Annotated in this window: 53 protein-coding genes (2 of these 53 cut by a window edge); 20 read left to right on the forward strand and 33 right to left on the reverse strand. The window is 58.6% G+C overall.

Annotated features, from left to right (window positions below):
- The 8 genes from H2Z84_RS10515 to H2Z84_RS10550 all read right to left on the reverse strand — a co-directional run.
- Positions 1–875 carry the 5' portion of a beta-ketoacyl-[acyl-carrier-protein] synthase family protein gene (locus H2Z84_RS10515; protein ID WP_181835950.1) on the reverse strand. It extends 355 nt beyond the left edge of the window, so only the first 875 of its 1,230 coding nucleotides appear in the window; the start codon lies at positions 873–875; its stop codon lies beyond the left edge, outside the window.
- Positions 872–1,108: an acyl carrier protein gene (locus H2Z84_RS10520; protein ID WP_181835951.1), complete on the reverse strand. Its 237-nt coding sequence runs from the start codon at positions 1,106–1,108 to the stop codon at positions 872–874. Before H2Z84_RS10520 ends, H2Z84_RS10515 begins: the two co-directional genes overlap by 4 nt.
- A 283-nt stretch (positions 1,109–1,391) precedes the next feature.
- Complete coding sequence (locus tag H2Z84_RS10525) at positions 1,392–2,816, reverse strand: EAL and HDOD domain-containing protein (protein WP_181835952.1); 1,425 nt, start codon at positions 2,814–2,816, stop codon at positions 1,392–1,394.
- 51 nt (positions 2,817–2,867) lie between these two features.
- A complete protein-coding gene (gene aroC / locus H2Z84_RS10530; protein WP_181835953.1) occupies positions 2,868–3,968 on the reverse strand; it encodes a chorismate synthase in 1,101 nt (366 codons plus the stop codon).
- A 60-nt stretch (positions 3,969–4,028) separates the two neighbouring features.
- The gene (locus H2Z84_RS10535; RefSeq protein WP_258869368.1) at positions 4,029–4,676 is read right to left on the reverse strand and encodes a 2OG-Fe(II) oxygenase; all 648 of its coding nucleotides are present in this window, start codon (positions 4,674–4,676) and stop codon (positions 4,029–4,031) included.
- A 65-nt stretch (positions 4,677–4,741) separates the two neighbouring features.
- Positions 4,742–5,662 carry an alpha/beta hydrolase family protein gene (locus H2Z84_RS10540; RefSeq protein ID WP_181835954.1) on the reverse strand — a complete coding sequence of 307 codons (921 nt, stop codon included), beginning with the start codon at positions 5,660–5,662 and terminating at the stop codon, positions 4,742–4,744.
- A gap of 138 nt (positions 5,663–5,800) precedes the next feature.
- Positions 5,801–8,425: an aminopeptidase N gene (gene pepN, locus H2Z84_RS10545; RefSeq protein ID WP_181835955.1), complete on the reverse strand. Its 2,625-nt coding sequence runs from the start codon at positions 8,423–8,425 to the stop codon at positions 5,801–5,803.
- A gap of 111 nt (positions 8,426–8,536) precedes the next feature.
- Positions 8,537–10,318 (reverse strand): M61 family metallopeptidase, encoded by a 1,782-nt coding sequence (locus H2Z84_RS10550; RefSeq protein WP_181835956.1) that lies wholly within the window; start codon positions 10,316–10,318, stop codon positions 8,537–8,539.
- Between the two features lie 457 nt (positions 10,319–10,775).
- On the opposite strand from H2Z84_RS10550, the gene ccoN reads away from it, so the two are divergent.
- The 7 genes from ccoN (at position 10,776) to H2Z84_RS10585 (ending at position 16,484) form a co-directional block, all read left to right on the forward strand.
- Positions 10,776–12,203 (forward strand): cytochrome-c oxidase, cbb3-type subunit I, encoded by a 1,428-nt coding sequence (gene ccoN / locus H2Z84_RS10555; RefSeq protein ID WP_181835957.1) that lies wholly within the window; start codon positions 10,776–10,778, stop codon positions 12,201–12,203.
- A gap of 20 nt (positions 12,204–12,223) precedes the next feature.
- Positions 12,224–12,838: a cytochrome-c oxidase, cbb3-type subunit II gene (gene ccoO, locus H2Z84_RS10560; RefSeq protein ID WP_181835958.1), complete on the forward strand. Its 615-nt coding sequence runs from the start codon at positions 12,224–12,226 to the stop codon at positions 12,836–12,838.
- A 3-nt stretch (positions 12,839–12,841) separates the two neighbouring features.
- A complete protein-coding gene (locus H2Z84_RS10565) occupies positions 12,842–13,036 on the forward strand; it encodes a cbb3-type cytochrome oxidase subunit 3 (RefSeq protein WP_181835959.1) in 195 nt (64 codons plus the stop codon).
- Complete coding sequence (gene ccoP, locus H2Z84_RS10570; RefSeq protein WP_181835960.1) at positions 13,033–13,947, forward strand: cytochrome-c oxidase, cbb3-type subunit III; 915 nt, start codon at positions 13,033–13,035, stop codon at positions 13,945–13,947. Before H2Z84_RS10565 ends, ccoP begins: the two co-directional genes overlap by 4 nt.
- A 147-nt stretch (positions 13,948–14,094) precedes the next feature.
- A complete protein-coding gene (gene ccoG / locus H2Z84_RS10575) occupies positions 14,095–15,540 on the forward strand; it encodes a cytochrome c oxidase accessory protein CcoG (RefSeq protein WP_181835961.1) in 1,446 nt (481 codons plus the stop codon).
- Between the two features lie 3 nt (positions 15,541–15,543).
- Positions 15,544–16,071, forward strand: a complete 528-nt coding sequence (locus tag H2Z84_RS10580; RefSeq protein WP_181835962.1) for a FixH family protein — start codon at positions 15,544–15,546, stop codon at positions 16,069–16,071.
- Positions 16,068–16,484 (forward strand): YbaY family lipoprotein, encoded by a 417-nt coding sequence (locus H2Z84_RS10585; RefSeq protein ID WP_181835963.1) that lies wholly within the window; start codon positions 16,068–16,070, stop codon positions 16,482–16,484. Before H2Z84_RS10580 ends, H2Z84_RS10585 begins: the two co-directional genes overlap by 4 nt.
- 69 nt (positions 16,485–16,553) lie before the next feature.
- On the opposite strand, the gene H2Z84_RS10590 is transcribed toward H2Z84_RS10585, so the two are convergent.
- The 4 genes from H2Z84_RS10590 to H2Z84_RS10605 all read right to left on the reverse strand — a co-directional run bounded on the left by H2Z84_RS10590 (position 16,554) and on the right by H2Z84_RS10605 (position 20,316).
- On the reverse strand, positions 16,554–17,945 hold the full coding sequence (locus H2Z84_RS10590; RefSeq protein ID WP_181835964.1) for a tryptophanase: 1,392 nt from the start codon (positions 17,943–17,945) through the stop codon (positions 16,554–16,556).
- Between the two features lie 393 nt (positions 17,946–18,338).
- A complete protein-coding gene (locus tag H2Z84_RS10595) occupies positions 18,339–18,839 on the reverse strand; it encodes a TPM domain-containing protein (RefSeq protein ID WP_181835965.1) in 501 nt (166 codons plus the stop codon).
- A complete protein-coding gene (locus H2Z84_RS10600) occupies positions 18,839–19,633 on the reverse strand; it encodes a TPM domain-containing protein (RefSeq protein ID WP_258869369.1) in 795 nt (264 codons plus the stop codon). Before H2Z84_RS10600 ends, H2Z84_RS10595 begins: the two co-directional genes overlap by 1 nt.
- 77 nt (positions 19,634–19,710) lie before the next feature.
- On the reverse strand, positions 19,711–20,316 hold the full coding sequence (locus tag H2Z84_RS10605) for a LemA family protein (RefSeq protein WP_181835966.1): 606 nt from the start codon (positions 20,314–20,316) through the stop codon (positions 19,711–19,713).
- Between the two features lie 211 nt (positions 20,317–20,527).
- Here H2Z84_RS10605 and H2Z84_RS10610 point away from each other — a divergent pair, with 211 nt between their 5' ends.
- From H2Z84_RS10610 to H2Z84_RS10630, 5 genes are all read left to right on the forward strand, one after another.
- Positions 20,528–21,904, forward strand: coding sequence for a peptide MFS transporter (locus tag H2Z84_RS10610; protein WP_181835967.1), 1,377 nt, complete (start codon positions 20,528–20,530; stop codon positions 21,902–21,904).
- A gap of 165 nt (positions 21,905–22,069) precedes the next feature.
- Positions 22,070–23,542, forward strand: a complete 1,473-nt coding sequence (locus H2Z84_RS10615) for an ArnT family glycosyltransferase (RefSeq protein WP_181835968.1) — start codon at positions 22,070–22,072, stop codon at positions 23,540–23,542.
- 17 nt (positions 23,543–23,559) lie between these two features.
- Positions 23,560–24,570 carry a glycosyltransferase family 2 protein gene (locus H2Z84_RS10620; protein ID WP_181835969.1) on the forward strand — a complete coding sequence of 337 codons (1,011 nt, stop codon included), beginning with the start codon at positions 23,560–23,562 and terminating at the stop codon, positions 24,568–24,570.
- Positions 24,567–24,956: a GtrA family protein gene (locus H2Z84_RS10625; RefSeq protein WP_181835970.1), complete on the forward strand. Its 390-nt coding sequence runs from the start codon at positions 24,567–24,569 to the stop codon at positions 24,954–24,956. Before H2Z84_RS10620 ends, H2Z84_RS10625 begins: the two co-directional genes overlap by 4 nt.
- Entirely contained in the window at positions 24,953–25,759 is an 807-nt protein-coding gene (locus H2Z84_RS10630; RefSeq protein WP_181835971.1) for a ChbG/HpnK family deacetylase, read from the forward strand. The genes H2Z84_RS10625 and H2Z84_RS10630 overlap by 4 nt, the downstream gene beginning before the upstream one ends.
- Here H2Z84_RS10630 and H2Z84_RS10635 read toward each other — a convergent pair.
- From H2Z84_RS10635 to H2Z84_RS10645, 3 genes are all read right to left on the reverse strand, one after another.
- The gene (locus tag H2Z84_RS10635) at positions 25,756–26,433 is read right to left on the reverse strand and encodes a TIGR01621 family pseudouridine synthase (RefSeq protein WP_181835972.1); all 678 of its coding nucleotides are present in this window, start codon (positions 26,431–26,433) and stop codon (positions 25,756–25,758) included. The two genes, H2Z84_RS10630 and H2Z84_RS10635, sit on opposite strands and share 4 nt — an antisense overlap.
- 41 nt (positions 26,434–26,474) lie before the next feature.
- On the reverse strand, positions 26,475–26,960 hold the full coding sequence (locus H2Z84_RS10640) for an acyl-CoA thioesterase (RefSeq protein ID WP_059287108.1): 486 nt from the start codon (positions 26,958–26,960) through the stop codon (positions 26,475–26,477).
- A gap of 66 nt (positions 26,961–27,026) precedes the next feature.
- Positions 27,027–27,290, reverse strand: coding sequence for a hypothetical protein (locus H2Z84_RS10645; RefSeq protein WP_181835973.1), 264 nt, complete (start codon positions 27,288–27,290; stop codon positions 27,027–27,029).
- Between H2Z84_RS10645 and H2Z84_RS10650 the strand changes: the two genes are divergently transcribed.
- Together H2Z84_RS10650 and H2Z84_RS10655 are read left to right on the forward strand one after the other, a co-directional pair.
- A complete protein-coding gene (locus tag H2Z84_RS10650; RefSeq protein WP_181835974.1) occupies positions 27,289–27,918 on the forward strand; it encodes a putative metalloprotease CJM1_0395 family protein in 630 nt (209 codons plus the stop codon). The genes H2Z84_RS10645 and H2Z84_RS10650 overlap by 2 nt on opposite strands.
- 129 nt (positions 27,919–28,047) lie before the next feature.
- Positions 28,048–28,707, forward strand: coding sequence for a YiaD family glycine zipper/OmpA-like lipoprotein (locus H2Z84_RS10655; RefSeq protein ID WP_181836137.1), 660 nt, complete (start codon positions 28,048–28,050; stop codon positions 28,705–28,707).
- 206 nt (positions 28,708–28,913) lie between these two features.
- Here H2Z84_RS10655 and H2Z84_RS10660 read toward each other — a convergent pair whose 3' ends face one another.
- Both H2Z84_RS10660 and H2Z84_RS10665 read right to left on the reverse strand, forming a co-directional pair.
- Complete coding sequence (locus tag H2Z84_RS10660) at positions 28,914–29,597, reverse strand: LrgB family protein (RefSeq protein WP_258869370.1); 684 nt, start codon at positions 29,595–29,597, stop codon at positions 28,914–28,916.
- A 1-nt stretch (position 29,598) separates the two neighbouring features.
- A complete protein-coding gene (locus tag H2Z84_RS10665) occupies positions 29,599–30,018 on the reverse strand; it encodes a CidA/LrgA family protein (RefSeq protein WP_181835976.1) in 420 nt (139 codons plus the stop codon).
- A 106-nt stretch (positions 30,019–30,124) separates the two neighbouring features.
- Here H2Z84_RS10665 and H2Z84_RS10670 point away from each other — a divergent pair, with 106 nt between their 5' ends.
- Together H2Z84_RS10670 and H2Z84_RS10675 are read left to right on the forward strand one after the other, a co-directional pair.
- Positions 30,125–31,015, forward strand: coding sequence for a LysR family transcriptional regulator (locus H2Z84_RS10670; RefSeq protein WP_181835977.1), 891 nt, complete (start codon positions 30,125–30,127; stop codon positions 31,013–31,015).
- A 16-nt stretch (positions 31,016–31,031) separates the two neighbouring features.
- Positions 31,032–31,469 carry an LEA/WHy family protein gene (locus H2Z84_RS10675; protein WP_181835978.1) on the forward strand — a complete coding sequence of 146 codons (438 nt, stop codon included), beginning with the start codon at positions 31,032–31,034 and terminating at the stop codon, positions 31,467–31,469.
- Between the two features lie 6 nt (positions 31,470–31,475).
- On the opposite strand, the gene H2Z84_RS10680 is transcribed toward H2Z84_RS10675, so the two are convergent.
- The 14 genes from H2Z84_RS10680 to H2Z84_RS10745 all read right to left on the reverse strand — a co-directional run bounded on the left by H2Z84_RS10680 (position 31,476) and on the right by H2Z84_RS10745 (position 46,158).
- Positions 31,476–31,910: a hypothetical protein gene (locus H2Z84_RS10680; RefSeq protein ID WP_181835979.1), complete on the reverse strand. Its 435-nt coding sequence runs from the start codon at positions 31,908–31,910 to the stop codon at positions 31,476–31,478.
- Positions 31,911–32,065: 155 nt separating this feature from the next.
- Positions 32,066–32,950 carry a succinate--CoA ligase subunit alpha gene (sucD, locus tag H2Z84_RS10685; RefSeq protein WP_103524282.1) on the reverse strand — a complete coding sequence of 295 codons (885 nt, stop codon included), beginning with the start codon at positions 32,948–32,950 and terminating at the stop codon, positions 32,066–32,068.
- Positions 32,951–32,977: 27 nt separating this feature from the next.
- On the reverse strand, positions 32,978–34,147 hold the full coding sequence (gene sucC, locus H2Z84_RS10690) for an ADP-forming succinate--CoA ligase subunit beta (protein WP_103524281.1): 1,170 nt from the start codon (positions 34,145–34,147) through the stop codon (positions 32,978–32,980).
- A 167-nt stretch (positions 34,148–34,314) separates the two neighbouring features.
- Positions 34,315–35,748 carry a dihydrolipoyl dehydrogenase gene (gene lpdA / locus H2Z84_RS10695; RefSeq protein ID WP_181835980.1) on the reverse strand — a complete coding sequence of 478 codons (1,434 nt, stop codon included), beginning with the start codon at positions 35,746–35,748 and terminating at the stop codon, positions 34,315–34,317.
- A 13-nt stretch (positions 35,749–35,761) separates the two neighbouring features.
- A complete protein-coding gene (locus tag H2Z84_RS10700) occupies positions 35,762–35,947 on the reverse strand; it encodes a hypothetical protein (RefSeq protein WP_103524279.1) in 186 nt (61 codons plus the stop codon).
- Positions 35,948–36,018: 71 nt separating this feature from the next.
- Entirely contained in the window at positions 36,019–37,269 is a 1,251-nt protein-coding gene (gene odhB / locus H2Z84_RS10705; RefSeq protein ID WP_181835981.1) for a 2-oxoglutarate dehydrogenase complex dihydrolipoyllysine-residue succinyltransferase, read from the reverse strand.
- Positions 37,270–37,336: 67 nt separating this feature from the next.
- Entirely contained in the window at positions 37,337–40,165 is a 2,829-nt protein-coding gene (locus H2Z84_RS10710) for a 2-oxoglutarate dehydrogenase E1 component (RefSeq protein ID WP_124642929.1), read from the reverse strand.
- Between the two features lie 227 nt (positions 40,166–40,392).
- Positions 40,393–41,682, reverse strand: a complete 1,290-nt coding sequence (gene gltA, locus H2Z84_RS10715; protein WP_103524276.1) for a citrate synthase — start codon at positions 41,680–41,682, stop codon at positions 40,393–40,395.
- 63 nt (positions 41,683–41,745) lie between these two features.
- Complete coding sequence (locus H2Z84_RS10720; RefSeq protein ID WP_103524275.1) at positions 41,746–41,994, reverse strand: FAD assembly factor SdhE; 249 nt, start codon at positions 41,992–41,994, stop codon at positions 41,746–41,748.
- The gene (locus H2Z84_RS10725) at positions 41,991–42,701 is read right to left on the reverse strand and encodes a succinate dehydrogenase iron-sulfur subunit (protein WP_045845610.1); all 711 of its coding nucleotides are present in this window, start codon (positions 42,699–42,701) and stop codon (positions 41,991–41,993) included. The genes H2Z84_RS10720 and H2Z84_RS10725 overlap by 4 nt, the downstream gene beginning before the upstream one ends.
- Positions 42,702–42,714: 13 nt before the next feature.
- The gene (gene sdhA, locus H2Z84_RS10730; protein ID WP_181835982.1) at positions 42,715–44,487 is read right to left on the reverse strand and encodes a succinate dehydrogenase flavoprotein subunit; all 1,773 of its coding nucleotides are present in this window, start codon (positions 44,485–44,487) and stop codon (positions 42,715–42,717) included.
- Positions 44,487–44,831 carry a succinate dehydrogenase, hydrophobic membrane anchor protein gene (sdhD, locus tag H2Z84_RS10735; protein ID WP_181835983.1) on the reverse strand — a complete coding sequence of 115 codons (345 nt, stop codon included), beginning with the start codon at positions 44,829–44,831 and terminating at the stop codon, positions 44,487–44,489. The genes sdhA and sdhD overlap by 1 nt, the downstream gene beginning before the upstream one ends.
- A complete protein-coding gene (sdhC, locus tag H2Z84_RS10740; protein WP_045845607.1) occupies positions 44,825–45,199 on the reverse strand; it encodes a succinate dehydrogenase, cytochrome b556 subunit in 375 nt (124 codons plus the stop codon). Before sdhC ends, sdhD begins: the two co-directional genes overlap by 7 nt.
- 224 nt (positions 45,200–45,423) lie before the next feature.
- A complete protein-coding gene (locus H2Z84_RS10745) occupies positions 45,424–46,158 on the reverse strand; it encodes a GntR family transcriptional regulator (protein WP_181835984.1) in 735 nt (244 codons plus the stop codon).
- A 204-nt stretch (positions 46,159–46,362) separates the two neighbouring features.
- Between H2Z84_RS10745 and H2Z84_RS10750 the strand changes: the two genes are divergently transcribed.
- From H2Z84_RS10750 to lysS, 3 genes are all read left to right on the forward strand, one after another.
- Positions 46,363–47,343: a malate dehydrogenase gene (locus H2Z84_RS10750; protein ID WP_103524273.1), complete on the forward strand. Its 981-nt coding sequence runs from the start codon at positions 46,363–46,365 to the stop codon at positions 47,341–47,343.
- Between the two features lie 150 nt (positions 47,344–47,493).
- A complete protein-coding gene (gene prfB, locus H2Z84_RS10755) occupies positions 47,494–48,561 on the forward strand; it encodes a peptide chain release factor 2 (RefSeq protein WP_158613565.1) in 1,068 nt (355 codons plus the stop codon).
- 122 nt (positions 48,562–48,683) lie between these two features.
- Positions 48,684–50,195, forward strand: coding sequence for a lysine--tRNA ligase (gene lysS, locus H2Z84_RS10760; protein ID WP_181835985.1), 1,512 nt, complete (start codon positions 48,684–48,686; stop codon positions 50,193–50,195).
- A gap of 653 nt (positions 50,196–50,848) precedes the next feature.
- Here lysS and H2Z84_RS10765 read toward each other — a convergent pair.
- Positions 50,849–51,793, reverse strand: a complete 945-nt coding sequence (locus H2Z84_RS10765; RefSeq protein WP_181835986.1) for a sensor domain-containing diguanylate cyclase — start codon at positions 51,791–51,793, stop codon at positions 50,849–50,851.
- Positions 51,794–51,967: 174 nt separating this feature from the next.
- Entirely contained in the window at positions 51,968–54,775 is a 2,808-nt protein-coding gene (locus H2Z84_RS10770; protein WP_181835987.1) for a bifunctional diguanylate cyclase/phosphodiesterase, read from the reverse strand.
- 246 nt (positions 54,776–55,021) lie between these two features.
- Between H2Z84_RS10770 and H2Z84_RS10775 the strand changes: the two genes are divergently transcribed.
- Positions 55,022–56,316, forward strand: partial view of a TRZ/ATZ family hydrolase gene (locus H2Z84_RS10775; RefSeq protein WP_181835988.1) — the 5' portion only. The gene runs 25 nt beyond the window's last position; 1,295 of the gene's 1,320 nt are visible here — the first part of the coding sequence; the start codon lies at positions 55,022–55,024; its stop codon lies beyond the right edge, outside the window.

The following is a 56,316-nucleotide window of genomic DNA, read 5'->3' on the forward strand; positions in this document are numbered from 1 at the left end:
ATCTGTCCGGCAACCAGGCCGGCATCCGCCAGCGCGGCGCGCATGGTACGCACCTGACCACCAACATCCGGCTTGGTGATATGGGTGGCATCGCTACGGCAGGCATAGCCATCCAGCGTGGCGTAGATACGCGCACCACGCGCTAACGCGATATCCAATCGTTCCAGGATCAGGAAAGCGGCACCTTCCGCCAGTACCAGTCCGCTACGCTCCTTGTCATAGGGGCGGCAGGCCTGCTCCGGGTGCTCGCCAGTGGTACTGGCCAGTACCTGCATCGATTGCCAGGCATTGATGATGCCCGGCAGCAACATGGCCTCGGCACCGCCGGCAATCGCATGGGTGATTTCACCATGACGAATGGCGCGCATGGCTTCGCCCAGCGCAATAGCGGACGAGGCACAAGCCACTGAATAATTGACCGAGGGGCCGGTAATACCAAAACGCATGCTGATATGCCCTGCCGGCGCATTGGCCATGCTGGCAATGACCGACAGCGGGGAGACCCGCGCCTTGTCGGCATAAAAGTTATGGAAGCCCTTGTCCAGCGCAGCACTGCCACCCATCGCACAGCCGACATACACGCCCAGTTGTTCGCGGTCTTCTGGCAGCGTCAACGCCGCATCTTCCACCGCCAGCGTAGCCGCAGCAACAGCCATCTGGCTGACGCGGTCCACCCCGGACAATTGCAGACGGGTAAACCACGGAGCCGAATCGAACTCGACAGCGCCAACCACGGCCGGCTTGCAGCCGGTTGCCGCTTCATCCAGCAGGCGAATGCCTGACTCACCAGCCATCAGCCGGGAAAAAACCGCCTCTGCCTGATTACCCAGAGGGGAAATCAGACCTATCCCCGTAATGGCAACGGCTGTCCTCATGCCTTTTCCGCCTTGTAGCGGTCCACCAGATCGGCTAATTCCTGCAAATTAGCGACATGGGCTTCTTCTTCGGGAATGGAAACTTCAAAGTGTTCTTCAATGGCAAACAACAGTTCAATCTGCCCCAGTGAATCCAGGCCGTATTCGCCCAGCGGGCGTTCTGCCTCGACTTCGTTGGCATTCACACCAAATTTTTCTACGATAACTTGCTTGATCTGCTCGATAGTATTCATCACGCTGCCTTGCCCGCACAGCCCGGCACCTGGGCCATAACAGGGGTTATTTTTTCATGAGGCGCTATTGTATGCCTGCGCCTGATGAAAATTTATAGTGTTTATTGTCGAGTTTTATGCCAGTTGTTGACAACGATGCCCCATGCGCAGCAAGCGTGCATCGTCCTCTCCGTTCGCAAGCATACCGAGGCCACACTATATTGCTGTTACAAATTGTCGCGCAACAATGTAAAAAGCCAGCAACAGTGTGCTGGCCTAATTGCTAACAGAGCTGTAGTTGCGCTCAAACGGCTTCCACATCGTTGTGGACTTCGCTTTCACGCAATACTTCCTGCGCCCATACCACCGAGTCGATGTAATAACGGCTGGCATGCTCTACTTCGAAATTAAGCACTTTGCACAGGGCATTGATGCGCTGATCATCTCCCTGTTCACAAGCCAGTGCCAACGCCAGATACGGGCTGAACATGCCCTTGTTCTCCACCACGGCATCACGCACGGTAGGCGGCAGCTCCAGCGGATCCAGCACATCCGGGAAGGGCTGGTTGAGCAATACGTCCAGCAGCGAGAACATACCAGTCAAAAACAGATGCTCGGCCTCCAGCTTGTTGCCACGATAGGCTCCCAGCCGCTCCAAGAAACGAGCGCGAATCAGCGACTTCTCCAGCAAGGCCAGTGCGGTGCCATCTTCCTTCTTAGCAGTAAACAGCAGCATGGACAGCCATTTGAACAGGGTTTCGCGCCCCAGCAGCAGCAGGGTTTCTTCGATAGTCTGAACCTTGCGCGCCAGACCGTTCACCGGGGAATTGATGAAACGCAGCAGCTTGAACAGCAAGACTGAATCCAGCTTGAACTGAGCCTCGAGTTCGCGTGGTTCGGCATTGGCACGCAGCATGCGCATGATCTGCAGGACACGGGTCTGGTTGCTGTCAACCTTGCCACTTTCCAGGCTACGCACCGTGGCGATGAAAGGCCCATGGAACAGGGCGAAACGATTGCTGCCCGGCGCGCGCAGGCAAACGTCCAGATCTTCGGCGGTACCGACATTGCGGGCCATCCAGCGCGCATTGGGGTAACGACGCGGCAACTGGTCCAGAATGGGTGCCAGTACGCGGGTAGACGGTGCGGAGAAGTCCAGCAGCATGAAATCCATGCGGTTGAACAGTTCCGGCTGCAAACGCTCCACCAGAACATGGGCATCGAAAGCCGCCGGCTCTATGGCAAAGCGCAGGCCCTTGATGCGTAGCGCGTCCAGCGCCTGCATCACTTCGGCGGTGACCGGCTCGTTCGGGTCCGGCTCCAATACGAAGATCACACTCTTGGCCGGCATCTGCAGCAGCAGTGGCTCGGACAGAGAGCTGATGGAGATGTGCACCAGTGCGCGCCGATAGGCCAGCAGGCGGAACACTTCCATATTTTGCAGCGTGGTCAGCATCAGGCGGTCAAAATCCTGATGTTTGCTGCCCTTGGCCGCCGCACCGGATTTGACGAAAAACTCGTAGGCCACCACACGGTGCTGCCGATCCATGACCGGCTGGTGGGTGACAAAGCCGAGGGTAGGTGGCAGCTGATCGACCGTTTCCGGCTCGGCCACACGCTTTACCGGCGAAGCTTCCAATTCTTTTTCAACAGCGGCAATTTCGTCGGCCTGACTTTCTTCATTTTTCTTCAGACGACCGGCCAAACCGCCAATCAGGTTTTTCAACATGGTTCGCTCTCTCATGACACCCGGCTACGGGACAGACAACCTCAGTGCAGTTTAGTCGATTCGGCCCGGTATTTTTGGCGTATCCACCACCACATCGCCACATTGGGCACGGTGGCGCAAGGCATGGTCAATCAACACCAGCGCCAGCATGGCTTCGGCAATCGGCGTGGCACGGATGCCGACACACGGATCATGGCGGCCATGGGTTTCCATCACGATGGGATTGCCCTGGCGGTCGATGGAGCGACGCGGCTGGGCAATCGACGAGGTCGGCTTGATTGCCATCGATACCTCGATGTCCTGCCCGGTGGAAATACCACCCAGAATGCCGCCGGCGTGATTGCTGGCAAAGCCTTGTGGTGTCAGCTCATCGCCATGCTCGCTGCCGCGCTGGGCTACGCTGGCAAAACCGGCACCAATTTCCACACCCTTCACAGCGTTGATGTTCATCATGGCATAGGCGATGTCGGCATCCAGACGGTCGAATACCGGCTCCCCCCAACCTACCGGCACGTTTTCCGCCACCACGCGCAAGCGGGCACCCACCGAGTCCAGGCTCTTGCGGATGGAGTCCATGTACGCCTCCAGCTCTGGCACCACGGCTTCGTCAGCAGCAAAGAAAGGATTACTGTTGACCACATCCCAGCTCTTGAAGGGGATTTCCACATGGCCGATCTGGGTCATGTGGCCGCGGATCACGATGCCATAGCGCTCGTGCAGCCACTTTTTGGCAATGGCCCCCGCCGCCACGCGCACGGCGGTTTCACGAGCGCTGGAACGGCCACCGCCTCTCGGGTCGCGCACGCCATATTTGTGCCAGTAGGTGTAATCGGCATGACCGGGACGGAAGGTATCAGCGATATTGCCGTAATCCTTGGAGCGCTGGTCGGTATTGCGGATCAGCAAGGCAATCGGCGTGCCGGTGGTCTTGCCTTCGTAAACGCCAGACAGAATCTCGACCGCATCCGGCTCCCGCCGCTGGGTCACATGTCGGCTAGTGCCGGGTTTGCGCCGGTCCAGTTCCTGCTGAATGTCTTCAGCGCTGATGGCCAAGCCCGGTGGGCAGCCATCCACCACGCAGCCGATGGCCGGCCCGTGGCTTTCGCCAAAGGAAGTTACGGTAAACAGCAGCCCCATGGTGTTGCCTGACATCTTGATTCGTCCCTTGTCATTTCATCTGGTTTGGCCTGATTCTAGCACGGCAAAACCCGTCTACGACGACCAAGCGAGTCCTGCCTGACGCCGGCGAAACCAGCCGGTGACCGATAGCCGCTGCTGCGAGGCTGGCAAGACTTCGTGCCAGAAACGATCAGACAGAAACAACACCAGCGTGCCGGCCTGCGGCGCAACGTCTAGCGAACGGCTGCACTCATCATCCAGGTACAGGCGCATCTGCCCGCCAGCATCGGCGGGCCAGTCTTCATTCAGATACAACACGGCGGTCAGCGCGCGGGCATCATCATCGCGAAAGCGATCCAGGTGTTTCTTGTAGAAACTGCCCGGCGGATAAACGGCAAAGTGCGATTCCAGATCTTCCAGCCCCAGATAAAAGGCCTGATTCACCGCGTGGCGCACTTGATCGAGGGTGGCAAAATAATGGGCAATGGCCGGTTCGGCATCCTGCGGCTCCAGCCACAATACCGAGTCGGAACGGATTTCACTGCGTCGACCTTGCTGGTCGGCCCGTCCGACGGCTGCCTCATGAAATCGTCCTTCATCCCACTGCGCCAGACAGCATTGCTGCAGGCGCCGGATGTCTTCGGCACTAAACAGGGTGTGATCGACAACCCACCCCTGCTCGGCCAGGGTGTCGATAATAGCGTCCAGCTTGGCTGGGGATTGGTCTGTCACTTGCATCATGGCGGCATTCTCCACTAGAGCTGGCTGTTCTACCACAGCCCCCCCGGCCGGCGGCATGATATTTATCAGTGGTTTTCCATAACCTTGTCATGCCGGCCCCGCAACCAGTCCAGCACCAGCGGGAAATGATCGGCCGGGGCATCCGGGTGGGTCAGCAAAGACACGTGGTCATAGTCATGCCAGTGCCCAGCCACCCGCCCAAGCAAGCGTAGCCGCGACAGATGGGGGCCGGACTCATCGCGAAAGCGCCGCACATCCTCGACATGGCCACGACAGGGATCATTACGCGCCGCGAAATACAGGGCCGGTGGCAGCGATACCTGCCGCGCTGCCGCGCCGTAATCGAAGCCATCATCACTGTCCACCCAGGGGCGCAGCTTGGCCCAGCGCTTGCTCTGGCGATGACTTTTTTCGGTTTCATCGTCCGCCCCCAGGCCAATGCGCCTGGCCGGCAGGTAGCCATACCAGCGAATCAGCCAGCGCGCGGCGATATTCCAGATCAGATCGACCTCCAGCCATTTGCGCAGATTACGCACGGCTATGCTGCGCTTGCTACCAAAGTACACCAGGCTGGCCACTTGCGAGGCCAGTTGTGGATAGCGCAGCAAACAGCTGCTCATATGTACGCCACCCCAGGAATGTGCCATCCAGTGCAGACGCTGCCCACCCTTGCGCTGGAGGATGGCCGCATGTAGCGCCGGCAGATCCTGGCAAATGATTTCGGTTTGGCCATGGCGCGATGTGGCGTCGATTTTCGGGATACTGCGGCCACGGCCACGCAAATCGGCTACGAATACATCGTAGCCGGCATCGGCCAGAAAATGCGCCAACCCCTTGCCACTGTCGCTATAGAAAATCCGGCCATCCGCCATGACCCCATGAACCAGTAATATCGGTGGTCCGTCTGCCTCGCGCCAGATACGCCGCAGATGCAGCCGCTGCTGCTCGACCTCTACATACAAGTCCTGCTGCTGCTTTTCTGCCATTGTTCTCACCTTGCCAATCCACCAAGCAAACGACCGTATGATTAAGGCAAGTCCAGCGGCAGGTCAATCTTCTATACGCTCGCTCCATGAAAAACGGGCCGCCATGGCGACCCGTTGTTTCTTCCCGTGCAAGTATGCTCAGGCATTGAGATTTTTGTAGACAATCTCGTAGACATCATTGGACAGGGGCGCTGCCAGCAGACGCTCCAGTTCGGCCTTCATCAAAGCCTGGCGGCCAGCTTCCAGCTTCTTCCAGCGGTTGAAAGCACGCACAATGCGGCTGGCCACTTGCGGATTGATGGCATCCAGCGCCAGCACCTGCTCGGCCAGGAAGCGGTAGCCGCTACCATCGGCCGCATGGAAATGCACCATGTTATTGCCAAAGCTGCCAATCAGCGCACGCGCCTTGTTGGGATTTTTCAGGTTGAAAGCCGGATGTTCCATGGCAGCTTTGACATGATCCAGCGTGCCTTCCAGCTGACTGGAAGCTACCAGCATGAAGAACTTGTCCATGACCAGGGCATCGTGCTGCCAGCGGGCGGCGAAGTCGGTATAGCATTCGTCGCGCTCTTCGCCATCGTGATCGCGCAGGGCCAGCATGGCCCCCATCTGGTCTGACATATTGTCAGCTTCCAGTGCCTGCTTGCGCGCAGCCTCAGCCGGCCAGGCCACGCTCAGGCGGGTGAGCATCTGCAAGGCCCGGTTTTTCAGGTCGCGTCGACCAGCGTCTTCCGGCTTGTATTCACGGGTCTGGTTCAGGTGATAGGCCTCGTGCCACTCACCACGTAGCGCCTCGGCCAATTGGTCCAGCACGAAATCGCGTACCTGATGAATGACTGCCGGATCGGCTTGTTCCACCATTTCCAGCATTTCTGCTTCCGACGGCAAGCCCAGCATCATGGCCTTGAAGGCCGGATCAGCTAGCGGATCTTTCAACACCGCACGGAAAGCCGCGACAAAGGTCTCGGGCAGGGTCAGTGCACGGCCTTGCGCAGCCGCTTCGATCAACTGGCGAAACAGCCGCTCGGCCAGAGTCTGCCCGGCTTCCCAGCGGCAGAAGCTGTCGCTGTCGTTGGCCATGAGGAAGGCCAATTGTTCATCGCGCCAGTCATACTCCAGCCGGACCGGTGCGGAGAAACCGCGCAGCAATGACGGCACCGGCTCCTCCGGCACATCAATAAAGACAAATGTCTGGCTAGCCTGTTTGACATCCAGCACTCGCGTACCAAGCTGTGCCTGCCCCTCGCCTTCCAGCTGCAGCGGCAGATCCTTGCCATCACTACCCACCAGCCCCAGTGCCAGAGGGATATGCAGCGGCTGCGGTGCAGGCTGGCCGGCAATGGCCCGGCAAGACTGGACAACGGTCAGTTCATAGCGCCGCGCTGCCGCATCGTAGTGGCTGCTGACTTGCAATAGCGGCGTGCCGGCCTGGCTATACCACAAGGCGAACTGGTCGAGATCGACACCATTGGCATCAGCCATGGCCGCGCGGAAATCATCACAGCTTACCGCCTGACCATCATGGCGCTTGAAGTACAGATCCATACCCTTGCGGAAGCCTTCTTCGCCTAGCAGGGTGTGATACATGCGGACCACTTCCGCACCCTTTTCATACACCGTCATGGTGTAGAAATTGTTCATCTCGATATAGGATTCCGGGCGAATCGGATGCGCCGTCGGGCCGGCATCCTCCGGGAACTGCAAGGCGCGCAGGCTTTTGACATCGTCGATACGCTTGACGCCACGGCTGCCCAGATCAGAGCTGAATTCCTGGTCGCGAAATACCGTCAGCCCCTCTTTCAGCGACAGCTGGAACCAGTCGCGGCAGGTGACACGGTTACCGGTCCAGTTGTGGAAGTATTCGTGGGCAATGATGGCTTCCACCCGCTGGAACTCTGCATCGGTGCGGGTATCCTTGCGCGCCAGTACCGCCGAGGTATTGAAGATGTTGAGGCCCTTGTTTTCCATGGCCCCCATATTGAAATCGCTGACAGCGACGATCATGTAGATGTCCAGATCGTATTCCAGACCAAAGCGCTGCTCGTCCCATTTCATGGCGCGCTTGACCGCCCCCATCGCAAAGGCGACTTTGTCCTGGTCGGCAGCTTCGGTCCAGATTTCCAGCGCCACAGATCGCCCGCGCTGGGTGATGAACTTGTCACGAGCAGCCACCAGCTTGCCGGCTACCAGCGCAAACAGGTAGGACGGTTTGCGGTAGGGGTCGACCCACTTCACCCAGTGGCGCTTCTTGTCCAGCACGCCCTCACCCACCTTATTGCCATTGGACAGCAGCACCGGAAACTTCTGCTTGTCAGCCACGATGGTGGTGGTGAACTTGGCCATCACATCGGGCCGGTCCATATAAAAGGTGATCTTGCGGAAGCCTTCCGGCTCGCACTGGGTGAACAGATTGCCATTGGAGGCATACAAGCCCATCAGGCTGGTATTGCTCGCTGGCTCAAGCTCGGTTTCCACTTCCAGGATAAAACTGTCAGGTACCGCCGGAATCAGCACCCCGTCGGCCGCCAGCTGATAAGCAGAGGCATCCAGTCGCTCGCCATCCAGCGTCAGACTGAGCAGCCGGGCCGAACCATCCAGCCACAGCGCGCTGGCTGCAGCGGACTTTTCATTGCGCTTGACCACCAGACGCGAGTGCACACGCGTCTGTGCGTCCTCGATATCAAACTTCAAATCCACCCGGTCCACCAGATAAGGGGGAACGGTATAGTCTTTCAGATAGTTGACTTGAGGCTGCTGCGCCATGTTCTTCTCTCTATTCGTAGTCGTTGCCGGCTTGATCCGGTCTTGCTCATGAACCGGGCGGGATCGCCGCCCCGGTCCGGTTATGGGTGCACTATGCGGTAACTGGATGCATCAGCCATGCAGCCAGCCCGTGTTCTCGTTCAGTAGTTGCAAACGGCAGCAGGTCCGCGGAGACGCTTGCAAACTGGCTTCACGCACCAGCAGCTCATCACGGCGGAACAGATGCAGGGTAACGGTCTCACCCACGCCATAGCGTGCCAGCATCTTGTCCAGATCCGTCACTTTCAGGCCATCCAGTGCGATCAGGATGTCTCCGCCAGCCAGCCCTGACTGCTGAGCAGCACTACCATCCATGACATGGACCAGCCGCAGGCCCTGCGGGTCGTTAGCGGTCTTCACGCCAAGGCTGGCACGCGGCCGACGGTCAGCTGCCACCGGGCCGATGCCACCTGCATCGCCGGCATGATCCGCGTAGTCCCAGCACATGTCCAGCCCTTGCGTTGCCAGCAAGTTTGCCAGTGGCAGATCAGCGGTGGAACGCAAGGCGCTGTCAAAGAATGCCTGCAGCTCGAGGCCGGTGACCTGCCGGGCAATCTGCTCCCATTCATTTTCTGCCAGCCCCTGGCCATCGGCCTGCCACTTTTGCCACAGCGCACGCATCACGTCATCCAGCGACTGCTGGCCATTCGTTTGCTGGCGGATGGTCAGATCCAGCGCCAGCGCTGCCAGCGCACCCTTGGTGTAGTAGCTGACGATGCTGTTGGGGCTGTTTTCATCCTGGCGGTAGTACTTGGTCCAGGCATCAAAGCTGGATTCCTCCAGCGTCTGCTTGAGACGACCAGCACCGCGCTCCACCCCGCTGATAGTCTGTGCCAGCAGGCCAAGATAGCGCTTGCTGTCGATCAGGCCGCAGCGCAGCAAGGTCAGATCATCGTAATAAGAGGTAATGCCCTCGAATGCCCACAGCAGGCGAGTATAGCCCTCGCGGCTCAGGTCATAAGGGCTGAAGGCAGCGGGTTTTATCCGTTTTACATTCCAGCTATGGAAGTATTCATGGCTGATCAGTCCCAGCAGCTTTAGGTAGCCGTCAGAGATGGCTTCATCCGCCGATTGCGGCAGATCGTCGCGGTTGGCGACCAAGGCAGTCGAGGCGCGATGCTCCAGCCCACCATAGATATCTTTGCCGACATACAGCATGAAAACATAGCGATCAAAAGGGGCGGGGGTGCCGAACAGCTTGATCTGGTGTTCACAGATTTTCTTGGTATCACGTGCCAGACGCTTGAGGTCACCACGGAAACGCCCGGACACCACAAACTGGTGCGACACGCCGCAGGCCTTGAAGCTGACCGACTGGAAGGCACCCAGCTCAACCGGGTGATCCAGCAATTCATCATAGTCACCGGCACGATACAGGCCGAAACCATTACGGTCGATCTCGAGTGCTGGCAGGCTGCTGGCTACTTTCCAGTCGGCGAATGCCTTGCCCTTGGGCGCACGGATTTCCACCGTGCAGGCCACCGACTCATATCCCTCTACCGCCAGAAAAACGCTGCTGGCGTTGAAGAAACCACGCTCTTCATCCAGATAAGCGCCCCGCACTGACAAATCATAGGCATAGACCTGGTACACCAGCGTCAGGCTGCCGGCCACCGGCTCAGCCTGCCAGGTGTGCTTGTCCAGCTTGCACAGCCCTACCTCTTTGCCAGCACTGATCGCTTGAATGCTGACGATATGACGGGAAAACTCACGAATCAGATAGCTGCCGGGAATCCACGCCGGCAAGGTGAACACCTGTCCCTTCTTGGCGGGCTTGGTAACCTTGAGCGTAATCTCGAAGCAATGGCTTTGCGGTGAGCACGGACGGATGGAGTAGTGGACTGGCGCGGTCATGATCTGCCTGAAGATGGGGCGGAAACAGCAGATTCTAGCACCGGCCCCATACAATCGTCGTGGCCGATGGCGATTTGACCTAAGTCAAGGGCTTGCACAGGCATGACAATATAATCCCCAGTAAGCGGCATCAGGTTCAGCACCTGCTGCCCGCTCGCTTGAAATCAAGAAATATGGTGAACGTAAAAATCCCGCGAGCATACTAATCAACTGGCCCGTCATGGGTATTTGCTTTAGAATGCCTCGCTGAATAAATGGGGAAAAAGCGTGTGACTGACATGGTTTGCCAGGTTTTTTTGGCAGCAAATTGTCAGCACGGGTCAAACGCTTTACTAATCTGAAATTGATCAGATTCCCCTGCGGCTTTCCTGTCCACTACAGCTTGGGGCAGTGTGCAGGAAATCAAGTCGCCATGGTTTGTCACGTTCTAAGTTAGCAACCTTGGAGAAAACCCTAAATGGAAACGCAATCCACTTATAACTATAAGGTGGTGCGCCAGTTTGCCATCATGACCGTAGTCTGGGGCATTGTAGGCATGCTGGTGGGCGTCATCATTGCGGCCCAATTGGTGTGGCCGGAGCTCAATTTTGGGCCCTGGTTCCACTTTGGTCGTCTGCGCCCGCTGCACACCAACGCCGTGATTTTCGCCTTTGGCGGTTGCGGCCTGTTTGCCACTTCCTACTACGTCGTGCAGCGCACCTGTAACGTACGACTCATCTCGGACAAGCTTGCCGCCTTTACCTTCTGGGCCTGGCAGCTGATCATCGTCCTTGCCGCCATCACCCTGCCGCTGGGTTACACCTTCGGCAAGGAATACGCCGAACTGGAATGGCCGATCAAATTGATGATCGCCGTGACCTGGGTGGTGTATGCCATCGTTTTCTTCGGCACCATCGCCATCCGCAAGATAAAGCACATCTACGTAGCCAACTGGTTCTACGGTGCCTTTATCCTGGCGGTAGCCCTGCTGCACATTGTTAACAGCGCCTTCATACCGGTTTCCCTGACCAAGTCTTACTCCGTGTATGCCGGTGCCGTGGATGCCATGGTCCAATGGTGGTATGGCCATAACGCCGTAGGCTTCTTCCTGACCGCCGCCTTCCTGGGCATGATGTACTACTTCGTTCCGAAGCAGGCTGGCCGTCCGGTTTACTCCTATCGTCTGTCGGTTGTGCACTTCTGGGCGCTGATCTTCACCTATATGTGGGCTGGTCCTCACCACCTGCACTACACTGCCCTGCCTGACTGGACCCAGTCGCTGGGTATGGTGTTCTCCCTGGTGCTGCTGGCTCCGAGCTGGGGCGGCATGATCAACGGCATCATGACCCTGTCCGGTGCCTGGCATAAACTGCGTACCGATCCGGTACTGAAGTTCCTGGTGGTTTCCCTGTCCTTCTACGGTATGTCCACCTTCGAAGGCCCGATGATGTCCATCAAGACCGTCAACGCCCTGTCGCACTACACTGACTGGACCATCGGTCACGTTCACTCCGGTGCCCTGGGTTGGGTGGGTTTCATCACCATCGGTTCCATGTACTACCTGCTGCCGCGCCTGTTCGGTCGTGAATCCATGCACAGCACCAAGCTGATCGAGGCTCACTTCTGGCTGGCTACCGTTGGTGTAGTGCTGTACATCGCCGCACTGTGGATCTCGGGTGTAACCCAGGGTCTGATGTGGCGTGCCCTGAACGCCGACGGCACTCTGACTTACGCCTTTGTTGAAGCCGTAAAAGCAACGTACCCCTACCACTTCGTACGTTTCCTGGGTGGTACGCTGTACCTGAGCGGTATGCTGCTGATGGCCTACAACACCTTCCGCACCGTCGCTGGTGGCCGCGCTGTTGACGCCAAGATCCCGGCTGTTAACGCATCGGCTCACGCTTAAGCGGATAAAGGTAGAAGAACATGGAAAAGATCCAGAAACTGATTGAAGAACACGTAGGCTATCTCATCGTGTTCACGCTGATCGTGATCAGCTTTGCCGGCCTGGTAGAAATCTTGCCGCTGGCATTCCAGAAGTCCACGACCCAGCCGGTTGCCGGCGTCAAGCCTTATACCGCACTGCAACTGGCCGGCCGTGACATCTACATCCGTGAAGGCTGCTACAACTGCCACTCCCAGATGATCCGTCCCTTCCGCGCCGAAACCGAGCGCTATGGTCACTACTCCGTTGCGGGTGAGTCGGTCTACGACCATCCCTTCCAGTGGGGCTCCAAGCGTACCGGTCCGGACCTGGCTCGTGTAGGCGGTCGCTATTCCGACGAATGGCACCGTGTTCACCTGACCAATCCGCGTGACGTGGTTCCGGAATCCAACATGCCGGCCTTCCCGTGGCTGTCCAAGAACCTGGCTGATGCCGAAATCCTGCCGAAAAAGATGGAAGCCCTGCGTACCGTAGGTGTTCCGTATACCGACAAGGATATCGCCGAAGCCAAGGCTCAGGTCGAAGGCAAGTCGGAAATGGATGCCCTGATTGCATACCTGCAGGGCTTGGGTCTTGCACTGAAGAACGTTCGCTAAGTCATGGACTGGGTAACGATTGGGCGCTCTGCCTTCACCGTAATGTGCTTCACCTTCTTTATCCTGGTGTTGTTCATTGCCTATAGCAGACGCTCAAAGAACCGGTACGATGAAGCGGCCAATGTGCCCTTTCTCGACGACGACAAGGTGCAGGAGACCGATAACCATGAGTCGGCCTCTAACGGAGCAAAACAATGAGTGATTTCGTAAGCGATTTCTGGGGCATCTGGATCACGGCCATCGTGGTTGCAGGCTTTGTTGGCCTGTCCCTGCTGTTGTTCACCCAATCCAAGACCACGGTCAACAAGGGTGAGCAGGTCAAGACCATGGGTCATGTGTGGGATGGCGACCTGGAGGAATACAACCATCCTCTGCCGCGCTGGTGGATGCTGATGTTCTACATCACGCTGATCTTCGGTGCCTGCTATCTGGTTCTCTATCCGGGCCTGGGCAAATGGCAAGGCATTCGTGGCTGGACTTCCGTTGGTCAGTACAAGGAAGAACGTGCACAAGCCGAAGCCAAATACCAACCGCTGTATGACAACTACCTGAAACAGGATCTGAAGGCAGTTGCGGCTGATCCCAAGGCACAGGAAATGGGCAAGCGCCTGTTCCAGACTTACTGCGTACAGTGCCACGGCTCTGATGCACGCGGTGCCAAGGGCTTCCCGAACCTGACCGACAACGACTGGCTGTGGGGTGGTGATCCGAAAACCATCGAAACCACCATTCAGGCTGGTCGCCACGGCCAGATGCCGGCTTGGGGCGCTGCACTGGGTGAAGAGAAGGTGAAGGATGTTGCCAACTACGTAATGTCGCTGTCCGGCAAGAAGCATGATGCCGAACGCGCCAGCCGTGGCAAGGAAACCTTCGGCACCATCTGCGCAGCCTGCCACGGCCCGGATGGCAAGGGCAACCAGCAACTGGGTGCTCCGAACCTGACTGACAACATCTGGCTGTATGGTGGCACTGAAAAGACCATCATCGAGACCATCACCAATGGTCGTAACAACCAGATGCCGGCCTGGAAGGACTTCCTGGGCGATGCCAAGGTACACCTGCTGTCGGCCTATGTATGGGGCCTCTCCAATAACGCCAAGGCGCAGTAAGCCTTAGCCAACATACTGCCCGCGCAAGCGGGCAGTATGCTTTATGACAATTAGTATATATTTTGATATAATGAAAAAGCTGACAAGAGGCTTGCGCAAAGTCCATGTTAAGAGTGAACTTTGCGAAATCCTCTTCAGGAAAACACCATGTCTGATTCGCTTAAAGATATACCGGTCAAAGTAGAACACACCCCCCCCTCCCCCAAGGCCGCTCAGGAAACCGTGTCCTTGTACGAGGCACAAAAAAAGATCTACCCGCGTAGCGTCAAAGGGATCTTCAACAACTGGCGTATTCTTTTCGTACTCGGCACTCAACTGGCCTTCCTTGGCCTACCCTGGTTGACCTGGAATGGCCGGCAGGCACTGTTCTTCGACATGGTGAACCGCAAGTTCTACATCTTCGGCCTCACCATCTGGCCACAAGACTTCGTTTACCTGGCCGCCCTGCTCATGAGCTGTGCCTTTGGCCTGTTTGTCTGGACCACTATTGCCGGCCGCCTGTGGTGCGGCTACTCCTGTCCGCAAACCGTCTACACCGAGATCATGCTGTGGATCGAGCAATGGGTGGAAGGCGACCGCAACAAGCGCATCAAGCTGGACAATGCCCCGATGAGCCTGCGCAAGCTCAGGCTCAAATTCACCAAACATGCATTGATGATTCTGTTCTGCCTGTGGACCGGCTTCTCGCTGGTGGGTTATTTCACCCCCATTCGCGATCTGGTCAAGGCCATGCCTACCTTCGACTATGGCCCGTGGGAAAGCTTCTGGATCTTCTTTTATGCCGGATTCACCTACCTACTGGCCGGCTTCATGCGCGAGCAAGTATGCAAGTACATGTGCCCCTATGCCCGCTTCCAGAGCGTGATGTTCGATGCCGACACCCTGATTATTTCCTATGACGAAGCCCGTGGCGAGCCGCGTGGTGCGCGGAAAAAAGGCGTTGATTTCAAGCAACAGGGCCTGGGCTCCTGTGTCAACTGTGGCATCTGTGTCCAGGTCTGCCCGGTTGGTATCGACATTCGTAACGGCCTGCAATACGAGTGCATCGGCTGTGCCGCCTGTATCGATGCCTGTGACGAAGTGATGGACAAGGTTGGCTATCCACGCGGCCTGATCCGTTACACCACGGAAAATGCGCTGGAAGGCAAATATCCTGAAAAAGACATCGTCAAACACCTGCGCCGCCCGCGCGTGATCATGTACACGGTGGTGCTGCTGATTGTCCTGGGTGCGGCACTGGGCTCGCTGGCCATGCGCAAACCCTTCAAGGTGGACATCTTGCGTGACCGTGCCTCACTGGTGAAGGAGACTGATGCCGGGCTGCTAGAAAATGCCTATACCATCAAGATCATCAACACCACAGAACGCGATCAAGAGTTTAAAATCTCGGTAGACGGCATGCCCGACCTGAAGCTGCAAAGTGACAGCAAGCACCTCAGGGTAAAAGCAACTGAAACCGAAAGCTTCGGTGTCCGCGTGCAGGCCGATCCCCAGGTTGCCACCAAGGGTAGCCACGAGATCCACTTCAAGGTAGAAACGGTTAGCAGCCCCGTTCTGCACGTGGAAGAAAAATCCAGCTTCATCGGAGAGTAAGTCATGCAACTGAGCAGTCCTGTTTCTCGCCCCTGGTATAAAGAGCCTTGGGTGTGGTTTTTGATCAGCTTTCCACTGGCTGCCGTCATCGTCGGCTCCCTTTACATCACCACCGCCATCAAGACCGATGATGGTTTGGTAACCGACGACTACTACAACAAGGGCAAGGCCATCAATATGGAACTGCGCCGCAACACGACTGCGGCCGCCATGGGCATTACTGCCCAGGTCATGTTCAGCAGCGACGGCCGCAGCGTCACCGTCAACACCACCAGCAAGCAGGCCCTGCCGGATGTACTGACCCTGAAGCTGATTCACCCGGCGCAGGATGATTACGACGTAGCCACCGACCTGCACAAGATTGCCGCCAATCAGTACAGCGGCAGCTTTGCCAAGGATCTGGTCAAGGCCAATCACTGGTATGCACAGCTGGAAGACAAGGGCAATCAGTGGCGAGTACAAGCGGAATGGAAGCCGGAACAAGGCCCGGTGGTGATGCTGGGCAAACCCAAGCTGGAGGCAGTGGAATGATAAGCCGTACCACACGGCGTAGCCTGCTGGCAGCCGGCCTGCTGGCCGTGCTGGCCGTGCTGGCTGGCTGTGCCAGCCATGCCTACCAACCGCAGTACCTCAACGGCAGCGTCGTACTCAAAGCTCCGCTAAAGCTGCCGCTGGCGACCACGCTGGTTCGGGTACGACTGCTGGATGACAATGGCCAGGCTGATGCGCCGGCACGTCTGCTGGCAGAGCAGACACTGGAAAAGCCCAAAGCCTTCCCGCTGGCCTTCTCGCTGTGCTATGACAAGCACGCCATCCAGAGTGGCGGCAGTTACAGCTTGCAGGCCCAGGTGTATGTCGATGGTGAACTGCGACTGCAAAACACCAGCCGGGTCAATGCCTTCAGCAACGGCATGCCACAGCTGCAAGTGGAATTGATCAAGTAGGCTCCACTAGCCACGCCAAGAAAATGGCTGCCAATGGCAGCCATTTTTTTATTGCAACAGCAATAGCGATCAGGCCAGCGGCTTCAGCCTGGCCATGAAATGACGCAGGATGGGCGGTTCATATTCAAAGGTCAGGCCACGCATGCTGGCAGCCCGCTGTTTGACTTCGATCAGGCAGTCGGCGATGTAGTCCATGTGGTCGTTGGTATACACCCGGCGCGGGATGGTAAGGCGCAGCAGCTCCAGCGGCGATGCCTCCTGCTCGCCGGTTTGCGGATTGCGTCCCAGCAACAGCGAACCGATTTCCACCCCACGCACCCCACCTTCCAGATACAGCTCACACGCCAGTACATGTGCCGGAAACTGTGCGGCAGGAATATGCGGCAGCAGGCGCTTGGCATCGACAAACACCGCATGGCCACCAGTCGGGTACTGGATGGGCACACCGCCTTCACGCAGCCGTTCGCCCAGATACTCCACCTGACTGATGCGATAGGTCAGATAAGCCGGATCCAGGCCCTCTTTCAAGCCGATGGCCAGCGCCTCCATATCACGACCAGCCAGACCGCCATAAGTGACAAAGCCCTCCATCGGCACACAACGCACCTGCACCGCTCGGAAAAGATCGGCATCGTCCTTGAAGCAGCACAGGCCTCCGATATTCACCAGCCCGTCTTTCTTGGCCGACATGGTCAACATGTCGCCATAGCCAAACATTTCCAGCACGATGGCTTCAATGGACTGGCCGGCATAGTCCGGATCACGCTGGCGGATAAACCAGGCATTTTCGGCAAACCGCGCCGCATCAATGATCACCGGAATGCCATGCTGACGAGCCAGCGCACTGGCAGCACGCATATTCGGCATGGACACCGGCTGGCCACCAGCGCTATTGCAGGTCACCGTAATGATCAGCCCGGCAATGTTTTCAGCACCTTCGCTGGCAATGACCTCGGCCAGGCGCGGCAGGTCGAAATCACCCTTCCAGTCATAAGCGGTTTCGGTATCCAGCGCCTGTGGCGTCAGCACATTGATGGCACGGGCACCGGCAATTTCGACATGCGCCTTGGTGGTATCAAAATGGTAATTGGAAATAAACACCGGCTGGCTGCCACGGCAACGCTTGACCAGTTCGGGAAACAGTATCTGCTCCGCACCACGGCCCTGATGGGTAGGAATGGTGTGCTGGTAGCCAAACAGCTCCTTGACGGTATCGGCCAGATGAAAATAATTGCGGCTGCCGGCATAGGCTTCATCGCCCATCATCAACCCGGCCCATTGCCGGTCGGACATGGCACCGGTGCCGCTGTCGGTCAGCAGGTCGATATAGACATCTTCGCCACGCAGCAGGAAAGGATTCCAGCCGGCCTCGGCCAGCGCGCTACGGCGATATTCAGGGGTGGTTTGCTTGATCGGTTCCACCATCTTGATGCGGAACGGTTCAGGAATGCGTCGTGCCATGCGTGATACTCCCTGCCCTGGCGCAGGCATGGGCCACAGACAACTATCGCCAGGATAGAAGAGTCTGGGCGCAACAAGGCCAAAGCTGTCAATTCAGAATGAAAGAATGAATGCAACAGAACGTAGCCGGCGCGGGGCCGCTACGTGGGGAGATCAACGACGGGGGAAGTCGTAGGCCAGCACGATATCAAGAGTAAACCAGTTTTTCGGCAGGCTGCCGTGGTTGGCAGCCGCCCGGTTCAAGCATGCCAACGTGTTCATGAAACAACACCTTAGTAAAAATCAGAGCCGGATGGCCGAGCCAGATTACTACCAGCCATGAAAGCCGGCAAGAAAATTGTCAACCGGCCTCCAAGACAGCCCACACCAGTCGGCGGGCTGCTACACACAGGCTCAGCGTACGATCACGGTATCCGGCAACTCGTTATCGTGCGGCCCATGTGCCGGTGCATGCACGATCAGCAGGGCATGAATGCGCCACAAGCCCTGCTGCAAACCATCCATATAATCACCCGCCGCAAACGACTGCTGCATGGCGGTGCATATGTCCTGCCAGGCTTGTGCCGGGACCCGACGGTCGATCCCCCGGTCGGCAATGATTTCGATGCGCCGCTCAGCCAACAACACATACACCAGCACGCCGCTATTGTGCTCGGTATCCCAGATCCGTAACTGGCCAAACCACTGCAAGGCACGCTCACGCGCGGTCATGCCATGCAAGGCCTGCCGCCAGTCCAATGCCGACTCCAGCACAAAGCGCAGCTGCCCGGCGTGCTCGCGCTCGGACAAGGCAATCTGCTGCTCCAGCTGTTGCACACGGGCCTGCGGAAACAATCGCCGCGCCTGCCAGCCGGTGCTGCGCAGGTTATGCCATGCTTTTTTCCAATGCCTCATCACCAGTTCCCCGAAGCGCCACCGCCACCGAAATCGCCACCGCCGCCAGACCAGCCACCTCCACCACCGCTGCGGCCACCGCCACCACCGCCCCAACCACCTCCGCCACCGCCTCCCAGCACAATGCCGTGGCTGCCCAGCAACAGCGCAAACACGGCGGCCAGCGCACCAGCCAGCACAGCCAGCAACACCCCGCCGCCCAGCCACAAGGTCAGCACGATGGCGATGCAGCCGGCAATAAAGCTACCGATCAGCCGGCCAAACAGCCGGGTGAGCACGCCACCGCCAAACAGGGCGATAAAGCCCAGCAGTGGAAGATTGTCCTCGATGCTGGCAGCAGCAGGAGCAGTGTGCTTGGGAGAGGGCAAGGCCTCGCCCTTGATCAGGCCCTCGATCTGCCCGACCGCCAGCATGATGCCTTCCAGTTTTTGGCCTGCCTGCAATTTGGGCTTGAGCGTATCTTGCAGAATCCGTTTGGCAACCACATCCGGAATCGGCCCTTCCAGCCCACGCCCCACCAGCAGCTGTGTCTGGTGTTCATTGGCCACAATCAGCAACAGCACACCATCATCCACACCCTTGCGCCCCAGCTTCCAGCTTTCCATCACGCGGGTGCCGTAATCAAAGGGGGTTTCCGGCGCAATGCTCGGCACAATCAGCACCGCCAGCTGGCTACCCTGCTGCTGGTGAAAATCGAGCAATTGCTGATTGAGCTGCTGCTGTTCGCTGGCACTCAGGAAACCTGCGGTGTCGATCAAGGGCGCACTGGGCGCTGGCAAGGGCTGCTGAGCCAAGGCAAATGATCCCGGCACAAGCGCGCCCAGCATAGCAGTGCATAGCCATAGCAGCCGCCAGAACAGGGGCCGCATGCTTACTGCCCGGCCGAAGCAGGCTGACCAAAGCTCACGGTCGGGGCTGCCGCAATAGCTTTCTCGTTCTCCACCGTAAAGTTCGGCCGCGTTTTCAGGCCAAAGGCCATGGCGGTCAGGTTGCCGGGGAAGGTACGCACCGTGCTGTTATACGACTGGATGGCATCGATATAGCGTTTACGCGCAAGGGCGATACGGTTTTCCGTGCCCTCCAGCTGCGCCTGCAAATCACGGAAAGCACCATCGGCTTTCAGCTGTGGATAATTTTCCGACACCACCAGCAGGCGTGACAGTGCCGAACCCAGTTGCTGTTGCGCCGCTGCGTAATCATTCAGCTTTTTCGGGTCGGTCGCGGTACTGGCATCCAGCTGGATGCTGCCCACGCGCGAACGCGCCGCCGTCACTTGGGTCAGCACGTCTTTTTCATGGCTGGCGTAGCCTTTCACCGTATTGACCAGATTGGGGATCAGGTCGGCACGACGCTGATACTGGTTGACGACTTCCGACCAGGCGGCATTGGCGGCCTCGTCCTGGGTCTGCATGGTGTTGTAGCCGCAGCCGGTGATGCCGGACAACAGCAACAGGGTGATCAGCCACTTTTTCAACATAAAATTCCCTTTCAATTGAAATACTTGCCCAATATCAAACATGGAATATTCGAATAACCTTATAATCACCAACAACAGTAGCAATCCGTAAATAAATATTCCACAACTACGGATTTTGTCGCTACTATCGCCGCCTGCCAGAAAAACTGGCAATAAAACACTACAACGCGTCACCGCAGAGTGACCTCCCCAGCTGCACAAGGAAATCTTTATGACCGCCAGATCCCACCCCAAAGGGCTATATCTGCTCTTTGTCACGGAGATGTGGGAGCGCTTCAGCTATTACGGCATGCGCGCCATCTTTGTCCTGTTCATGATCAAGGCCCTGATGTTCGACAAGGCACACGCCGCCGACATCTATGGTACCTATACCGGACTGGTTTATCTTACACCGCTGATCGGCGGTTATATCGCCGACCGCTACTGGGGCAATCGCCGCTCCATTCTGGCCGGTGGTGTACTGATGGCCTGTGGCCAGTTCATGCTGTTTTTCTCCGGCAACCTGCACGATAGCAATCTGCAAATGGCCTCCTGGCTGTTGTATGGCGGCCTGGGCCTGCTGATTGCCGGCAATGGTCTGTTCAAACCGAATATTTCCTCCATGGTGGGCCAGCTGTATGCTCCGGATGACAAGCGAGTGGACTCGGCCTTTACCATTTTCTACATGGGCATCAATGCTGGTTCGCTGATCGCCCCGCTGATCTGCGGCACACTGGGCGATACCGGCCATCCGGGCGACTTCAAATGGGGCTTCATGGCCGCTGGCTTCGGCATGCTGCTGAGCCTGCTGGTATTCAGCCTGTTCAAGAATAAATACTTGGTCACCCCTGAAGGCAAGCCCATCGGCATGGCTCCGGCCCGTCATCACGCCAGCGGCGAGAAGGTGGTGCATGCACCGCTAACCCGCGTTGAAAAGGAAAGACTGGCCGTTATCCTACTGGTATCCGCCTTCGTCATCTTCTTCTGGTCCGCCTTCGAACAGGCCGGTGCTTCGCTGACCTTCTTTGCCGAAGAACAGACCAATCGCAGCCTGCTGGGCTTTACCGTACCGGCATCCTACTTCCAGTCGATCAACCCGATCTCGGTCGTCATCTTCGCCCCGCTGTTCGCCATGCTGTGGACCACGCTGGGCAAGCAGGGCCGCGAGCCGACCTCGCCGGTCAAGATGGCCTTCGGCTTGCTGTTCCTGGCAGTTGGCTATCTGGTGATCGCCTTTGGCGTGGATGGGCTGGAGCCTGGGGTCAAGGTCAGCATGCTGTGGCTGGTCAGCCTCTATATGCTGCACACCTTTGGTGAGCTGTGCCTGTCGCCCATCGGCCTGTCGCTGGTGGTCAAGCTGTCGCCAGCCCGCTTTACCAGCCTGATGATGGGTATCTGGTTCCTGTCCAATGCCGCTGCCAACAAGCTGGCGGGCACCCTGTCCGAACTCTATCCGGATCCGGCCAAGCCAGCCCCGCACTTGCTGGGCTACAGCATCAACAATCTGCATGACTTTTTCATGGTGTTTGTCGCCATGGCAGGTGTCGGTTCTCTGATTCTGTTCCTGCTGTCGAGCAAGCTGAAGAAAATGATGCACGGCCTGCAGTAAAACCATGCAGGGCCAATCTGGCCTGCCATCTTGAAACGCCGCCGCAAGGCGGCGTTTTTACATGGGCGCGCCGTGGCGCTTAAGACTAAAACAAGGCTGGCATGGTAAGCTGTGCGGGTTTTTTCCGACTTTTCCGGCCGCCCTGCGGCGTGCTGACTGGACTACATGAGACCGTCCTCCGATACCCGCTGGCAACGATTTGCCACCTATGCATTGTTTGCCCTGCTGCTGATCCGCCTGCTAGCCATGTGGGCCATTCCGCTGACGGATACCACCGAAGCGCGCTATGCCGAAATCGCCCGCAAGATGCTGGAAACGGGTAACTGGGTCACGCTGTGGCACGACTATGGCGTGCCGTTCTGGGCCAAGCCGCCACTGTCCACCTGGACCTCGGCCGCCAGCATGGGGCTGTTCGGTGTGAATCCGCTAGCCGCCCGCCTGCCCGCATTGCTGCTGTCACTGGCCGTGCTGTGGCTGGTAGCCGATGCCGCCGGGCAACGCCTGGGCCGCGATGCCGCGCTGGCCTCTACCCTGATTCTGGCTGGCAGCCTGTTGTTCTTTGGTGCAGCGGGCACGGTCATGACCGACCCGGCGCTGATGTTCTGCGTGGCACTGGCGCAGCTGGCGTTCTGGCATGCCATGCAAGGGCGCGGCCGGCGCTGGAACTACCTGTTTTTCGTCGGCCTTGGTCTGGGCCTGCTGGCCAAGGGGCCGCTAGCCATTGTATTGGTCGGCATGCCGATTTTTGTCTGGACCTTGCTGCGCAATGACTGGAAAGCCCTATGGCAACGCCTGCCATGGATCAGCGGCAGCCTGCTGATGCTGGCCATTGCCCTGCCCTGGTATCTGCTGGCCGAATACCGCACACCGGGCTTTCTCAATTACTTCATCATGGGCGAGCATGTCAGCCGCTTTCTGGACCCGGGCTGGAAGGGCGACAAGTATGGCTATGCCCACGCCACGCCGCGCGGCATGATCTGGCTGTACTGGCTGGGGGCGATCTTTCCGTGGTCGCTGGCCATGCTGGTCTGGCTGGCAGGCCATGGCAAGCAGGCACTGGGTCTGAGCAAGGATAGCGACGGCTGGCGGCTGTATATGCTGCTGTGGAGCCTGATGACACTGCTGTTCTTCACCATTTCCGGCAATATCATCTTCCCCTATCCGCTGCCCATGCTGCCGGGTTGTGCCTTGCTGTTTGCCACGTTGTGGCAAGCAGGGCGCCAGCCGCAACAGGGTAGCAGCCTGCCCTGGCTGGCCCTGGTTTCCGGGCTGCTGCTGCTGATCGCTGTCGGCCTGCAATGGAGTCAGGGGCAACGTTACTTCCGCACCCAGCAGCAGGTGATCGCAGCCTGGCAGCAGCAACAACCCGCTGCCGATAGCAAGCTGATCTACTGGGATAGCCGCCGCGAGTTTTCTGCCGAGTTCTACAGCGAGGGCAAGGTGATCACCACCAACAAGCCCGATCAACTGCTGCAGCTGCTGGCCGACCAACACCATCGCATCATCGTCACCGAGCAGCGCGACCTGCCCAGCCTGCCGGCCGCCGTGGCCGCCCGCTTCCAGCCGGTGGCCAGCTTCGAAGTAATGAAAGACCACATGTTGCTGTTACGCGCCAAGGGCGCCAACGCCACACCATGACAGGCAAGGAGACGCCGATGACCGCTACGCCACCCAGCGCCTTCGTACCACCCTATCTGCTGCAGCAACGCGCCGCAGACCGCCCGGCCGACCCGCTGGTCAGCTGCATCCTGCCGGCTTACAACGAGAGCGAAAACATCGTTCCCATGCTGCAAACCCTGCATGGTCTGCTGAGCGAGGCCGGCTTTCGCCATGAATTCATCGTGGTGGATGACGGCAGCCGCGACGATACCGTAGAGCAGGTGATGAGCCAGATTGAGCTGCTGCCGGTCACCCTGCTGCAGCTGTCGCGTAATTTCGGCAAGGAACTGGCGCTCACCGCCGGCATCGACCATGCCCATGGCGATGTGGCCGTGCTGATCGACAGCGATTTCCAGCATCCGCCGGAAATGGTGCCGGAATTCCTGCTCCAGTGGCGTGCCGGCTACGACATGGTCTATAGCGTGCGCTCCAGCCGGGACAATGAAACCCTGGGCAAGCGGCTGTTCACCCGCGTGTTTTACACCCTGCTCAACAGCGGGGCGCGGCACAAGATTCCGGAAAACACCCAGGACTTCCGCGTGATGGACCGCTGCGTACTGGAAGCCTTGCGCCAGATGCCAGAACGCAACCGCTTCATGAAGGGCCTGTATAACTGGGTAGGTTTTACCCAGCTGCCGGTGGAAACACATACCAAGGAACGCCGGGCGGGCAAGAGCAGCTTCAACTTCTTCAGCCTGCTCAATCTGGGGCTGACCGGGCTGACTGCCTTTTCCAATGTGCCGCTGCGCATGTGGACGCTGATTGGCAGCGCCATCTCGCTGGCCTCCATCCTGTATGCCAGCTGGGAGCTGATCCACACCCTGCTGTTCGGTAACGACCAGCCAGGCTGGCCCACGCTGGCGGTGGCTATTTCCTTTCTTGGCGGGGTGCAGCTGCTGTCCATCGGCATTCTGGGCGAGTACATCGGCCGCATCTTCAGTGAAGTGAAACAGCGCCCCATCTATCTGCTCAGCCGCATCAGCCGCGCCGAACAGGACAAACCATGAAGCGCGAGCTGTTCTGGTTTGGCGTGATCGGCGTCAGCGCCATGCTGGTGCATTTCCTGCTGGTGGCCTGCCTGCTGGTACCCGCCGGCCTGCCGCCATTGCTGGCCAATATCGTCGCCTTCCTGCTGGCTTTCCAGATCAGCTACTGGGGGCATCGGCACAAAACCTTCGAGGCCGGCCATGTGCCGCACCGCCAGGCCTTGCCGCGCTTCTTCATGGTGTCCTGCCTCAGCTTTGCCCTGAACGAAGCCATGTATTTCCTGCTCTTGCACTTTACTGCGCTGGATTACCGCATCGCCTTGCTGATCGTGCTGGGCAGCGTGGCCGTGTTCACCTTTGTCCTGAGCAAGCTGTGGGCTTTCTCGGGCAAGGCACCGCCGGTATGAGCAGCCGCCGCCTCACCCTGTGTGCGGATGACTTTGCCCAGTCACCGGCCATCAGCCAGGGCATTCTCAACTTGCTGCAGGCAGGCCGTTTGTCCGCCACCAGCGTGATGACACAGTCGCCGCACTGGCCCGGCCTGGCCGCGCCGCTGTCCGAGCTGCAACAGCAAGCCGACCTTGGCCTGCATTTCAATCTCACTCATGATTTCGCCAACGGGCCGCAGCTGATCAAGCCCTTGTCGCACTGGCTGCTGCTCAGCCAGTTACGCCAGCTGCCCTATCAGGCCTTGCTGGACAGCCTGCTGCGCCAGATCGACCTGTTCAGCCAGCATCTGGGCCGCCTGCCGGACTTTATCGACGGCCACCAGCATGTCCATGCGCTGCCAGTGGTGCGTGACGCCCTGTTCGCCGCCATTGCCCTGCGCTGGCCGGCGGGACAGCGGCCCTATCTGCGCGCGCCAGACCACTTGGGCCACCCTGGAGATAGCCGCCTGAAGGCCGTGGTATTGCAAGCGGTATGTCGCGGCTTTGCCCAGGCGGCCAGCCAGCACGGCCTGGTGTGCAATCGCTGGTTTGCCGGCCTGTATGCGCTACAAGCGGAAGCGGGCTTTGCCACGCTGATGCAGCAATGGCTGAACGCATGCCCGGATGGTGGCCTGATGATGTGTCACCCCGGCCTGCCGGCAGACGATGCCAGCGATCCGATCGCCGCTGCCCGCGCCGTGGAGTACTGCCATTTGAGCAGTACGGCATTTGACTATGCCTGCCGCGCGGCCAGTATCGAACTGGGGAAGTTCAGCAATTAAAGCCGGGGCCAGGCCAGCGCCCACGGGGTAGCGACCTCGCGGGCCATGCAGGCCTGCAAGGCCGGGCTGGCAAACTGCTCGCCCTGATCAGGCGGACAGACAAAGGCGAAATCCTCGCCATCCAGGCTAAAGCGCAAGGCGTAGGCATGCAGATAGCCACGATCAGCCGCACTGCCGCCATACAGGGTATCGCCCAGGATCGGAGCCGATTGCGACTTCAGCGCCACGCGCAGCTGATGGGTCTTGCCACTATGTGGCCGCAACAAGAACAAGCGCAGGCCAGGCTGCACCGAAAAGCTGAAAAACTGGGTGATCGCCGGGTTGGCCTGACTGCCCAGCAGGCGCCAGGCTCCGCCCCGCCCCTTGTCCATATCGCCCTTGATCAGCCCCTGTTTTTTCTGCGGCTTGCGATCAGACAGCGCCAGATAGTATTTCTCCACCTGATGCGCGGCAAAGGCCGCACCCAGCTGGCTGGCCACCTCGCTGGAACGCGCCAGCAGGATCAGCCCCGAGGTAATGCGATCCAGCCGGTGCACCGGCCACAGCGCCTCGTCCGCTAGCTCCGCCCGCACGCCATCCAGCAAGCCAGCCTCTTCGCCCTCGCGATGGAAACTCACACCGGCATGCTTGTTGATCAGATAAAACCGTGGGTCGGTATGCAGCAGGGTAAACATGGCCAGAAACACCAGCAGGACAAAGCCGGCATTCTACCCGCTCAGCAGGGATCGCTGGTTTTTTGCTGGGCTTCCATGCGCAGTTTCTTGCGGATCTCGGCGTCGCGGAAACGCTTTTTCTGTTCGTCGGTATCCAGGCTCAAGGGCGGCACCGCCACCGCCTTGCCATCCTCGAAGGCCACCATGGTGAAGTAGCAGCTATTGGTATGGCGCACACTACGCCGCTGGATATCCTCGGCCACCACCTTGATGCCGATTTCCATCGACGTCCGGCCCACGTGGTTGACGCTGGCCATGAAGGTCACCAGTTCGCCCACATGGATGGGCTGCTTGAACAGCACCTGATCCACCGACAGTGTCACCACATAGCGTCCGGCATAGCGGCTGGCACAAGCATACGCCACCTGGTCCAGCAGCTTGAGCAATACCCCACCGTGCACATTGCCGGAAAAATTGGCCATGTCCGGCATCATCAATACCGACATCACCAGTTCACGCTGGTTTTCCTGTGCTGCCTGATCTTGCATATCCCTGCTTTCCTTACTGTTATTCATTACCTTGGCATCACGCATGGCTTGCTCCTGGGGCAGCCCTTACTGAATGATGGGCTGCGGCTGGATCGTCCTGAACCAATGTTTGCCATTCTGCCGTAGCGACGGCGCAGTGTCGCGCTCGATATGCAGCCCATGCAGCAGCACCGCCAGTCGCCATCGACGCCGGGTAGCAGCGATCACGGCAACACTGCGTGATGCGGGCAAGCCACACGAAGCAGGGCTATCTGGTAAATAATCTTTGTATTCAATGAATTGAATACGGGCATGCACTACACTGAAAATGTTCAGGATGGTGCCAATCATGAGCATTTCTTCCCTATCGGCCAGCACTGGCTACCAGATCAATAGCGGACTGCAACACGGCCCGGTATGCAATTGCCCGGCCTGCACGGCAGCACGCATGGCTTCGATTGCCACCCCGGTGGCAGGCGTGACACCCCCCTCCCCTTCGGCCATTTACAGTGGCCAGACCCTTAGCCCCGACCAGCAAAAGCAACTGGATGAACTTCGCGCGCGCGATACCGATGTACGTCAGCACGAACAAGCTCACATGGCGACTGGCGGTGCTCTGGTCAGCGGCGGGGCTAACTACAGCTATCAGGAAGGCCCGGATGGCAAACAATATGCCATCGGCGGTGAAGTCAGCATCCGGCTAGCCGGTGGCCAGAGCCCACAGGAAACGCTGCGCAATGCGAGACAAGTGGCCGCCGCAGCGCTCGCCCCGACCGCCCCATCCGGCCAGGACCGGGCGGTGGCCGCAGAAGCCGAACAAATGGCGCAGCAGGCCCAGTCCGAAATCGACAAACAGCAGCAACAGCAAGTGCAGCAAGCCCAGCACAACCCCGCCATCGATACCGCCAAGGCGATTTTTGCCGCCATCGCTCACCCGCAGCCCAGCAGCAAGGGCAATGCGGTCGACACCTTTGCCTGATCACCTGCTTACGATCTACCCAAGCAACAATTCATCCCCGGACAGCGACCTCGTATTAGAATGCCTGCTTTGCACTATGCTGGCCTCTGCGGCCATCATGGTGGTCCAGTTTCCGGAGATGTTTTGATGATGAATCGCCTGTCGCAGCCAGCCATGCTGTGTACGCTGGTGCTGGCTATCGCCACCAGTGCCTGCACCACCAACCCGCAAACCGGCCAGACCGAAATCAACAAGGCTGCGCTGTACGGCATTGGCGGTGCGGTGACCTGCGGCCTGATTGGTGCGGCCACCCACGGCAGCGTCGGCGCCCGTAACTCGGCACTGGCCTGCGGTGCCATCGGTGCCGGCGTAGGTGCCTATATGGACAATCAGGAACGGAAACTGCGGGAAAAACTGGCCAATACCAGGATTGGTGTCGAGCGCGTAGGCAATCAGATCAAGCTGTCGCTGCCGGACAACGTCACCTTTGCCACCAACAGCTTCCAGCTGGGTAGCGTCGCGCAACAGCCGCTGAGCGATATCGCCGCCGTACTGGTGCAGTACACCGACACCAGCATTACCGTGGCGGGGCATACCGACAGCACCGGGCCAGCTGCTTATAACCAGACACTGTCGGAAAAACGCGCCCAGGCCGTTACCGACCTGCTGGCGACCAAGGGCGTCAATACCGTACGTATCCGCACCATGGGCTTTGGCCCCAGCCAGCCCGTAGCCAGCAATGCCACCGTAGAAGGACGCAGCAAGAACCGCCGGGTCGAGGTGCTGATTACGCCGGACCAAGCGGCATAGTCAGGCGCAAACAGCCTCTCCCCCCAACACGCCCGGCCCTGCCGGGTGTTTTGCTATATGGGGCCGCGCATGGGCAAAAAAATGGGCTGACCGGATAGGGTCAGCCCGAACAACGCTCGTTTTGGGAGTACAACAAGAGGAGAGACACCACACACCACTCCCGATGGCATGGGCTTACTACAGAGAAATCTTAGGTCTGGTTCGTATCACACAAACCAGGCAATCAGTGGGGCAGCGAACACCGTAGCAATGCCACCCAGCATCATGGTCAAGCTGGCGACCACACCCTCTTCTGCCCCCAACTCATTGGCCTTGGCAGTGCCGGCACCATGTGCGGCAGCACCCAGCAAGGCCCCTTTGGCCAGACGCGACCGCAGCGGCAGCAGCATCAACATCAATTCACCCAACAGCATCCCGGCGACACCGGTAATCACCACGAACACGGCAGTCAGATCCGGCGAGGCACCAATACTGGATGCTGTCGCCATGGCAAACGGTGTACTGATCGACCGTGGTGCCAGGCTTTTCTGCAATAGCTCGGACAAACCAAAAGCCCGCGCCAGCCATACCGAACTCAGCACCGCCACTGGCATCGCCACCAGCACACCACAGCTCAGCGACAAGGCATGCTTGCGAATCACCTGGCGCTGCTCGTAAATCGGGATGGCAAACGCCACCGTTGCCGGGCCAAGCAACCAGCTCAGCCAGTGCGTATCCTGAAAATAGGTGTGGTACGGAATATGCCCAACTACTACCGCGCCAATCACCAGCAAGGGTACCGCCAGCAACGGTGCACTCCACCAGTTGCCAGTGCGGCGGTACAGCTTTTTTGCCAGCCAATACAACACCAGTGTCAACAGCAGACAGCCAAAAGCCAGCAGGTTTTCCATTTCAGGACACTCCATGCTGTCGCTTGCGGCGCTTCAGCAGGATTTCAAACTTGTAGCCGGCATCCACTACCAGCGAGGTCACCGTCATCACCAGTACGGTCGACAACAGGATCACCAGCACAATGCGCAAGCCGATGCTGCCCATCAGTTGCGGGTACTGCACCACAGCCACCGTGGCCGGAATGAAAAACAGCAGCATCTCGGCCAATAGCCAGCGCGCCCCGCTCTTGCACCAGGCCAGTGGCAACCAGCCCAGCGCCAGTGCGGCCAGTACCAAGAACATGCCCAGCACACCAGCGGGCACCGCTGGCAGGAAGGAATGGCTCAGGCGGCTGGCCAGCAGCCACACCAGACTAAGCAAGACCACTTGCAACAGCGTGGACAGGCTTTGCTTGACGGCAATGTTCGGCAGGTTTTTCATGATCCGGTCACTCCGCAACCAGGAAACGTGAATCGAGTATAGTCGCCGCCATTTCATTCAAAAAATGAATTAAAATTATCAAACTCATTCTAAAATGGAATCGATCATGGATGTCCGGGCACTGCGCTACTTTGTCGAAGTGGTAAAACGCCACAGTTTCACCAAGGCGGCGGAAGCCTTGTTCGTGACCCAGCCCACCATCAGCAAGATGGTGAAACAGCTGGAAGAAGAACTGGGCACCCCGCTCATCATCCGCGAGGGGCGCAGTTTCCGGCTCAGCGATGCGGGCAAGGTGGCGTTCGAGCGCGGGCTGGATGTCCTGTCGGCCATGAGCCAGCTCAAGAACGAGCTAAGCGATCTGGCCGGGCTCTCCAGCGGCGAACTGGTAGTGGGCCTGCCCCCCATGGTGGGCGTGGCTTTTTTCGCACCGGTGGTCAGCACCTTTCGCGAGCGTTATCCGGGCATCGAACTGAAGATGGTGGAAGACGGCGCGCTGGCCATCGAAAACAGCGTGCGCAGTGGTGAGCTGGAAATCGGTGTGGCGGTGCTGCCGGTGGACAACAGTATCTTCCAGCAATTTGCCGTGGTGCGCGACCCGCTATGCCTGGTGGCTCCTGCAGGCTCGCCCTGGCACGGCCGTTCGGTAGTCACCCTGCCCGACATCGCCGACCAGGACTTCGTGCTGTATCCGGAAGACTTCACGCTGTCCAGCCGCATCAGCCATGCTTTCCGCGAAATGGGCAAGCCGCTGCATATTGTTGGCCGTAGCGCGCACTGGGATTTTATCGTCGAGCTGGTCAGCGCCCGCTTGGGTGTCACCCTGCTGCCACGCTCGGTGGTGGAAAGGCTGGACCGGGAACTCTATGACGTGATTCCGGTATCCAACCCCTGGCTGATCTGGCATCTGGCGCTGATCTGGCAGCAGGGCGGCTATTTGTCGCATGCTGCACGCGCCTGGATGGCCGTCACCCAGGAAGTACTGGGTGGCCTGCAATAACCCTCAAGGACCCCACATGAAACACTGTCTTGCTCTGCTCATTTGCCTGTGGCTGGTCGGCTGCAGCACGCTAGGCCTGCAAAAGCCACAGGTCAGTCTGGTCAACATCCAGCCAGCCGCCTCTACCCTGCTGGAACAGAACTTCGATCTCACCCTGCGGCTGCAGAACCCCAACACAGTGCCACTGAGCGCCAGCGGACTGAGCTTTGATCTGGATGTCGCAGGGAACAGATTGGCCAGCGGCCTCAGCAATCAGGCGATTGCCGTCCCGGCACTAAGCGAAGCCGAGATCACGGTACGGGTACATACGTCGACGCTAAGCTGGCTCAAGCAGCTGGGCAAGGCCGTGAATGGCTCGGGCAAGCTCGACTACCAGTTGCAAGGCCGGCTGGAGGGCTTGCAAGGCGTGGCCAGCCTGCCTTTCAGCAGCAGCGGGGAATGGAAACTGCCGTAAGCAGGCTTACTGGCGAGGCACCGCCACGCAGTCATTACCCTCAAAGCTGACTGACTCCACCAGCTGGGTCTTGCTGTTCACCACAAAATTGGTGGTGCAGCTGTAGTGCTGGATACCGCCCCCGCTGGTGCCGTCATAGACCCAGCGCCCCGGGGTTTCGATCACCCGGCTCTGGCCATTTTCCGTCACGGTAAAGCGGCTGCCCGGCTCGAAGCGACGGTTGTCAAAATACGGTTGCTGCTGGGTATAGGACTTGCTGTAGGTATATAGCGTGTTGCCATTGGGCATGGTCATGCTCTTGCTGGGGGCCCCCCAGACCGCCAGCAATTCATTGGCATCCCGCCCCTGCCAGTAGTAAGTCTTCTGGGCATAGCCTTCCCGGCTGGGGAAAGTGCCACAGGCGCTGGTGAGCAACACCAGCAGACATAGCCATTTGCGCATGACAATCCTTTCTTGTGCATCATGGGGCTGCGCTGATAGACCTGATGCAAGCAGCGCAGTTCAGCCAGTACGGGTACTGGCTGAACTGCATTCTAGCGCAAAAAGAAAACGCCACCCGAGGGTGGCGTTGTGCTTTACGGCTATCCGCTAAGGGATTAGATCATGCCCTTGCTTTTCAGCAGTTCGAACATGGTCTTGCCGATTTCGGCCGGGCTGCGGGTGTAGGCAATGCCTGCACGCTCGAAGGCCTTGAACTTCTCTTCGGCCGTACCCTTGCCGCCAGAGATGATGGCACCAGCGTGGCCCATGCGCTTGCCCTTGGGAGCAGTCACACCGGCGATGTAGCCAACAACCGGCTTGGTCACGTAGGCCTTGGCAAATTCAGCTGCTTCTTCTTCAGCAGTACCACCGATTTCACCGATCATCACGATGGCGTCGGTATCCGGATCGTCCTGGAACAGCTTCAGGGCGTCGATGTGGCTGGTACCCGGGATCGGGTCGCCGCCGATACCGATGCAGGTGGACTGGCCCAGACCCAGCGCGGTGGTTTGTGCCACGGCTTCGTAGGTCAGGGTGCCGGAACGGGACACGATACCGATGCGGCCCGGATTGTGGATGTGCCACGGCATGATGCCGATCTTGCACTCACCCGGGGTAATGATACCCGGGCAGTTCGGGCCGATCAGGCGGATGCCGGCTTCGTCCACAGCCTTTTTCACGTACAGCATGTCCAGGGTGGGCACGCCTTCGGTGATGCAGACAATCAGCTTCACGCCGCTGTCGATGGCTTCCAGGATGGAATCCTTGGCGAAAGCTGCCGGTACGTAGATAACCGAGGCATCAGCCTGGGTTTGACGCACGGCGTCCTTCATGGTGTTGAACACCGGCAGGCCCAGATGCTCGGAACCGCCCTTGCCCGGGGTCACGCCACCCACTACCTTGGTGCCAACCTTCAGTGCCTGTTCGGCGTGGAAGGTACCGTTCTTGCCGGTGAAACCTTGCACCAGCACTTTGGTGTCTTTGTTTACCAATACGCTCATTTTGAAATCCTTATGCGGTGCAGGTGATTAAAGCGCAGCAACGGCAGCAACGATCTTCTCGGCTGCGTCGTTCAGGCCCTGGGCGGAAACCAGCTTCAGGCCGGAGTCATCCAGAATCTTGGCGCCCAATTCGGCGTTGTTGCCTTCCAGGCGCACAACGACCGGCACGGTCACGTTTACTTCCTTCACCGCAGCGATGATGGCTTCGGCAATCATGTCGCAGCGAACGATGCCACCGAAGATGTTGATCAGCACGCCCTTGACCGAATCATCAGCCAGGATCAGCTTGAAGGCTTCGATCACGCGGTCCTTAGTCGCACCACCACCCACGTCCAGGAAGTTGGCCGGCTGGCCACCCTTCAGCTTGATGATGTCCATGGTGGCCATGGCCAGGCCAGCGCCGTTCACCATGCAGCCGATATTGCCTTCCAGGGCTACGTAGTTCAGGTCGAACTCGGAAGCTTTCACTTCGCGTTCGTTTTCCTGCGACTTGTCGCGCTGGGCCAGCAGAGCCGGGTGACGGTACAGGGCGTTGGAGTCCAGGTTGATCTTGCCATCAACGCAGGCCAGTTCGCCGTTTTCACGCAGCGCCAGCGGGTTTACTTCGAACAGGGCGAAATCGTTTTCCACGAAAGCCTGGTAAGCACCCAGCATCAGCTTGCTGAAAGCAGCAATCTGCGAACCGGACAGACCCAGGGCAAAAGCGGCATCACGCGCCTGGAAGGGCTGCATGCCCACCAGCGGGTTGATTTCGATCTTGATGATCTTTTCCGGGGTTTCTTCGGCTACTTTTTCGATTTCCACGCCGCCTTCGGTGGATACCATGAACACAACGCGCTGGCTGCCACGGTCCACTACGGCGCCCAGGTACAGTTCACGCTGTACCGGGTACATGTCTTCGCACACCAACACGCTGTTGACCGGCTGGCCGGCGGCATCGGTCTGGTAGGTCACCAGATTGATACCGATCAGGCTCTTGGCAACTTCAGCGGCTTCTTCGCGGCTCTTTACCACTTTGACACCACCGGCCTTGCCACGGCCACCGGCATGCACCTGGGCCTTGACGACGGCAAACTTGCCGCCCAGTTTGTCATAAGCGGCAGCGGCTTCTTCCGGCGTAGTGGCCAGAATGCCCTGTTGTACCGGCAAGCCGTATTTGGCCAGCAGCTCTTTCGCTTGGTATTCGTGCAGGTTCATCTATGGTTTCCTTTCGGTGGAAATGATGGCGGGGCCCTGTCTGGCCAACGTCTCTATTCCTTGGTCGCTTCCTCAACCCTAATGTATCGGGGCGAACCTGTTCTCTCGGCAGGTCCTGCCCCATACCCTCATTTGGGCCGTGTGAATTGTACACGGCCCCACGGCAATTAGCCGTGCAATGCGCGCTTGTCAGCAGCCAGCGCCGCTTCGTGTACCACTTCCGACAGGCTCGGATGGGCGTGCACGATGCGCGCCAGGTCTTCACTGGCGGCCTTGAATTCCATCGATACCACGCCTTCGGTCACCAGCTCGGACACCATTGGGCCGATCATGTGCAGGCCGAGGATGCGGTCGGTCTTGGCATCAGCCAGGATCTTCACCGTGCCCTGTGCCTGACCCAGGCCCAGCGCGCGACCGTTGGCAGCGAAACCGGAAGTACCCTTCTTGTATTCGATGCCTTCAGCCTTGAGCTGCTCTTCGGTCTTGCCTACCCAGGCAATTTCCGGCGAGGTGTAGATCACCCACGGAATCACGCCGAAATCAACGTGCGGCTTCTGGCCGGCGATACGTTCTGCCACGGCCACGCCTTCTTCGGAAGCCTTGTGCGCCAGCATCGGGCCACGTACCACATCGCCAATCGCCCAGATGCCCGGCAGATTGGTGTGGCAGTGGTCGTCCACGGCAACCAAACCACGCTCGTCCAGCTGCAGGCCAACAGCCTCGGCACCCAGACCGGCAGTGTTCGGCACGCGACCGATGGACACGATCAGCTTGTCAAACTCGGCAGCCACGGCTTCGCCGTTCAGCTCGTAGTGAACGGTAACGTGTTTCTTGGTGGCCTTGATTTCGCCAATCTTCACGCCCAGCTTGATATCCAGACCGGTGTCCTTGGTCAGGGTCTTGAAGGCTTCCTTGGCGATCTGCTGGTCGGCAGCGGCCAGGAAAGTCGGTGCGGCTTCCAGAATGGTCACTTCCGCGCCCAGACGCTTCCACACGCTACCCATTTCCAGGCCGATCACACCGGCACCGATCACGCCCAGACGCTTCGGTACGGCAGTCAGCGCCAGCGCGCCTTCGTTGTCCAGCACCATGTGGTTGTCGGTAGCCAGGCCCGGCAGTTGGCGCGGGCTGGAACCGGTAGCGATGATGACGTTGGTCGCTTCCAGCGTATCCACCACCGCGCCGTTGTCGGTGACTTCAATCAGCCACTTGTCGCCCTGACGGCCCTTAAGGGCGGCCAGACCATGGATATTGGCAACCTTGTTCTTCTTGAACAGGAAGCTGATACCCGCGGCGTTCTTGGTGATGATGCCGGTCTTGCGCTCCAGCATGGCGGCCACGTCCATCTTGGCACCGGACACGGTGATGCCGTGTTTGGCGAAGTCGTGCTGTACCGCGTGGAAGTTTTCCGAGGACTGCAGCAGTGCCTTGGACGGGATGCAACCCACGTTCAGGCAGGTGCCACCCAGCGAAGGCTTGCCTTCCGGGTTCTTGAAGGCATCCACGCAAGCGGTGTTGAAACCCAGCTGGGCTGCGCGAATGGCCGCCACATAACCGCCGGGGCCGCCGCCGATCACCACAACATCAAACTGTTGGCTCATTGATTTTCCTTGATCAGAACTTGCCGACCTTGAACAGCAATATCCCGAAAGCAATCATGAACACGGCAATGATGAGCTTGCCCACCAGGCTGTAGCGGTCTTCGCGAATACCGCGTTGATGCTTCTTCCAGGTCAGTACCGCAATGGCCACACCGGCCAGGATGGAAGCTACCGCATACAGCCAATCAGGCAAAATCATCATTTCTCCGTTCACATTATTCAAAGTGGCCGCAAGCACGCTTGCAGCCAACAGACATTACAGACCCGGTATTACAGGTCCAGGATCAGGCGGGCCGGATCTTCGATGGCGTCCTTGATGGCCACCAGGCTCAGTACCGCTTCGCGACCATCGATGATGCGGTGGTCGTACGACTGTGCAAGGTACATCATCGGGCGCACGACAACTTGACCATTCTCAACCACGGCACGCTCCTTGGTGGCGTGCATGCCCAGAATGGCCGATTGCGGCGGGTTGATGATGGGGGTGGACATCATGGAACCGAAAGTACCGCCATTGGAAATGGTGTAGGTACCGCCAGTCAGCTCTTCCACGGTCAGCTTGCCTTCCTGGGCGCGCTTGCCGAAGTCGGCGATCTGCTTTTCGATCTCGGCCAGGCTCAGCTGGTCGGCATTGCGGATGACCGGCACCACCAGACCACGCGGGCTGCCTACTGCCACGCCGATGTCAAAGTAGCCGTGGTAGATGATGTTGTTGCCATCAACCGAAGCATTGACGATGGGGTATTTCTTCAGAGCGGCAACCACGGCCTTGACGAAGAAGCCCATGAAACCCAGCTTGACGCCGTGTTCCTTCTCGAAGCGGTCCTTGTAGCGCGCACGCAGGTCCATCAACGGCTTCATGTTGATTTCGTTGAAGGTGGTGAGGATGGCATTGGTCTGCTGGCTCATTACCAGACGCTCGGCCACGCGCTGGCGCAGACGGGACATCGGTACGCTCTGTTCCGGACGGTCACCCAGCACGGCAGCCACGTTCACGGCAGCCGGAGTGGCGGCCAGGGCAACACCGGCGTTGCCGGCGTGAGCCAGTACCGGACCGGCTTGCGACGGTGCAGCGGCAGCAGCCTGTACGTCTTCCTTCAGGACACGGCCGTCACGGCCGGTGCCAGCGACATTGGCCAGATTCACGCCGGTTTCGGCGGCCAGCTTGGCAGCGGACGGCATGGCAGCGCCACCCGGTGCAGCGGCCGGAGCAGCCTGAACCGGAGCCGGTGCGGCAGCAGCCGGGGCAGCAGCAACGGCAGCCGGGGCATCGCCAGCCTTGGCGGCGGTGTCGATGCGGGCGATCAGTTGACCGGACACCACGGTGGCGCCGTCCTGCTCAATGATTTCAACAATCACACCAGCCTGCGGTGCCGGCAGTTCCAGCACCACCTTGTCGGTTTCCAGATCGATGACGTTTTCGTCGCGATTGACGAAATCGCCAGCTTTCTTGTGCCAGGTCATCAGCGTGGCTTCGGAAACGGACTCAGGCAGTTGGGGGACTTTGACTTCAATAATCATGTTCTTCTCCAGAGCGGGGCAGCTGCGGTGCTGCCCCCGTCATATCATTCGTTGTGATGGCGTGTACTTACTTGGCAATCGTCATGGCTTCTTCGACGAAGGACTTGAGCTGGGCAACGTGCTTGCTCATATAGCCTACGGCCGGGGAAGCAGAGGACGGACGACCAGCGAACGACAAGAACTGCTTGCCGCTCAGCAGACCTTCCAGGCGATGGCGAATCTGGTACCAGGCACCCTGGTTACGCGGCTCTTCCTGCACCCACATCACTTCCTTGGCTTGCGGGAAGCGTGCCAGTTCGGCGGCTACCTGCTCGGTCGGGAAGGGATACAACTGCTCGATACGCACGATGGCAACCTCGTCTTCCACGCCCTTGTCCTTGCGGCCAGCGGCCAGGTCGTAATACACCTGACCCGCACACAGCACCACGCGCTTCACCTTCTTCGGATCCTGCACCACGGCATCGCCGATCACCGGGCGGAAGCTGCCGTTGGTGAAGGCTTCGATCGGGCTCATGGAGTCCTTGAAGCGCAGCAGACGCTTGGACAGGAAGATCACCAGCGGCTTGCGATACGGACGCAGCACCTGACGGCGCAGCATGTGGAACATCTGGCTGGCTTCGGACGGCATCACGATCTGCATATTGTGCTCGGCGCACAGTTGCAGCCAGCGTTCCAGACGGGCGGAGGAGTGTTCCGGACCCTGGCCATCGTAGCCGTGCGGCAGGATGGTGGTCAGGCCACACAGGCGGCCCCACTTGGTTTCGCCAGAGGAGATAAACTGGTCAATCGCCACCTGGGCACCGTTGGCGAAGTCGCCAAACTGGGCTTCCCAGATTACCAGCTGGTCCGGCGCGGAACAGGCATAGCCATATTCATAGGCCAGCACGGCTTCTTCGTTGAGGATGGAGTCGATCACCAGGAAATCAGCCTGGTTGTCCGACATATTGCGCAGCGGCACGTAGGAACCTTGGTCCCAGCGTTCGCGGTTCTGGTCGTGCAGCACCGCATGGCGATGGGAGAAGGTGCCACGACCGGAGTCTTCACCGGACAGACGTACACCAAAACCATTGGTTACCAGCGAAGCGTAGGCCAGGGTCTCGGCCATGCCCCAGTCGGCATTCTGTTCGCCAGCGGCCATGGCCTTGCGGGCGGCCAGTACCTTCTGCACCGTCGGATGCAGCTTGAAGCCTTCCGGCAGCGTGGTGAACTTTTCGGTCAGACGCTGGATATCGGCACGCGGCAGCGAGGTATCGGTGGGGTGTGCCCAGTGGGTGCCCAGATACTGGCTCCAGTCCAGGGCGTGTTCGCGCTTGTAGTTGGTGAGCGCGGTCTGTTCCACGTGCTCGCCCTTGTCCAGCGCGTCGCGGTAGGCCTGGATCATGCCTTCGGCTTCTTCGGCCTTCAGCACGCCTTCCTGTACCAGACGCTCGGCATACATGGCGCGCACGCCCTGATGCTTGGCAATCTTCTTGTACATCATCGGCTGGGTCAGGAAGGGATCATCACCTTCGTTGTGGCCCAGTTTGCGGTAGCAGACCAGGTCGATGACCACGTCCTTGTTGAACTGCATGCGGTAGTCCAGCGCAGCCTGCATCACGTAGCAGACGGCTTCCGGATCATCACCGTTGACGTGCAGGATGGGCGCTTCGACCATCTTGGCCACATCGGTACAGTACAGGGTGGAACGCATGTCGCGCGTGTCCGAGGTGGTGAAACCCACCTGGTTGTTGATCACGATGTGGATGGTACCGCCGGTACCGTAGCCACGGGTCTGCGACAGGTTGAAAGTACCCTGGTTGACACCCAGGCCGCCAAAGGCGGAGTCACCGTGGATCAGCACCGGCACGGCGCACTTGCGCTCGTTGTCCTTGCGACGATCCTGACGGGCGCGTACCGAACCTTCCACCACCGGGTTGACGATTTCCAGGTGGGACGGGTTGAACGCCAGCGACACGTGCATCGGGCCATTGGCCGTGGGGATGTCGGAGGAGAAGCCCATGTGGTACTTCACGTCGCCAGAGGCCATTTGCTGGGCGGCCTTGCCTTCGAACTCAGCGAACAGGTCGCGCGGCTGCTTGCCCAGGGTGTTGACCAGCACGTTCAGACGGCCACGGTGGGCCATACCGATGATCAGTTCCTGCACGCCGACCGAGGTGGCGTTGTGGATCAGATGATCCAGCGCAGCGATGGTGGATTCGCCACCTTCCAGCGAGAAGCGTTTCTGGCCAACGTATTTGGTATGCAGATAGCGTTCCAGGGTCTCGGCCGCCGTGATCTGCTTGAGAATGCGCAGTTTTTTGCCAGCGTCGTAGCGCGGGGTGGACAGATCGCCTTCAAAGCGCTTCTGTACCCAGTGCTTCTCGTCCGACTTGGTGATGTGCATGAACTCCAGGCCGATATTGCCGCAGTAGGTCTGCTTCAGGCGCGACAGGATGTCGGACAGCGGCAGCTTCTGCGGAGCCACCAGCGAGCCCACATTGAACTGCACCGCCATGTCGGCATCGGTCAGGCCATGCTTGACCGGATCCAGCTCGCGCAGGGTTTCCTGATCCATGCGCTTGAGCGGGTCGAGGTTGGCCTGACGGGAACCCAGTACGCGGTAGGCCGAAATCAGCTTCAGCACACCCACCTGCTTTTGCATGGTTTCCCATTCGCCGCCGCTGCTGTTGCGCGGGCCGCTGGCCGGTTTCTTGGCCAGTTGAATGAAGGATTCCTGGATGGGCATGTGTGGTACATCGCGCTCGGCTGCGCCCGGAGCCTGGGCCAGCTTGTCGAAGTATTCACGCCATTCGGCTGGAACCGAATTCGCATCAGCGAGGTACTGTTCGTACAGTTCCTCGATGAACGGTGCATTCCCACCGAACAGGTAGGAATGACTGTACATGGATTGCATCATTATTCGACCCTTTGTTATCTACGTACGTATCTACGTTTGGCTACATTGCTGCGTGGAGAAAGCGTTGTGGAAAAGACGCAAGAAGGGCCTTCGCAAGGAAGGGCAAATCCGTCTCCATTCTTTTCCGCAGCGCTCTGTCGGCGTCTGTCGTGAAACCGGCTACTGTATTCTGTTCAACAGGCTAAAAAGTTGGCCGAAACGTGTCCGGCCAACTTGTCACAGCTTGATCAGCGCTTGTCGATGTCGACAATATCGCGGCGCGGTGCGCCGGTGTACAGCTGACGCGGACGACCGATCTTCATCGCCGGGTCACCGATCATTTCGCTCCAGTGCGCGATCCAGCCCACGGTACGGGCCAGGGCGAAGATCGGAGTGAACATCGATACCGGAATGCCGATGGCGGACAGCACGATACCCGAGTAGAAGTCCACGTTCGGGTACAGCTTGCGCTCGATGAAGTACGGGTCTTCCAGGGCGATCTTTTCCAGCGCCATGGCCAGCTTGAACTTCGGATCGTTGTGCAGACCCAGTTCGTTCAGCACTTCGTCACAAGTGGTCTTCATGATGGCGGCGCGCGGGTCCATGTTCTTGTACACGCGGTGGCCGAAGCCCATCAGTTTGTAACGCTTGTCCTTCACGCCTTGCATGAAGTCGGCCACGTTGTCCACGCTGCCGATTTCATCCAGCATCTTCAGCACGGCTTCGTTGGCACCACCGTGGGACGGGCCCCACAGGCAGGCGATACCAGCTGCGATACATGCGAACGGGTTGGCACCGGAGGAGCCGGCCAGACGCACGGTGGAGGTGGAAGCGTTCTGCTCGTGGTCGGCGTGCAGGGTGAAAATGCGGTCCAGCGCGCGCGCCAGAACCGGGTTCACCTTGTACTCTTCACACGGGGTGGAGAACATCATGTGCAGGAAGTTTTCCGCATAGGTCAGGCCATTCTTCGGGTAGGAGAACGGCAGGCCCTTGTTGTAGCGGTAGGCTTGTGCGGCGATGGTCGGCAGCTTGGCCACCAGACGGTGGGCCGAAATGCGACGGTGTTCCGGATTGGTGATGTCCAGCGAGTCGTGGTAGAAGGCGGACAGCGCGCCAACCACACCCACCATGACGGCCATCGGGTGTGCGTCACGACGGAAGCCCTTGAACAGGCTCATCAGCTGGTCGTGCAGCATGTTGTGGCGCATCACGCCACGTTCGAATTCCTTGCGCTGTGCTGCAGTCGGCATTTCGCCGTTCAGCAACAGGTAGCACACTTCCAGGTAATCGCTCTTTTCAGCCAGCTGCTCGATCGGATAGCCGCGGTAGTAGAGCTGACCCAGATCACCGTCGATGAAGGTGATGGCAGACTCGCAGCTGGCGGTAGCCAGGAAGCCCGGGTCAAAGGTAAACATGCCGGTTTTGGAGAAGGCACGGATATCGACGACATCCGGACCCAGAGTGCCGGACAGAACCGGCATTTCCAGGTTGTCCTTGCCCTCGTTGTAAGTGAGCGTCACTTTGCGGTTGGTTTCCACAGCAATACTCCCAGTCAGTTTTGTGGTGTTGTAATAATCGTTTTGGGCCCTGCATCCTGCGGCTCAAACAGCCCGCAGGATCTCGATGATGGCGGCCTCTTCCGGATCGTCCAGGTCAGCCTTGCCGTTCACCACATCCAGAAAATCGGTGTCGGGCAAATCGAGAATACGCTTGTAGGCGTCGATCTCCGCCGGGGAGAGCGCATCGAAGCGCTGGGCAAAAAACCGCTCCAGCACCAGATCCAGCTCCAGCAAGCCCCGGCGGGACCGCCAACGGATCCGTTTGAGTTCAATCGGATCGTAGGCGGTCATACTGCACGCTTGACCATCAGGTCCTTGATCTTGCCGATGGCCTTGGTCGGGTTCAGACCCTTGGGGCAGACATCAACACAATTCATGATGGTGTGACAACGGAACAGGCGGTACGGATCTTCCAGGTTGTCCAGACGCTCGTTGATGGCGGTGTCGCGGGTATCGGCAATGAAGCGATACGCTGCAAGCAGGCCGGCCGGGCCAACGAATTTGTCCGGATTCCACCAGAACGACGGGCAGGACGTGGAGCAGCAGGCGCACAGAATGCACTCGTACAGACCGTTCAGCTCTTCGCGGTCTTCCGGGCTTTGCAGGCGCTCGCGTTCCGGCGGCGGCGTGTCGTTGATCACATACGGCTTGATCGAGTGGTATTGCTTGAAAAACTGGGTCATGTCCACGATCAGGTCGCGCACCACCGGCAGGCCCGGCAGCGGGCGCAGTTCGATGGGTTGCTTCAGGTCGCGGAAATCGGTCAGACAGGCCAGGCCGTTCTTGCCATTGATGTTCATGGCATCCGAGCCACACACGCCTTCGCGGCAAGAGCGGCGGAAGGTGATGGTGTCATCCTTCACCTTGAGCTTGGTCAGTGCATCCAGCAGTTTGCGGTCGGTGGAATCCAGCTCGACGCTGATGTCCTGCATGTAGGGCTTGGCATCCTTGTCCGGATCGTAACGGTAGATGCGGAATTTGACGGTTTCAGTAGTCATCTTGTTCAAGCCCTTAGTAGGAACGGGTCTTCAGAGCAATGGTGTCGACAGTCAGCGGCTGCATGTTCACCGGCTTGTATTCCAGACGGTTGCCGTCGCGCGACCACAGGGTGTGCTTCAGCCAGTTGGCATCGTCACGACCGTTCGGCGTTTCGGCAGTATCCGGCGCATCGTCACGCACGTGGGCACCACGGGATTCGGTACGGGCATTGGCCGAGATCATGGTGGCCTTGGCCACTTCGATCAGGTTTTCCAGCTCCAGCGCCTCGATACGAGCCATGTTGAATACGCTGGACTTGTCGGAAATTTCGGTCTGTTGAACCATCTTTTCCACTTCCAGAATCTTCTCAACGCCTTGCGCCAGCATGTCCTTGAAGCGGAACACACCGCAGTGCGCCTGCATGGTGCGCTGCATGGCCGAGCGGGCATCGTTCACGGCAACGCCATTGGTCTGCTTGTTCAGACGCTCAACGCGAGCGACGGAACGCTCAACATCGGACGTAGCCAGTTCCGGCAGCTCCAGCGGCTGTTGCTTGATGAAGTCGATCATCGAGTTGGCCGAGCTCTTGCCGAACACCAGCAGGTCGAGCAGGGAGTTGGTGCCGAGACGGTTGGCACCATGTACCGACGCGCAAGCGCATTCGCCAGCAGCGTAGAAACCGGTAACCGGCTTGCCACCCACCACCACTTCACCGTGGTAGTTGGTAGGAATGCCGCCCATCTGGTAGTGGCAGGTCGGCACCACCGGGATCGGTGCCTTGATCGGGTCTACGCCAGCAAACTTGATGGAGATTTCACGGATGCCCGGCAGCTTGGACATGATCACTTCGGGGTCGAGGTGAGTGATGTCCAGCAGCACGTGATCCTTGTTCGGGCCGCAACCGCGACCTTCGTTGATCTCGGTCACCATGGCTCGGGAAACCACGTCACGCGAAGCCAGATCCTTGGCATTCGGTGCATAGCGTTCCATGAAGCGTTCACCTGCGCTGTTGCGCAGAATGCCGCCTTCACCGCGTACGCCTTCGGTAATCAGCACACCGGCACCGGCCACGCCGGTGGGGTGGAACTGCCAGAATTCCATGTCTTCCAGCGGGATGCCGGCACGTGCGGCCATACCCAGGCCGTCACCAGTATTGATGAAGGCATTGGTGGAAGAAGCGTAGATACGACCAGCACCGCCGGTAGCAAACAGGGTGGCCTTGGCCTGGAACACCACGATTTCCGAGGTTTCCATTTCCATGGCGATCACGCCCTGCACATTGCCGTCGGCGTCGCGAATCAGGTCCAGCGCCATCCATTCCACAAAGAAATGGGTGTTGGCGCGCACATTGCGCTGATACAGCGCGTGCAGCATGGCATGACCGGTACGGTCGGCTGCGGCACAGGCGCGACGCACCGGCTTTTCACCGAAGTTAGACATGTGGCCGCCAAACGGACGCTGGTAGATGGTGCCATCAGCGTTACGGTCGAACGGCATGCCGAAGTGTTCCAGCTCGGTCACCACCTTCGGTGCCTCGCGGCACATGAATTCGATGGCATCCTGGTCGCCCAGCCAGTCCGACCCCTTGACGGTGTCGTACATATGCCAGTGCCAGTGATCTTCCTCGGAATTACCCAGCGAGGCGGATACACCGCCCTGTGCTGCCACGGTGTGGGAGCGGGTGGGGAATACCTTGGACAGTACGGCAGTCTTCAGGCCAGCTTCGGACAGCTGCAGGGCGGCACGCATGCCGGCACCACCTGCGCCAACGATTACTGCATCAAAATGACGAACAGGTACGCCCATTACAGCCCCCAGACAACTTTAACGGAATAGATGAAACAGGACACAAGCCACACGATGGTGAAGGCATGCAGCGCCAGGCGCAGGCCGGTGGGCTTGACGTAGTCCATCCACACATCGCGAATACCTACCCATACGTGCAGGAACACTGCCAGCAGGGTGGTCTGGGTCAGCACTTGCACCCAGGTTTGCGCGAAGAAGTCTTTCCAGCCTGCATAGCTGGACGGCATGGTCAGCAGGAACAGCGCCAGAGCTACGGTATAGATCACCATGATGGTGGCCGTCACGCGCTGCATGACCCAGTCGCGCAAACCGTAGTGAGCGCCGATGACAGAGCGGTTTACCATAGAGCTACTCCCAGAATCAGAGTCAGGGCCAGGCTAACCACCACCACAGTCTTGGCGGTAGCACGGGCAGTTTGCAGTTCCAGACCCTTATGGATATCCAGGAACAGGAAACGAATACCGGCACAGAAGTGATGCATGTAGGCCCACAACAAGCCGATGAGGATGATCTTCATCAGCGGATGCGCGACTACGGCACGGTAGGTTTCAAAAGACTCTGCTGAACTGAGCGAACCATGAAGGAGGTAGATCAACAGCGGGAGGGAAAAGAAGAGCGCCACACCACTGACCCGGTGCAGGATCGAGACAATACCCGGAATGGGCAGTCTGATCGTGGCCAGATCCAGGTGCTTCGGTCGTTGCTTCTGCATATGGCTTCCTTGGATGTATTTGAACCAAGTGGTTATCTCCGGGCCCCTGTCTGGAAGCCCGCCTGAAAGGTCCGCCCTTGTAAAAACCGGGTGGTCCCTCTCAATACTGAACATCATGCTGCCCGATGCTGCAGGGCAATATGATCTGGAAATTCTAGCAAAAATCACCCGCCTGCTGCCCGTTTTTTGCCGGACAAGCGACATTTCCATGCTAGCAGGCGACATCAACAGCCCTTTTGCAGCAGCGCCAGATCACGACTCAGGCAATAGCGCTGCCGCCATTCCACTCTCTCTCCAACTGACGAAAAGGTCAGTCTGAGCACACTCAATACCGGCTCTTCCAGTGCTGCGCCGGACAAACCCAGCAAACTCGCATCTTCGCGTGGCAACATGACGGCACGGTACTGCTCACGACTTTCTACGACTCTTACACCAAAGCGCTGTTGCAAGGTGGCATACACCCCGGTTGCGGAACGAAACCAGCGCGCTTCCATGCCATCAAAGCGCTCTGCCGGCAGATAGGCCTCATCCAACGCCACCGGCCTGCCCTGCCCGCGCCACAACTGGCGCACCCGAAACATCGGCGCATGCCGCCGCAACTGCAGCGCCACCGCCATGTCATCGCTGGCATTAACCCGCGAGATGGCCAGAAACTCACAACTCAGGCGATCCGGCATTTCGTCAAACACGCCGGGCGACTGCAGCAAGGATGTGCCCCAGTCGCTGAGCACGGCAGCGACAAAAGTACCCTTGCCCTGCTGACGGTATAGCAGGCCATCCGTCACCAACTCACTCAGCGCCTTGCGCACCGTTCCCTGACTCACCGACATCTCTGCCGCCAGGTCCCATTCGCTAGGCAGCGCATCATGCTCCAGCCACTCACCCTCGGCGATACGGCGCAGCAGAAACTGCTTGATTTGCACATAAAGCGGCTGGCGGCGCGGAGCATTAGCAATCATGTAGTGGCTTTGTATCATCAAATAAATCAAGCGTAAAGGGATGTCTTATATAAGACACAAGACAACAAGCAGCTTATCAGAATTTCTGATGGGGAATCCAGTGCCACATGGTCTACACTCCGTGATACACTCGCTTCACACTTATAGTGCAGAGCAACATCTGCAATTTGAGACAGTCTCGGATATCTAAAGGAGAGTCCACCGATGAAAGCTCCCGTTCGCGTTGCCGTTACCGGCGCTGCTGGTCAGATTGGCTACAGCCTGCTGTTCCGTATCGCCAGTGGTGAAATGCTGGGCAAAGACCAGCCGGTCATCCTGCAACTGCTCGACCTGCCGCAAGCCCAGACCGCCGTTAAGGGCGTGATGATGGAACTGGAAGACTGTGCCTTCCCGCTCTTGGCCGGCATGGTTGCCACCGACGACCCGAACGTCGCTTTCAAGGACGCTCAAGTTGCCCTGCTGGTGGGTGCACGCCCGCGTAGCAAAGGTATGGAACGCAAGGACCTGCTGGAAGCCAACGGTGCCATCTTCACCGTTCAGGGCAAGGCACTAAACGACCACGCCGATCGCAATGTCCGTGTTCTGGTAGTTGGCAACCCGGCCAACACCAACGCCTGGATCGCCATGAAGAGCGCTCCGGACCTGAACCCGAAAAACTTCACCGCCATGTTGCGTCTGGACCACAACCGCGCCCTGTCGCAGATCGCCGCCAAGACTGGCAAGCCGGTCGCTTCGATCAAGGACCTGGCTGTTTGGGGCAACCACTCGCCGACCATGTACGCCGACTACCGCTTCGCCAGCATCGATGGCCAATCGGTAAAAGCCATGATCAACGACGAAGCCTGGAACCGTGATGTATTCCTGCCGACCGTTGGCAAGCGTGGTGCCGCCATCATCGAAGCACGTGGCCTGTCCTCTGCTGCTTCCGCCGCCAATGCCGCCATCGACCACATCCACGACTGGGTGCTGGGCAGCAATGGCAAGTGGGTGACCATGGGCATTCCATCCGACGGTTCCTACGGCATCCCGGAAGGCGTGATGTACGGCTTCCCGGTTGTATGCGAAAATGGCGAATACAAGATCGTCGAAGGTCTGGAAGTGGATGAGTTCAGCCGCGAACGCATGAACTTCACCCTGGCCGAGCTGGAAGAAGAGCGCGCAGCTGTCGCTCACCTGTTTGGCTAAGCATTAGCCAGATCAGCGAAAAGCGCACCAACTGGTGCGCTTTTTGTGTTTGATCAATACCAGCAAGAACATTTGAATTTACTAATACAGACTGCTACTGGAGCATGAACATGATTGAAGTCGAAGTCCTGAACCAGATTGCGGCCACGATTGAAAACCTGGCCGAGCGCGCCACCGATATTCGGGGGTATCTTTGACTACGACGGAAAAAAAGACCGTCTGGAAGAAGTAAGCCGCCTCACTGAAGATTCCGATATCTGGAACGACCCCAAGCGCGCCCAGGAACTGGGCCGCGAACGCAAGCAACTGGAAGATGTGGTCCTGGTGCTGGACAGCATCAACGCCAGCATCGCCGATGCGCGCGAACTGCTGGAAATGGGCAAGAGCGAAGAAGATGACGAAACCATCTTCGCCGTAAAAGCCGACATGGAAGAAGTCGAAGCCAAAGTAGCCAAGATGGAATTCCGTCGTATGTTCCACGACCCGATGGACCCCAACAACTGCTTCCTGGACATCCAGGCCGGTGCTGGTGGTACCGAGGCACAGGACTGGGCCGGCATGCTGTTGCGCATGTATACCCGCTATGCCGAACGCAAGGGTTTCAAGGTAGATGTACTGGAAGTTTCCGAAGGTGAAGTGGCTGGCATCAGCAGCGCCACGCTGAAGATCGAAGGCGAATACGCCTATGGCCTGCTGCGTACCGAAGTGGGCGTACACCGCCTGGTGCGCGTATCGCCGTTCGACTCCAATGCCCGTCGCCACACATCCTTCTCCTCGGTATTCGTGTACCCGGAAGTGGACGACAGCTTCGAGATCGACATCAACCCGGCCGATTTGCGCGTTGATACCTACCGCGCCTCCGGCGCCGGTGGTCAGCACATCAACAAGACCGACTCGGCCGTACGTATTACCCACTTGCCCACCAACACCGTGGTGCAGTGCCAGAATGACCGCTCGCAGCACCGCAACCGCGATGAAGCCATGCAGATGCTGCGCGCCAAGCTGTACGAACTGGAACTGAAAAAGCGCAACGAGGCCAAGCAGGCGCTGGAAGACACCAAGACCGATGTGGGTTGGGGTCACCAGATCCGCTCCTACGTGTTCGACCAGTCGCGCATCAAGGACCTGCGTACCAGCTATGAAGTGGGCAATATCAAGGGCGTCATGGATGGCGACCTGGACGGCTTCATCGAAGCCAGTCTGAAACAGGGCGTGTAAACGTCCGGGCTGGCTGCCACAGCCAGCCTGCATTACCGCAGCGTAATACCTTAATTGTTGGCCGATGAGGCCTGGCGGGGGAATGGCCCCCTGCCCTTACCGCAGTAGTCAACGGAGTCATCATGTCTGAACGTGAACAAGCATCATCCCTGAGTCAGGACGAAAACCAGATCATGGCGGAGCGCCGCCAGAAGCTGAAGAGCATCCGCGAAAAACGCGTGGCTTTCCCCAACGATTTCAAGCGCAGCCACTTTGCCAAGGATCTGCAGGAAAAACACGCGGGTAAAGACAAGGAAGCTCTGGAAGCCGAAAAGATCGAGGTTGCCGTTGCCGGCCGCATGATGTTGAAGCGCGTCATGGGCAAAGCCAGCTTTGCTACCTTGCAGGATGGCAGTGGCCGTATCCAGGCCTATATCGCCAACGATGGTGTCGGCGAAGCCGAACACGCCGAGTTCAAGCACTACGACCTGGGCGACATCATCGCCATCCGTGGCGTGCTGTTCAAGACCAAGACCGGCGAACTGACGGTACAGGCCAGCGAAGTGCGCCTGCTGTCGAAAAACATCCGCCCGCTGCCGGAAAAATTCCACGGCATGACCGATCAGGAACAAAAGTACCGTCAGCGCTACGCCGACCTAATCATGAGCGAAGAAAGCCGCAACACCTTCATCAAGCGCTCGCAGATCGTGCAGAAGATCCGCGACGTGATGGTGAGCGAAGGCTATCTGGAAGTGGAAACCCCGATGATGCACCCCATCCCAGGTGGTGCCACGGCCAAGCCTTTCGTCACCCACCACAATGCGCTGGACATGCCGCTCTACCTGCGCATCGCGCCGGAACTGTACCTGAAGCGCCTGGTTGTTGGCGGTCTGGAACGCGTATTCGAGATCAACCGCAACTTCCGTAACGAGGGGATGAGCACACGCCACAACCCCGAGTTCACCATGATCGAGTTTTACGAAGCCTACAGCGACTACCAGCGCATGATGGAGATGACCGAAAGCATCATCCGTCGCTGTGCCGAAACCGTCTGTGGCGGCACCACCATCAGCTACAACGGCAAGGAAGTGGAACTGGGCAAGCCGTTCGACCGCTTCACCATCGTGGGCGCCATCAAGCACTACAACCCGCAATATACCGATGAGCAACTGGGCGACGCCGCCTGGGTAGCCGCCGAGATCAAGCGCCTGGGTGGCAAACTGCCGCCGGCACCGGGTCTGGGCAGCCTGCAACTGGCCCTGTTCGAAGAATGTGCCGAAAGCCTGCTGTGGAACCCGACCTTCATCATCGACTACCCGGTGGAAGTGTCCCCGCTGGCGCGTGGTTCGGATGCTGATCCGGCCATCACCGAACGCTTCGAGCTGTTCATCGTCGGCCGTGAGCACGCCAACGGTTACTCCGAGTTGAACGACCCGGAAGACCAGGCCGCCCGCTTCCTGTCGCAAGTCGCCCAGAAAGACGCCGGCGACGACGAAGCCATGCACTATGACGCCGACTACATCCGCGCCATGGAATACGGCCTGCCGCCGACCGGTGGCTGCGGTATCGGCATCGACCGTCTGGTGATGCTGCTGACCGATGCCCCGTCCATCCGCGACGTCATTCTCTTTCCGCAAATGAGACCCGAGGTTTGAGGCTAGCTTAAAATAGCTAAAATGAAGGCCATACAGCAATGTATGGCCTTTTTTTCGTTTAAAAAATCATGAATTACCTAAAATAATTCTGCACAAAATACCTTTTCTCAGGCCCAATTTGGCTGCGGGGGTATATTTGGGGGTACAGAATCAGTAGATACCCCCGCGAGGGGGTGAAACTTCTCTATATCTCTAGGTATCAGTGACACAATCCTTACCTTGGAATAGAGCCCAGATCTTTCTCCTGCCAGGAGGTCCGGTTACTGTGCAAAAAATGAGCAAAAAAACTCCTACTCAGCTAGCTGGGGGGAAGCACCATTTCTACCAAGGAATGCAGATACCCACGAAGTTCGAGCTATTGCCGGCCAGTGAAGACTTACAGCAATCATAATAATCTGTGATGAAAAAGCAGGGGGTCTCTTAGGGGGTATATAAAACCAACAAGATCACAACAAATTGAAATCTAAGGAAATAAATACCATACTCGTACGCCGCAAATGCGTCCGGAATAAGCCGCCAGCTCTGCTGGGGACTCAACAAAAACCACGCCAAGGCGTGGTTTTTGCATTGTGGGCGATCTGCAATAACGTCACGGCGCCAGGCTGCAGCCCCCGACACTCAGGCTCACCAGCTGGCCACACCACTGATCAAGCTTAGCCCTGGCACACACAGTTGCGGCCTTGGAACTTGGCGCGGTACATGGCCACATCCACCGCATGCAATACGCCCTCCAGCTCGCCATGGCCTGCGGCGCTGGTATAGCCGATGCTGACTGTCAGTCCCAGCGCTTGCTGCTGCCATACCGGCTTGCTGTCGGCAATCTGCTGGCGTAGCCGTTCGGCGGCCCTGGCGGCACCGGCCAGATCGGTAGCTGGCAGGATGAGCAAGAACTCTTCCCCGCCCCAGCGCACGCTGTCGGCCTGCCCCTCAAACAGCGCGGTCAGCTGATCGGCAAAAAACACCAGCATGTGATCGCCACAGGCGTGGCCGTACTGGTCATTGATATGCTTGAAGCCATCGATATCACACAGCAATACCGAGAATATCTCGCCCTCGCACTGCCAGCCTTCCCAGGCTTGTTGCAAGCGCTTGCTGGCTTCGCGCCGGTTCAGCAGCCGGGTCAGAAAATCGGTACGGGACAGCCGGATGTTCTCGTCTACCGTGCACTTGAGTTCATGCACATCGCGGAAAGTGATGATCTGTAGAAATGGCAAAGCTGCTGCCTGAATCTGCGCCGTGATGATGAACCAGCGTTGCTGGCCATCGGCACAGCACACCAGGGTCGTCAGCTCTGCCAGGGGCTGGCCGCGGGCCTGGCAACGTTCTACCTCCTGGACCCAGGCCTGCATGACTTGCGCCCGGTAGCCTGCATCGGGATAAGCCAGCTGAAACCAGCTGTCGATATCCGGCATGTCTTCCAGACTGTAGCCAATCTGCTGGCGAAAAGCCTGATTGGAAAAGCGATGCCAGCGGCCGGAATTGATGTCGCCGCTATTGCTACACTCGGAAATCAGGATGGGGATGGGGATGAATTCGAAACTGTTGGCCAGCAGCTCTCTACCGACAGCCGACATAGCCTGATCATTTTCAAAAAACATGGCTTTCTTTCTCTTTCACCGCATGCCTGGGCTGACAGGGATGCACGCCGACCACTGCATGAGTGATCGGCCAATTGACAATCGGACGCATACATCAACATGAACTGTCTGAATATATATATCCAAGATACCAATTTGCTGAAAGAAAGCCAGCTGGCGCGGTGCTGAGCCGTCTTACTCCTCGGGCAACAAGCTCCCCTTGGCCAGCAGTCCGGCGAATTCCTCTGGCGGCATCGGCTTGGCCAGCAGGTAGCCCTGGATCAGGTCACATCCCTCCTGCTTGAGGAAGCGCCACTGATCGATAGTTTCCACGCCTTCGGCCACCACCTGCATATTGAGGTTTTTCGCCATATTGATGATGGCGCGAGCAATGGCAGAATCATCGGCATCGTTGGGTATGTCACGCACGAAGGAGCGGTCGATCTTCAGCTTGTCCGCCTTGAAGCGCTTGAGATAGGACAAACTGGAATACCCGGTACCGAAGTCATCAATGGACAGCTGCAGCCCCATGCCCTTGATGCTGTCAATGGCCTGCAATGTGCTGGTAACGTCTTCCATGATCACGCTTTCCGTCACTTCCACATCCAGCATGTCAGCAGACAAGCCATTGCTGCGCAGCGCAGTTTCCAGCACCTCGGCCAGATCCTGCTGACGGAACTGCAAGGCAGACAGATTGACTGCCAAGGACATCTTGGGCAGGCCCTGACCATGCCACAAGGCCAACTGGCGGCAGGCTTCGCGGATCACCCAGTTGCCGATCTGCACGATAAAGCCGCGCTCCTCGGCCACCTCGATAAAGCGCGCCGGCCCCAGAATACCCAGCGAGGGGTGATTCCAGCGAATCAGTGCCTCGGCCCCGGTAATGCGTCCATCCGCCATCGCGACTTGTGGCTGGTAATGCAGGATGAATTCATTGCGTTCCAGCGCAAAGCGCAGCTGGCTTTCAATCGCCAGAATTTCGCGGGCACGAGCGTTCAGATCGGCAGTGTAGAACTTGTAGCTGTTACGACCCGACGACTTGGCGTGATACATGGCGGCATCGGCATTACGCACCAGGGTTTCGAAGTCGCGGCCATCATCCGGGTAAACGCTGATGCCGATGGACGGGGTAATCGTGATGGTGTGGTTATGCAGCTCGATGGAGGCATTGAAGGATTCGCGAATGCGCTCCGCGGCCAGTGCAGCCTCGCTCGGGTCGGAAATCGCCGGCAGCAGGATGATGAATTCGTCGCCCCCCTGCCGCGCCACCGTTTCACCCGCCGCCAGCGAGGATTTGATCCGGTCGGCTGCCACCTGCAGCAAAATGTCACCGGCAGAATGCCCCAGCGACTCATTCACCGTCTTGAAGCGGTCCAGATCCAGCAGCAACAGCGCCATCTGTTCGTTATCGCGACAGGCATTGTGAATCGCCAGTTCGACGCGATCGTGCATGTGGGCGCGGTTAGGCAGGCTGGTCAGCACGTCGAAATGCGCCAGGAATTGAATACGCTCGTCAGCGGCCTTGCGCTCGGTCAGATCGCTGAAGATGGCCACATAATGGGTGATTTCGGATAGCGGGTTACGCACCGCGTTAATGGCCAGCCACTCGGGGTAGATTTCGCCGTTTTTACGGCGATTCCAGATTTCACCCTGCCAGGACCCCTGCCCCTCAATGGCCAGCCACATATTGCCGTAGAAGGCTTCATCGTGACGGCCGGAAGACAAGATGCTGGTTTTTTGCCCCAGCACTTCCTGCTGCGAATAGCCGGTAATTTCGGTAAACGCCTTGTTGACACTGCGAATGCGCTTGTCGCTGTCGGTGATCATGATGCCTTCGACAGTGTTCTCGAACACCTTGGCCGCCAGCTGCACCCGCTCTTCTGCCGCACGTTTTTCCGAGATGTCGCGCACCATGCGCCAAACCGCATTGATACGACCAAAGGCATCGCGCATGGCCACGGTCTTGACGCTGACCGGGACCTGATTGCTGAAACGGTTCATGTACACCGCCTCGAATTCGTCGCAATAACCGAAGCGCAATACCTTGTTGTCCAGATTGAAGCGCTCCAGCGCTTCGCTCTCCTGCCCCACCAGCGACCAGAAATTCTGCTGCTTGAGCTGGTCGAGGTTGTAGCACATCAGGTTGAGAAAGGCCGGGTTGGCATCCATCACCTGGCCGTCCAGCGAACTGATGACAATCCCGTCCAGATTGGACCAGAACAGTTCACGGTATTTGTTTTCCGAGCGGCGCAGCGCATCTTCCACCTCGCGGCGACGGGAAATATCGGCCTCCAGCGCCAGTGTCTTGGCTCGCAGCTCGTCAATCAGGCGCTTCAGTTCGGAGCGGGTCCATTCCAGGTGCTTGCCCAGCTTGCCGATTTCATCACGCCGCGCCCAGTAGAACGGTGACTCCAGCTTGAGTTCGGCCAGCTGGGTGGCTTGCTCGGTAAGGCTGTGCATGGGCCGCAGAAAGCGCGAATGCAAAATGCTCATGATCAGCAAAATGGACAACACCAGCTGCGCCACCAGGATCAACAGGATGTTCTTCACCTGATTGTGCAGTGCATTGGCCAGGTGTTCGGTATCAAACTCCAGCGTGACCTGGCCAATTTCCTCACCACGGTAAATCACCGGCTTTTGCACGAAGGAAACGCCACCTACGCGCCGTTCGCTGCGCAAGGCCGACAGGAATACTTGGTTGGACTGGGTGTCGGTTACCCGGATCGACACCACGCGGGCATCCTCCATGACCGAGGAAATCAGCGGGCTGCCGGCCTGACGGCTCAGGTTCCACAATGGTTCCTGCATACCTAGCGCTACAATGTCCAGCAAGCGCTTTTCGTCGGTTTCCAGCTGGGCGGTGAGGTTATCCCGCTGAATATTGATACTGAGATAACTGATGATGGAGGCAGGAATCAGCAAGCCGAGTACCACGGCGATCATGAAGACCGTGCGCAGGGAGAGGCTTGAGGTGACTGGGTTCTTTTCTTCTTGGGATGCCATCTGTATCGGTTATCAAAAAGCGTTCATGGAGCGGAAAATCCGCTATCAATATTTAGCTGCACAATTGCAGCCCATATGCTGTAAATCAGATTAATCGCATAATAAGGCAGACCTTTCCCAGTTATAAGCGATTTTTTCTTTGCATAACAGTTTCTGCAGTACGGCCAGACCTCGCGCGGTCAATTTGCCATGCCCAGAGCAGCAGCCTACAATCCCCTGCATTCAGAATTCGGCAGGACTTTATTCATGTCAGCAACACAGTACGACACGCTTATTTCAGCACGCTGGATCATCACGGTAGAACAAGATGGCGAAGTGCTGGAAAACCATGCTGTCGCCATCAAGAATGGCCAGATCGCCGCCATCATTCCCGCCAGCCAGTGCGCAGCAATCAGCGCCAATGAAAGACTGGAACTGGGTAATCATGTACTCATGCCCGGCTTGATCAATCTGCATGGCCACTCGGCCATGACCCTGCTGCGCGGCCTGGCCGACGACAAGGCACTGATGGACTGGCTGAACAATCATATCTGGCCAGCAGAAGGCAAGCACGTGCGCGATGATTTCGTGTTCGACGGCGCCAGCCTGGCGATGGCAGAAATGATTCGCGGTGGCACCACCACCATCAACGACATGTACTTCTACCATGCCGCCATGGGCCGTGCTGGCCTGGCATCTGGCATGCGTACCTTTGTCGGCTGCTCGATTCTGGAATTCCCCACCAATTACGCCAGCAATGCCGATGAATACATCAGCAAGGGCATGGCCGAGCGTAGCGAATTCCTGGGCGAAGAGCTGATTACCTTCACCCTGGCCCCGCACGCCCCCTACACCGTGTCTGATGCCACCTTCCGCAAGGTGGTGGATCTGGCCGAGCGCGAAGACATGCGCATTCACTGCCACATCCACGAAACCGCGGATGAGGTGAACAACAGCGTCAAGGAACTGCAACAGCGCCCGCTGGCGCGCCTGCAACAGCTGGGCTTGCTGTCGCCACGGCTGATTGCCGCCCACATGGTGCATCTGAACACCGATGAGATCGACATCGTCGCCCGCCATGGCGTGGCAGTCGCACACAATCCGGCCTCCAATATGAAGCTGGCTTCGGGCATTGCCCCGGTACAACAATTGCTGGCCGCCGGCGTGGCTGTCGGCATCGGTACCGATGGTGCTGCTTCCAACAACAAGCTGGACATGATGGCAGAAACCCGTCTGGCCGCCCTGCTGGCCAAGGTGGGTACGCTGGACCCGACCGCAGTGCCGGCAGCCACCGCCATTCGCATGGCCACGCTCAATGGCGCCAAGGCTTTGGGCATTGCCGACAAGGTGGGCTCGGTCAAGGTGGGCAAACAGGCCGACCTGATTGCCATCGACCTGTCGGCTCTGGAAACCGCTCCGGCTTTCGATCCGGTCTCGCATGTGGTGTACGCCGCTGGCCGCGAACAAGTGAGCCATGTCTGGGTGAAGGGCCGCTGCCTACTGGACGCACGCCAGCTGCAGACCATGGACGAAGTTGCACTGAAAGCGCGTGGTGAAGACTG

Origin of the sequence: Aquitalea aquatica (genome assembly GCF_013911085.1) — a bacterium.
GTDB lineage: Bacteria > Pseudomonadota > Gammaproteobacteria > Burkholderiales > Chromobacteriaceae > Aquitalea > Aquitalea aquatica.

What these genes read in the sequence shown, in the direction of transcription:
- H2Z84_RS10770 (WP_181835987.1), bottom strand. Translation starts at nt 54,775, where the DNA reads ATGGCATCCCAAGAAGAAAAGAACCCAGTCACCTCAAGCCTCTCCCTG.
- H2Z84_RS10550 (WP_181835956.1), bottom strand. Translation starts at nt 10,318, where the DNA reads ATGACCGCGCCAGTCCACTACTCCATCCGTCCGTGCTCACCGCAAAGC.
- pepN (WP_181835955.1), bottom strand. Translation starts at nt 8,425, where the DNA reads ATGGCGCAGCAGCCTCAAGTCAACTATCTGAAAGACTATACCGTTCCC.
- H2Z84_RS10595 (WP_181835965.1), bottom strand. Translation starts at nt 18,839, where the DNA reads ATGAGGCATTGGAAAAAAGCATGGCATAACCTGCGCAGCACCGGCTGG.
- H2Z84_RS10605 (WP_181835966.1), bottom strand. Translation starts at nt 20,316, where the DNA reads ATGTTGAAAAAGTGGCTGATCACCCTGTTGCTGTTGTCCGGCATCACC.
- H2Z84_RS10750 (WP_103524273.1), top strand. Translation starts at nt 46,363, where the DNA reads ATGAAAGCTCCCGTTCGCGTTGCCGTTACCGGCGCTGCTGGTCAGATT.
- H2Z84_RS10655 (WP_181836137.1), top strand. Translation starts at nt 28,048, where the DNA reads ATGAATCGCCTGTCGCAGCCAGCCATGCTGTGTACGCTGGTGCTGGCT.
- ccoO (WP_181835958.1), top strand. Translation starts at nt 12,224, where the DNA reads ATGGAAAAGATCCAGAAACTGATTGAAGAACACGTAGGCTATCTCATC.
- H2Z84_RS10585 (WP_181835963.1), top strand. Translation starts at nt 16,068, where the DNA reads ATGATAAGCCGTACCACACGGCGTAGCCTGCTGGCAGCCGGCCTGCTG.
- H2Z84_RS10635 (WP_181835972.1), bottom strand. Translation starts at nt 26,433, where the DNA reads ATGTTTACCCTGCTGCATACCGACCCACGGTTTTATCTGATCAACAAG.
- H2Z84_RS10665 (WP_181835976.1), bottom strand. Translation starts at nt 30,018, where the DNA reads ATGAAAAACCTGCCGAACATTGCCGTCAAGCAAAGCCTGTCCACGCTG.
- H2Z84_RS10615 (WP_181835968.1), top strand. Translation starts at nt 22,070, where the DNA reads ATGAGACCGTCCTCCGATACCCGCTGGCAACGATTTGCCACCTATGCA.
- lysS (WP_181835985.1), top strand. Translation starts at nt 48,684, where the DNA reads ATGTCTGAACGTGAACAAGCATCATCCCTGAGTCAGGACGAAAACCAG.
- H2Z84_RS10520 (WP_181835951.1), bottom strand. Translation starts at nt 1,108, where the DNA reads ATGAATACTATCGAGCAGATCAAGCAAGTTATCGTAGAAAAATTTGGT.
- H2Z84_RS10700 (WP_103524279.1), bottom strand. Translation starts at nt 35,947, where the DNA reads ATGATTTTGCCTGATTGGCTGTATGCGGTAGCTTCCATCCTGGCCGGT.
- H2Z84_RS10645 (WP_181835973.1), bottom strand. Translation starts at nt 27,290, where the DNA reads ATGATTGGCACCATCCTGAACATTTTCAGTGTAGTGCATGCCCGTATT.
- H2Z84_RS10720 (WP_103524275.1), bottom strand. Translation starts at nt 41,994, where the DNA reads ATGACCGCCTACGATCCGATTGAACTCAAACGGATCCGTTGGCGGTCC.
- H2Z84_RS10765 (WP_181835986.1), bottom strand. Translation starts at nt 51,793, where the DNA reads ATGTTTTTTGAAAATGATCAGGCTATGTCGGCTGTCGGTAGAGAGCTG.
- H2Z84_RS10670 (WP_181835977.1), top strand. Translation starts at nt 30,125, where the DNA reads ATGGATGTCCGGGCACTGCGCTACTTTGTCGAAGTGGTAAAACGCCAC.
- H2Z84_RS10675 (WP_181835978.1), top strand. Translation starts at nt 31,032, where the DNA reads ATGAAACACTGTCTTGCTCTGCTCATTTGCCTGTGGCTGGTCGGCTGC.
- H2Z84_RS10710 (WP_124642929.1), bottom strand. Translation starts at nt 40,165, where the DNA reads ATGATGCAATCCATGTACAGTCATTCCTACCTGTTCGGTGGGAATGCA.
- odhB (WP_181835981.1), bottom strand. Translation starts at nt 37,269, where the DNA reads ATGATTATTGAAGTCAAAGTCCCCCAACTGCCTGAGTCCGTTTCCGAA.
- H2Z84_RS10680 (WP_181835979.1), bottom strand. Translation starts at nt 31,910, where the DNA reads ATGCGCAAATGGCTATGTCTGCTGGTGTTGCTCACCAGCGCCTGTGGC.
- H2Z84_RS10745 (WP_181835984.1), bottom strand. Translation starts at nt 46,158, where the DNA reads ATGATTGCTAATGCTCCGCGCCGCCAGCCGCTTTATGTGCAAATCAAG.
- H2Z84_RS10650 (WP_181835974.1), top strand. Translation starts at nt 27,289, where the DNA reads ATGAGCATTTCTTCCCTATCGGCCAGCACTGGCTACCAGATCAATAGC.
- H2Z84_RS10610 (WP_181835967.1), top strand. Translation starts at nt 20,528, where the DNA reads ATGACCGCCAGATCCCACCCCAAAGGGCTATATCTGCTCTTTGTCACG.
- H2Z84_RS10535 (WP_258869368.1), bottom strand. Translation starts at nt 4,676, where the DNA reads ATGATGCAAGTGACAGACCAATCCCCAGCCAAGCTGGACGCTATTATC.
- ccoN (WP_181835957.1), top strand. Translation starts at nt 10,776, where the DNA reads ATGGAAACGCAATCCACTTATAACTATAAGGTGGTGCGCCAGTTTGCC.
- H2Z84_RS10625 (WP_181835970.1), top strand. Translation starts at nt 24,567, where the DNA reads ATGAAGCGCGAGCTGTTCTGGTTTGGCGTGATCGGCGTCAGCGCCATG.
- ccoG (WP_181835961.1), top strand. Translation starts at nt 14,095, where the DNA reads ATGTCTGATTCGCTTAAAGATATACCGGTCAAAGTAGAACACACCCCC.
- lpdA (WP_181835980.1), bottom strand. Translation starts at nt 35,748, where the DNA reads ATGAGCCAACAGTTTGATGTTGTGGTGATCGGCGGCGGCCCCGGCGGT.
- aroC (WP_181835953.1), bottom strand. Translation starts at nt 3,968, where the DNA reads ATGTCAGGCAACACCATGGGGCTGCTGTTTACCGTAACTTCCTTTGGC.
- H2Z84_RS10565 (WP_181835959.1), top strand. Translation starts at nt 12,842, where the DNA reads ATGGACTGGGTAACGATTGGGCGCTCTGCCTTCACCGTAATGTGCTTC.
- H2Z84_RS10590 (WP_181835964.1), bottom strand. Translation starts at nt 17,945, where the DNA reads ATGGCACGACGCATTCCTGAACCGTTCCGCATCAAGATGGTGGAACCG.
- H2Z84_RS10540 (WP_181835954.1), bottom strand. Translation starts at nt 5,662, where the DNA reads ATGGCAGAAAAGCAGCAGCAGGACTTGTATGTAGAGGTCGAGCAGCAG.
- H2Z84_RS10725 (WP_045845610.1), bottom strand. Translation starts at nt 42,701, where the DNA reads ATGACTACTGAAACCGTCAAATTCCGCATCTACCGTTACGATCCGGAC.
- sucD (WP_103524282.1), bottom strand. Translation starts at nt 32,950, where the DNA reads ATGAGCGTATTGGTAAACAAAGACACCAAAGTGCTGGTGCAAGGTTTC.
- sdhA (WP_181835982.1), bottom strand. Translation starts at nt 44,487, where the DNA reads ATGGGCGTACCTGTTCGTCATTTTGATGCAGTAATCGTTGGCGCAGGT.
- sucC (WP_103524281.1), bottom strand. Translation starts at nt 34,147, where the DNA reads ATGAACCTGCACGAATACCAAGCGAAAGAGCTGCTGGCCAAATACGGC.
- H2Z84_RS10620 (WP_181835969.1), top strand. Translation starts at nt 23,560, where the DNA reads ATGACCGCTACGCCACCCAGCGCCTTCGTACCACCCTATCTGCTGCAG.
- H2Z84_RS10660 (WP_258869370.1), bottom strand. Translation starts at nt 29,597, where the DNA reads ATGGAAAACCTGCTGGCTTTTGGCTGTCTGCTGTTGACACTGGTGTTG.
- H2Z84_RS10630 (WP_181835971.1), top strand. Translation starts at nt 24,953, where the DNA reads ATGAGCAGCCGCCGCCTCACCCTGTGTGCGGATGACTTTGCCCAGTCA.
- ccoP (WP_181835960.1), top strand. Translation starts at nt 13,033, where the DNA reads ATGAGTGATTTCGTAAGCGATTTCTGGGGCATCTGGATCACGGCCATC.
- H2Z84_RS10640 (WP_059287108.1), bottom strand. Translation starts at nt 26,960, where the DNA reads ATGCAAGATCAGGCAGCACAGGAAAACCAGCGTGAACTGGTGATGTCG.
- sdhD (WP_181835983.1), bottom strand. Translation starts at nt 44,831, where the DNA reads ATGGTAAACCGCTCTGTCATCGGCGCTCACTACGGTTTGCGCGACTGG.
- H2Z84_RS10580 (WP_181835962.1), top strand. Translation starts at nt 15,544, where the DNA reads ATGCAACTGAGCAGTCCTGTTTCTCGCCCCTGGTATAAAGAGCCTTGG.
- sdhC (WP_045845607.1), bottom strand. Translation starts at nt 45,199, where the DNA reads ATGCAGAAGCAACGACCGAAGCACCTGGATCTGGCCACGATCAGACTG.
- H2Z84_RS10525 (WP_181835952.1), bottom strand. Translation starts at nt 2,816, where the DNA reads ATGTTGAAAAACCTGATTGGCGGTTTGGCCGGTCGTCTGAAGAAAAAT.